29 protein-coding genes (1 of these 29 running past the window's edge) are annotated in these 57,671 nt (G+C 72.3%); 19 read left to right on the top strand and 10 right to left on the bottom strand.

Translation table 11 applies throughout. From position 1 onward, the window contains the following. From ACFPA8_RS20275 to ACFPA8_RS20260, 4 genes are all read left to right on the top strand, one after another. A protein-coding gene (locus ACFPA8_RS20275; RefSeq protein ID WP_386450552.1) for an amino acid adenylation domain-containing protein crosses the window boundary here: on the top strand, window positions 1-2,884 show its 3' portion. Its footprint begins 1,817 nt before the window's first position; the window shows 2,884 of its 4,701 coding nt (coding positions 1,818-4,701); its start codon lies off the left edge, out of view; its stop codon occupies window positions 2,882-2,884. After that, window positions 2,881-20,076, top strand: a complete 17,196-nt coding sequence (locus ACFPA8_RS20270) for an amino acid adenylation domain-containing protein (RefSeq protein ID WP_386450550.1) — start codon at window positions 2,881-2,883, stop codon at window positions 20,074-20,076. The genes ACFPA8_RS20275 and ACFPA8_RS20270 overlap by 4 nt, the downstream gene beginning before the upstream one ends. A gap of 112 nt (window positions 20,077-20,188) precedes the next feature. Continuing rightward, window positions 20,189-20,440 (top strand): MbtH family protein, encoded by a 252-nt coding sequence (locus tag ACFPA8_RS20265; RefSeq protein ID WP_386450548.1) that lies wholly within the window; start codon window positions 20,189-20,191, stop codon window positions 20,438-20,440. Beyond that, the gene (locus ACFPA8_RS20260) at window positions 20,437-21,753 is read left to right on the top strand and encodes an enoyl-CoA hydratase/isomerase family protein (RefSeq protein ID WP_386450546.1); all 1,317 of its coding nucleotides are present in this window, start codon (window positions 20,437-20,439) and stop codon (window positions 21,751-21,753) included. The genes ACFPA8_RS20265 and ACFPA8_RS20260 overlap by 4 nt, the downstream gene beginning before the upstream one ends. Window positions 21,754-21,828: 75 nt before the next feature. Here the strand turns inward: ACFPA8_RS20260 and ACFPA8_RS20255 are convergent, their stop codons facing one another. Genes ACFPA8_RS20255 through ACFPA8_RS20245 form a run of 3 tightly spaced genes read right to left on the bottom strand, consistent with a single transcriptional unit; the run spans window position 21,829 to window position 24,982 of the window. Next, on the bottom strand, window positions 21,829-22,014 hold the full coding sequence (locus tag ACFPA8_RS20255) for a tautomerase family protein (RefSeq protein ID WP_386450544.1): 186 nt from the start codon (window positions 22,012-22,014) through the stop codon (window positions 21,829-21,831). A gap of 55 nt (window positions 22,015-22,069) precedes the next feature. Next, window positions 22,070-23,356, bottom strand: a complete 1,287-nt coding sequence (locus tag ACFPA8_RS20250; RefSeq protein ID WP_386450542.1) for a DegT/DnrJ/EryC1/StrS family aminotransferase — start codon at window positions 23,354-23,356, stop codon at window positions 22,070-22,072. Window positions 23,357-23,359: 3 nt separating this feature from the next. Further along, window positions 23,360-24,982, bottom strand: a complete 1,623-nt coding sequence (locus ACFPA8_RS20245) for a (2,3-dihydroxybenzoyl)adenylate synthase (protein WP_386450540.1) — start codon at window positions 24,980-24,982, stop codon at window positions 23,360-23,362. Between the two features lie 307 nt (window positions 24,983-25,289). Between ACFPA8_RS20245 and ACFPA8_RS20240 the strand changes: the two genes are divergently transcribed. Then, complete coding sequence (locus ACFPA8_RS20240; protein WP_386450538.1) at window positions 25,290-25,532, top strand: phosphopantetheine-binding protein; 243 nt, start codon at window positions 25,290-25,292, stop codon at window positions 25,530-25,532. A 247-nt stretch (window positions 25,533-25,779) separates the two neighbouring features. Continuing rightward, window positions 25,780-26,847, top strand: a complete 1,068-nt coding sequence (locus ACFPA8_RS20235) for an LLM class flavin-dependent oxidoreductase (RefSeq protein WP_386450536.1) — start codon at window positions 25,780-25,782, stop codon at window positions 26,845-26,847. A gap of 9 nt (window positions 26,848-26,856) precedes the next feature. Here the strand turns inward: ACFPA8_RS20235 and ACFPA8_RS20230 are convergent, their stop codons facing one another. Next, a complete protein-coding gene (locus ACFPA8_RS20230) occupies window positions 26,857-27,654 on the bottom strand; it encodes a thioesterase II family protein (protein ID WP_386450534.1) in 798 nt (265 codons plus the stop codon). Between the two features lie 296 nt (window positions 27,655-27,950). Here ACFPA8_RS20230 and ACFPA8_RS20225 point away from each other — a divergent pair, with 296 nt between their 5' ends. The 4 genes from ACFPA8_RS20225 (at window position 27,951) to ACFPA8_RS20210 (ending at window position 40,121) form a co-directional block, all read left to right on the top strand. Then, on the top strand, window positions 27,951-35,885 hold the full coding sequence (locus tag ACFPA8_RS20225; protein ID WP_386450532.1) for an amino acid adenylation domain-containing protein: 7,935 nt from the start codon (window positions 27,951-27,953) through the stop codon (window positions 35,883-35,885). 140 nt (window positions 35,886-36,025) lie between these two features. Continuing rightward, on the top strand, window positions 36,026-37,045 hold the full coding sequence (locus ACFPA8_RS20220; protein WP_386450530.1) for a methyltransferase: 1,020 nt from the start codon (window positions 36,026-36,028) through the stop codon (window positions 37,043-37,045). Then, window positions 37,045-38,247 (top strand): branched-chain amino acid aminotransferase, encoded by a 1,203-nt coding sequence (locus tag ACFPA8_RS20215; RefSeq protein ID WP_386450528.1) that lies wholly within the window; start codon window positions 37,045-37,047, stop codon window positions 38,245-38,247. The genes ACFPA8_RS20220 and ACFPA8_RS20215 overlap by 1 nt, the downstream gene beginning before the upstream one ends. Before the next feature lie 314 nt (window positions 38,248-38,561). Beyond that, on the top strand, window positions 38,562-40,121 hold the full coding sequence (locus ACFPA8_RS20210; RefSeq protein ID WP_386450526.1) for an MFS transporter: 1,560 nt from the start codon (window positions 38,562-38,564) through the stop codon (window positions 40,119-40,121). A 108-nt stretch (window positions 40,122-40,229) separates the two neighbouring features. Here ACFPA8_RS20210 and ACFPA8_RS20205 read toward each other — a convergent pair whose 3' ends face one another. Then, entirely contained in the window at window positions 40,230-41,429 is a 1,200-nt protein-coding gene (locus ACFPA8_RS20205; RefSeq protein WP_386450524.1) for an AfsR/SARP family transcriptional regulator, read from the bottom strand. 617 nt (window positions 41,430-42,046) lie between these two features. Here ACFPA8_RS20205 and ACFPA8_RS20200 point away from each other — a divergent pair. From ACFPA8_RS20200 to ACFPA8_RS20180, 5 genes are all read left to right on the top strand, one after another. Continuing rightward, window positions 42,047-42,868 (top strand): AfsR/SARP family transcriptional regulator, encoded by an 822-nt coding sequence (locus ACFPA8_RS20200; protein WP_386450522.1) that lies wholly within the window; start codon window positions 42,047-42,049, stop codon window positions 42,866-42,868. Window positions 42,869-43,131: 263 nt separating this feature from the next. After that, window positions 43,132-44,520 (top strand): GTPase HflX, encoded by a 1,389-nt coding sequence (hflX, locus tag ACFPA8_RS20195; protein ID WP_386450520.1) that lies wholly within the window; start codon window positions 43,132-43,134, stop codon window positions 44,518-44,520. A gap of 365 nt (window positions 44,521-44,885) precedes the next feature. Beyond that, on the top strand, window positions 44,886-45,101 hold the full coding sequence (locus ACFPA8_RS20190) for an MbtH family protein (protein ID WP_386450518.1): 216 nt from the start codon (window positions 44,886-44,888) through the stop codon (window positions 45,099-45,101). Window positions 45,102-45,133: 32 nt separating this feature from the next. Further along, window positions 45,134-45,937 (top strand): phytanoyl-CoA dioxygenase family protein, encoded by an 804-nt coding sequence (locus tag ACFPA8_RS20185; RefSeq protein WP_386450516.1) that lies wholly within the window; start codon window positions 45,134-45,136, stop codon window positions 45,935-45,937. A 326-nt stretch (window positions 45,938-46,263) separates the two neighbouring features. Then, complete coding sequence (locus ACFPA8_RS20180) at window positions 46,264-47,076, top strand: DUF899 domain-containing protein (RefSeq protein WP_386450514.1); 813 nt, start codon at window positions 46,264-46,266, stop codon at window positions 47,074-47,076. Window positions 47,077-47,216: 140 nt separating this feature from the next. Here the strand turns inward: ACFPA8_RS20180 and ACFPA8_RS20175 are convergent, their stop codons facing one another. From ACFPA8_RS20175 to ACFPA8_RS20165, 3 genes are all read right to left on the bottom strand, one after another. Continuing rightward, window positions 47,217-48,224 carry a phosphotransferase gene (locus tag ACFPA8_RS20175; RefSeq protein WP_386450512.1) on the bottom strand — a complete coding sequence of 336 codons (1,008 nt, stop codon included), beginning with the start codon at window positions 48,222-48,224 and terminating at the stop codon, window positions 47,217-47,219. A gap of 164 nt (window positions 48,225-48,388) precedes the next feature. Then, entirely contained in the window at window positions 48,389-49,045 is a 657-nt protein-coding gene (locus tag ACFPA8_RS20170) for a response regulator transcription factor (protein WP_386450510.1), read from the bottom strand. Beyond that, window positions 49,033-50,349, bottom strand: coding sequence for a sensor histidine kinase (locus tag ACFPA8_RS20165; RefSeq protein ID WP_386450508.1), 1,317 nt, complete (start codon window positions 50,347-50,349; stop codon window positions 49,033-49,035). Before ACFPA8_RS20165 ends, ACFPA8_RS20170 begins: the two co-directional genes overlap by 13 nt. A 181-nt stretch (window positions 50,350-50,530) precedes the next feature. On the opposite strand from ACFPA8_RS20165, the gene ACFPA8_RS20160 reads away from it, so the two are divergent. The 3 genes from ACFPA8_RS20160 to ACFPA8_RS20150 all read left to right on the top strand — a co-directional run bounded on the left by ACFPA8_RS20160 (window position 50,531) and on the right by ACFPA8_RS20150 (window position 54,009). Then, entirely contained in the window at window positions 50,531-50,773 is a 243-nt protein-coding gene (locus tag ACFPA8_RS20160) for a hypothetical protein (RefSeq protein ID WP_386450506.1), read from the top strand. 323 nt (window positions 50,774-51,096) lie between these two features. Next, window positions 51,097-52,005, top strand: coding sequence for a CPBP family intramembrane glutamic endopeptidase (locus ACFPA8_RS20155; RefSeq protein WP_386450504.1), 909 nt, complete (start codon window positions 51,097-51,099; stop codon window positions 52,003-52,005). 564 nt (window positions 52,006-52,569) lie between these two features. Beyond that, window positions 52,570-54,009 (top strand): Glu/Leu/Phe/Val dehydrogenase dimerization domain-containing protein, encoded by a 1,440-nt coding sequence (locus ACFPA8_RS20150; protein ID WP_386450503.1) that lies wholly within the window; start codon window positions 52,570-52,572, stop codon window positions 54,007-54,009. Between the two features lie 362 nt (window positions 54,010-54,371). Here the strand turns inward: ACFPA8_RS20150 and ACFPA8_RS20145 are convergent, their stop codons facing one another. Further along, on the bottom strand, window positions 54,372-55,208 hold the full coding sequence (locus tag ACFPA8_RS20145; RefSeq protein WP_386450501.1) for a lysophospholipid acyltransferase family protein: 837 nt from the start codon (window positions 55,206-55,208) through the stop codon (window positions 54,372-54,374). A 970-nt stretch (window positions 55,209-56,178) separates the two neighbouring features. Here ACFPA8_RS20145 and ACFPA8_RS20140 point away from each other — a divergent pair. Then, complete coding sequence (locus tag ACFPA8_RS20140) at window positions 56,179-56,991, top strand: hypothetical protein (protein ID WP_386450500.1); 813 nt, start codon at window positions 56,179-56,181, stop codon at window positions 56,989-56,991. A 161-nt stretch (window positions 56,992-57,152) separates the two neighbouring features. On the opposite strand, the gene ACFPA8_RS20135 is transcribed toward ACFPA8_RS20140, so the two are convergent. Then, window positions 57,153-57,671, bottom strand: a 519-nt coding sequence (locus ACFPA8_RS20135; RefSeq protein ID WP_386450498.1) for an IS630 family transposase, incomplete at its 5' end; no start/stop codon positions are given.

The raw sequence follows: 57,671 nt of genomic DNA, 5'->3' as shown, positions 1-57,671 counted from the left end.
CCTGCGCCCGCTGGGCATCGGCCACCCCGTCTACACGCTGTACACCTCCGGCTCCACCGGCCGCCCCAAGGGCGTGGTGATGCACGCCGAGCCGCTGCTCAACCTGATGGCCTGGTACACCGAGGCGATACCGGGCCCGGCGGGTTCGGTCGTCTCGCAGTTCTCCACGCTCGCCTTCGACCCGGCGCCGCTGGAGATGCTCTGCGCCCTCACCCAGGGCCAGGCCGTCACCGTCGCCGACGACCTCGCCCGCCACGACCCCCGGGAACTTCTGTCCTGGCTGGAGCGGGACGGCGCCCGCCATCTCTACACCACCAACACCGTTCTCGACGCCCTGGCCGACGCCGCCGCCACCGACGGCGCGGACCTCCCGGAACTCCTCCAGATCGTCCAGGCAGGGGAGTCCCTCACCCCCGGCGACGACGTCAAACGGCTCTTCCGCGGCCACCCGGAGCGCCGTCTGCACAACCTGTACGGCCCCACCGAGACCCACGTCGTCACCGCCGGTGTCCTCGGGCCCGACCCGGACGCGTGGCCGCGCTCCGCGCCCATCGGCACCCCCGTGCCCAACACCCGCCTGTACGTCCTCGACGAGTGGCTCCGCCCGGTGCCGCCCGGCGTGGCGGGGGAGCTGTACGTCGGCGGCGTCATGCTCGCCCGCGGCTATCTGCGCCGGCCGGGCCTGACCGCGGCCCGCTTCGTCGCCTCCCCCTTCGGACCGCCCGGCAGCCGGCTGTACTGCACCGGCGACCTGGTGCGGCTGCGCCCCGACGGCGGGCTCGACTTCCTCGGGCGCGCCGACGACCAGGTGAAGATCGGCGGCCAGCGGGTCGAGCCCGGCGAGACCGCCGCCGCCCTCGAAGCCCGCCCGGACGTCGCGCAGGCGTTCGTGCTGGCCCGCGAGGACACGCCGGGCGTCCGCCGTCTGGTCGCGTACGTCGTGCCCGAGCCCGGCACTTCGGTCGAACCCGGCGCGCTGCGCGAGGAGTTGACCCGTACGCTGCCCGGGCAGCAGGTGCCCGCGGCCTGCGTCGTCCTCGGCGAACTGCCGCGCAACGCCAACGGAAAGATCGACCGGCGGGCCCTGCCCGCCCCCGTCGTCGCCGGGGCGAGGACCGGAAGCGCGCCGAGAGGGGCCCGCGAGGAACTGCTGGCCCGGCTCTTCGAGGAGGTCGTCGGCGCCACCGGCGTCGGCGTCGACGACGACTTCTTCGCCCTGGGCGGCGACAGCATCATGTCGATGCAGCTCGCCGGCCGCGCCCGCAAGGCGGGCCTCGTGGTCTCCCCGCGGGACGTCTTCGAGCGGCGCACCGTGGCCCGGCTCGCCGCCGCAGCCGTGTCGACCGAGGACGAGGCCGCGGCAGGACAGCAGGACGAGCCCGGTACGGAGGCCGACGGCCCGGTCCCGATGACGCCGATCATGCACTGGTTCAAGGAACTCGGCGGCCCCGTCGACGGGTTCAGCCAGTCCGTGGTCGTGCGGGTACCCCCGGAACTGGACGAGAGCCGGCTCGCCGCGCTGCTGCAATGCCTCGTCGACCACCACGACGCCCTGCGCCTGCGCGTGACGGCCGGTGCGGACGGGACCTGGGCACCCGAGGTGCTGCCCGTCGGCTCCGTCGCCGCGGCGGACCGCATCCACCGCGTCGACGTGCGCGGCCTCGGCGCCGACGCGTTGCGAGAAGTCCTGGAACGCGAGAGCGCCGAGGCCGACCGGCTGCTGCGCCCCGCGCTCGGCGACGTACTGCGCGCGGTGTGGTGCGACGCCGGGGACGAGCCCGGCCGTCTCTTCCTGACGGTCCACCACTTCGCGGTGGACGGCGTCTCCTGGCGCGTGCTCCTCGCCGACCTGGCCGCGGCCTGGCCGGACGTCGCCGCCGGCCGCAAGCCGGAACTCGAACCTGTGGCCGTGCCGCTCAGGCAGTGGGCACACCGGGTCGAAGCGCTCGCGCAGCGGCCGTCCCAGCGCGACCAGCTCCCGTTCTGGCGCGAACTGGCCCGCCCCGAGGAGCCGCTGCCGTCACTCGTCCCGCCGGACCCGGCCCGGGACGTCGCGGGCACCGCCCGCACCCTCACCGTCGAACTGTCCGCCGAGACCACGCGGGCGCTGCTCACCTCGGTGCCGGCGGCGTTCCACGCGGGCGTGAACGACGTGATGCTCACGGCGCTGGCCGCCGCGGTGACCGAATGGCGCCGGGCCCGCGGGTCGTACGCCACCGGCCTCCTCGTCGACGTCGAGGGTCACGGCCGCGACATCGACGGTGAGGATCTCGACCTGTCCCGCACGGTCGGCTGGCTCACCCGCCTGCATCCGGTACGGCTCGACATCGGCCGCGTGGACCACCGGGAGCTGAGTGCCGGCGGGCCCGCGCTCGGGCGGGCCGTCAAGCGCATCAAGGAGCAGCTGCGCGCCGTACCGCAGCAGGGGCTCGGCCACGGCCTGCTGCGGTACCTCAACCCCGACACCGCACCGCAGCTGGCCCGGGGTGCCCGCGCCCAGTTGCTCTTCAACTACCTCGGACGCTTCCCGGAGCCCGCGGACACCGACTGGTCGCCCGCTCCCGAGGCACAGCTCCTGGGCGGCAGCGTCGATCCCGCGCTGCCGTTCGGCCGGTCCCTCACGCTCAACGCGTTCACCCGGGACCTCGCCGACGGGCCGCGGCTCACGGCCCTGTGGTCCTGGCCGGGCGCGCTGTGGACCCACGAGGACATGAGGGAGCTCGCCGACAGCTGGTTCGCGGTGCTGCGGGCGCTCGCGGCCCACACCGAGACCCACGGCGCAGGCGGCCGCACCCCCTCCGACCTGCCGATGGTGGAACTGAGCCAGACGGACATCGACCTGCTTGAGAGCGAACTGGGCGAGGAAGACGAGGCAACGCAGTGACCAGGTCCCGAATCGAAGACGTACTCCCGCTCTCCCCGCTCCAGGAGGGCCTGCTGTTCCTCTCCCGGTACGACGACCGCGGCAGCGACGACGTCTACGTGGTGCAGTTCCGGTTCGACATCGACGGCCCCCTGGACGGTGCGCGCATGCGGGCCGCGGCGGAGGCCCTGCTGGTGCGCCACCCCAACCTGCGTGCCGGCTTCCGGCAGCAGCGCCGTGAGGGCCGTCCGGTGCAGGTCGTGCCCCGCTCCGTACGTCTGCCGTGGGACGAACTCGACCTGTCCGGGCTGCCCGAGGACGAGCGCGCCGCCGAGCTGGAGCGCACCCTCGCCGCCGACCGCGTACGCCGCTTCGACCCGGCACGGCCGCCGCTCATGCGGTTCACGCTGATACGGCTGGGCCCGCGCACCCACCGCCTGGTCTTCACCCACCACCACCTGCTCCTCGACGGCTGGTCCATGGGCCTGCTCATCAAGGAGCTCTTCACCCTCTACGAGCAGGAGGGCGACGCGGGCGCGCTGCCCGCCGTCCCCCCGTTCCGCAGCTATCTGACCTGGCTGTCCCGCCAGGACGAGGCCACCGCCCGGCAGGCCTGGAGCGATGCCCTGGCCGGGGTCGAGGAGCCCACTCTCGTCGCGGAGGGGCAGCAGGGCCGCCCCACCGGCACGCCCGACGAACTGGTCACCGACCTCTCCGAGGAACTGACATCCGCACTCGTGGCCCGGGGACGTGCCGCGGGCCTGACCCTCAACACCCTTGTGCAGGGCGCCTGGGGACTGCTGGTCGGGGGCCTCACCGGCCGCGACGACGTCACCTTCGGCGAGATCGTCTCCGGACGGCCCGCCGACCTCGCGGGCGCCGAATCCATGATCGGCATGTTCGCCAACGCCCTCCCGGTGCGGATGGGCGTCGCCCCCGGCGAGACCCTGGGCACGGCCCTGCACCGGCTGCAGGACCAGCACGGCGAGCTGATCGCCCATCAGCACCTCGGTCTGAGCACCATCCAGAGCCTGGTCGAACCCGCAGAGCTGTTCGACACCATGGTGATCTTCGAGAACTATCCGCTGGACCCGGACACCCTCCAGATCGCCGCGGGCGGCATCCGGCTCACCGAGGTGAGCGAGCACGCCGCAACGCACTACCCGCTGTGCCTGATGGTGCTGCCGGGCGCCCGGCTGCAGCTGCGGCTGAGCTACCGCACCGACCTGTACGACCGGGACGAGATCGCCTCGCTGTCCGAGCGCCTCACCGGGCTGCTCGAACTCCTCGCACACGACCTGGACCGCAAGGCCGCGACGGTCGACATGCTGCCCGCCGCGGAGCGCTGGGAACTGCTCGTCGCCCGCAACGACACCGGGCGGCCCCTGCCCGGCGCCTGCCTGCCGCAGCTCTTCGCCGAACAGACCGCGAAGACCCCCGAAGCCGTCGCCGTGGTCGCCGGCGACCGGGAACTGACCTACTCCGCACTCGACCGCCGCTCCACGGCCCTGGCCTCCCGGCTCGCCGCGCTCGGCGCGGGGCCGGAGCGCCACGTCGCGCTCCTGGCCGAACGCACCGTCGACCTGCCGGTCGCGCTGCTCGCCGTCCTCAAGTCCGGCGCGAGCTACGTCCCGCTCGACCCGCGGCATCCCGCCGACCGCATCGCCCAGGTGCTGGACGACGTCCGCCCGGTGTGCGTCCTGAGCGACGGCGGCCAGGACACCACGCTGCCCGCCGGGCTCCCCGTGGTGCGCCTCGACGAGCCGGACGGTGCCGAAGAGGCCGCCGGCGCGGCCGAGTTCACGCCGGCCGTGCCCGACCCGGCGCAGACGGCGTACGTCATCCACACCTCGGGCTCGACGGGACGCCCCAAGGGTGTGGCCGTCCCGCACCGGGCGCTCACCAACTTCCTCGCCGACATGCGTGAACGCGTGTCCATGGCGCCCGGCGACCGGCTCCTCGCCGTCACGACCGTGTCCTTCGACATCGCGGCCCTGGAGCTCTTCCTGCCGCTGATCACCGGCGCCACCGTCGTCCTCGCCGACCAGGACACCGTCCTGGACCCGGAGGCCCTCGCGGAGACCGTCACCTCCTCGGGTGCCACCGTCATGCAGGCGACGCCCACGCTGTGGCGCACCCTGGTCCCCGGCCACGCCGGCGCCCTGCGGGGGCTGCGCGTCCTCACCGGCGGCGAGCCCCTGCCCGGCGACCTCGCCGCTGCGCTGACCGGTGCCGCCGCCGAGGTGCTCAACCTGTACGGGCCCACCGAGACGACCATCTGGTCGACCGCCGCTCCCGTGCTCCCCGGCCGGCCTGTGACCATCGGCACCCCCATGGCGAATACGCGGGTGTATGTGCTGGACGGTGGTCTGCGTCCGGTGCCGGTGGGGGTGCGGGGTGATCTGTATGTGGCGGGTGCCGGTGTGGCGCGTGGTTATGCGGGTCGTGCTGGTTTGACGGCGGAGCGTTTTGTCGCTGATCCGTTCGGTGGTCCGGGGGAGCGGATGTACCGGACGGGGGATGTGGCCGCGTGGCGTGGTGATGGTGTGCTGGAGTTCGCGGGGCGTACGGACGGGCAGGTGAAGATCCGTGGTTTCCGGGTGGAGACCGCCGAGATCGAAGCCGCCCTCCGCGGCCATCCGCAGGTCGCCGAGGCGGCCGTCGTCGCCCGCGGCGAGCACGGCTCGGCCCAGCGCCTGGACGGTTATGTCGTGCCCGCCGCCTCCGCCGTCCTCCACGGCTCCCGTCAGCAGGAACAGGAGCAGGAGCGCGCCTGGCGCGACGTGTACGACACCCTCTACCGGGACCGGAGCGACGAGCCCTACGCCGCCTGGAACAGCGTCTACGACGGTGTGGCGATTCCGGTGGCGGAGATGGACGAGTGGCGTTCTGCTGCGGTGGAGCGGATCGCTGCTCTGGGTCCGGGGCGTGTGCTGGAACTGGGCGTGGGCAACGGGTTGTTGCTGCGTGAGCTGGCGGGCCGTTCGGAGTGTTACTGGGGTACGGATCTGTCCGAGGCGGCTGTCGAGGGTCTGCGTGAGGCGGTGGCACAGGAGCCGTGGGCGGACCGTGTGGAGCTGCGGGTGGGTTCGGCTCTGGAGACGGAGTCGCTGCCCGAGGGGTACTTCGACACGGTCGTATTGAACTCGGTGGTGCAGTACTTCCCGGGGGGCCGGTACGCGGTGGAGGTGCTGCGCAACGCGGTGCGGCTGCTGGCTCCGGGCGGACGCATCTTCGTCGGCGACGTACGCGACCTCCGCCACCACCGCGCCCTGCGCACCGCCGTCGAACTGGAGCGCGCCGCCCGCGCCGGCGGCACCGCCGACGCCCCGAGCGTCCGCGCCGCCGTCGAGCGCAGTCTCCTCCAGGAGAAGGAACTCCTCTTCAGCCCCGGCTTCTTCACCTCACTGCGGGACACCGTGCCCGCCCTCGACGCCGTCGACATCCGCGTGAAGCGGGCGGTGCACCACAACGAGCTCAGCCGGCACCGCTACGACGTCGTGCTGCACACCGCCACGGAGAGCACGCCGCGCGCTGCGGAGGTGCCCGCCCTCGCCTGGGGCAGCGACGTCAGCGACGTCGCCGCCCTCGCCGACCGGCTGGGCGCGGGCGACGGGCTGCGCGTCACCGGTCTGCCCAACGCCCGGCTCGCCGGTGAGACCGCCGCCGCGGACCTGCTCGCCGGGGGCGCGGACCCCGACCGGGCCCACGCGGCACTCTCGGCCCCCGCCGACCCGGACGTCCCCGACCCCGCGGACCTGACGGAGCTCGCCGAGCGGCACGGCCACCACCTCGCCCTCGGCTGGTCGGCAGACGGCCCCGACGGAAGTCTCGACGCCGTCTTCACCCCCCGCACCGCGGACCCGGAACCGGTCTTCGCCGACCTGTGCCCAGGGACCCCGGCGGGTACGCCCGGGAAATCCGGGGAGCGGCCCGACCCCACCACGGCCGGCCTCACCAACGACCCGCTGAGCACTCCCGGCGACCCGGCTCTGGCGCAGGAGCTCCGTCCGTACCTGCGGGAGCGGCTGCCCGAGTACATGGTGCCTGCCACGCTCACCGTCCTGGAGGAGCTGCCGCGTACCGCGAACGGCAAGCTGGACCGCCGGTCGCTGCCGGACGCGGCGCCGCTGTCCAGTGCCGGACGCGCCGCCCGTACGCCGCAGGAGGAGATCATGTGCTCCCTCTTCGCGGACGTCCTCGGCCTGACCCAGGCAGGTCCCACCGACGACTTCTTCGACCTCGGCGGGCATTCGCTGCTCGGCACGCGGCTGGTCAACCGCATCCGCTCGACCCTCGGCGTCGACCTGCCGATCCGCCGGCTCTTCCAGCACCCCACCCCGGCCGGGCTCGCAGCGCTTCTCAGCGGTGCGGGAGAGGCGGAGCGCGCCGCGCTGCGCCCCAGGGAGAGGAAGGGCGAGACGCCGCTGTCCTTCGCCCAGAGCAGGCTCTGGTTCATCAACCAGATGGAGGGGCCCAGCCCCACGTACCACATCCCGCTCGGCCTGCGCATCACCGGCGCACTCGACGAGGACGCCCTGCGCGCAGCCGTGAACGACGTCGTCGCCCGGCACGAGAGCCTGCGCACCGTCTTCCCCGAGACCGACGGCCGCCCGTCGCAGCGCATCCTCGACCCCGCGCCGCCGTGTGCGCTGCGCGTCACCCATGTCGATCCGGAGCGGCTCGACGAGGCAATAGCGCAGTCCGTCCGCGTCCCCTTCGATCTGGGGGTGGAGTTGCCGTTGCGGGCTGAGTTGTTCGTGTTGGGTGTGGAGCGTCATGTGTTGTTGTTGACGTTGCATCACATTGCTGGTGATGGGTGGTCGTTGGGTCCGTTGGGGCGGGATCTGGCGTTGGCGTATGAGGCGCGGTGCGGTGGTGGGGTTCCTGGGTGGGGGCCGTTGCCTGTGCAGTATGCGGATTATGCGTTGTGGCAGCGGGAGTTGCTGGGGGAGGAGTCGGACTCCGGTAGTGAGATGGCGCGTCAGTTGGGTTTCTGGCGTGAGCGGTTGGCGGGGTTGCCGGATCAGTTGGAGATTCCGGCGGATCGTCCGCGTCCTGCGGTGTTCACGCATCGTGGGGGGAGTGTTGGTTTCCGGTTGGAGCCGGGGTTGCACCGTGGGTTGGTGGAGTTGGCGCGTGAGTCGTCGGCGACGTTGTTCATGGTGGTGCAGGCGGGTCTGGTCGCGTTGTTGTCGCGGTTGGGTGCGGGTTCGGATGTGGCTGTGGGTTCGCCTGTGGCGGGTCGTACCGATGAGGCGTTGGATGATCTTGTCGGGTTCTTTGTGAACACGTTGGTGTTGCGTACGGATGTGTCGGGTGATCCGTCGTTCCGGGAGTTGCTGGGGCGGGTGCGTGAGGGTGATCTGGCGGCGTATGCGCATCAGGATGTGCCGTTCGAGCGTCTGGTGGAGGTGCTGAATCCGCAGCGTTCGCTGTCGCGGAATCCGCTGGTGCAGGTGATGCTCGCGCTCCAGAACACCCCCGACGCCGACTTCCGGCTCCCCGGGCTGCTCATCGAGCCGGAGCGGATCCGGCCCGAGGTGTCCCGGTTCGACCTCGCCGTCTTCATGACCGAGGCGCACACCGACGACGGCGACCCCGACGGCGTCTGGGGCCTCGTCGAATACAGCGGCGACCTCTTCGAGCGGGAGACGGTGCAGCAGTTCGCCGACCGTCTCATCATGCTCCTGGGAGCCTGCGTCGAGGACCCCGACCAGCAGGTCCGCGCCGTCGGCCTGCTCGAAGCCGGCGAACGGCACCGGGTGCTGACGGAGTGGAACGACACCGCCCGCCCCGACAGCCCGCCGCCCGCCACCCTCACCGGCCGGTTCGCGGAGCTGCTCGCGGCGGCTCCCGGCGCGCCCGCGGTGTCCGCCGACGACACCACGCTCACGTACGCCGAACTCGACCGCCGGTCGGGGCTGCTGTCGCACCTGCTGAGCGAGTACGGCGTCCGCGAGGAGACGCCCGTTGCCATGCTCACCGAGCGCGGCGTCCACCTCGCCACCGGAGTCCTGGGCGTTCTCAAGGCGGGCGGCGCCTACGTCCCGCTCAACTCCGACTATCCGCCGGCCCGCAAGGCGCAGGTGCTCGCCGAGACCGGCACCCCGGTCCTGCTCACCGACCGTGCCCTGCGGGACGAGGCGGCCGGGTACGGGCTGCCCCTGATCGTCCTGGACGAGGATCCGCGGCTGTTCACCGGCGACCCGGCGCCGCTGCCGCCGGTGACGGACCCGGAGCGGCTCGCCGCCGTCATGTTCACCTCGGGCTCCACCGGCAGGCCCAAGGGCGTGGCCCTCACCCACGGCGGCATCGAGTGCCTGCGCCACGACCGCTGCTGGGCGCCGGGCAGCACGGACCGGGTGCTGCTGCACTCCGCGCACGCCTGGGACGCCTTCAACATGGAGTTCTGGCTGCCGCTGATGTCCGGCGGGCACGTGGTCATGGCCCCGCCCGGCAAGCTGGACCTGCGCGTGCTGGAGCGCGCCGTGACGCGCTGGGAGATCACCGGACTGCTGCTTCCCACCGGTGTGTTCAACGCGGTGGCCGACGACCGCACCGAATGGCTGCGCGGCCTGGCCGCGCTGTGGACCGGCGGCGACGTGCTGTCCCCGGCGGCAGCGGCACGCCTCGCCGCGGACTGCCCCGACACCGCGATCCTCAACGGCTACGGCCCCACCGAGACCACCGTCTACGCCTCCCATCACACCTTCCGGGGCACCAGCGACCCCGAACTGCCCGTCCCCATCGGCGTACCGCTGGACGACATGCGGCTGTACGTCCTCGACGACCGGCTCGCCCCGGTCCCGGCGGGCGTGCCCGGCGAGCTGTACATCGCCGGTGCCGGCATGGCACGCGGCTACCACCGGGCCCCCGCCGAGACCGCGTGCCGGTTCGTCGCCGACCCGTTCGGCGCGCCCGGCGACCGGCTCTACCGCACAGGTGACGTCGTCCGCCAGGACCGCGAGGGCCGCCTGCACTTCGTCGGCCGCGCCGACTCCCAGGTCAAGCTGCGCGGCCGGCGGGTGGAACTCGGCGAGGTCGAGTCGGCCCTGCGCAGCCACCCCCAGGTCGCCCAGGCGGCCGCCCTCGTACGCGAGGACCGGCCCGGCGAGAAGCAGCTCGTCGCGTACGTCGTCCCCGGCGAGGACCCCGGCCGCGACCACGACGGCGAGGCCGAGCAGGTGGCGGAGTGGCACGACGTCTACGAGGAGGTCTACCAGGACGCCGCCGCCATCCCGTTCGGTGAGAACTTCACCGGCTGGACGAGCAGTTACGACTCCCGGAACATCCCGCTCCCGCAGATGCAGGAGTGGCGCGCGGCCACGGTGGAACGCATCCGCGAGCTCCGGCCGCGCCGGGTCCTGGAGATCGGCGTGGGCAGCGGGCTGATCCTGTCCCAGCTCGCCGACGACTGCGAGAGCTACTGGGCGACCGACTTCTCCGCCGCCGCCGTCGAGGCGCTGCGCACGCAGCTCGCGGACCGCCCCGGTACCGCGTCACGGGTGGAGCTGCGCGTCCAGGCCGCCGACGTGACCGAGGGGCTGCCCGAGGGGCACTTCGACACCGTCGTCGTCAACTCGGTGGTGCCCTACTTCCCCCACGCCGCCTACCTCGTCGACGTCATCACCGGCGCCATGCGGACGCTCGCCCCCGGCGGGCACCTGTTCATCGGCGACGTCCGCAACCACCGCCTGCTGCGCTGCTTCAGCGCGGCCGTGCAGCTGCACCAGGCGGACGACACCGACGCCGCGGCCGTGTCCCGTGCCGTCGACCAGGGCGTCCTGCTAGAGACCGAACTCCTCGTGGACCCGGCGTTCTTCCCCGCGCTCCGCACCCGGCTGCCCGACGTCGAGGCAGTCGACGTACGCGTGAAGCGGGCCGTCCACCACAACGAGCTCAGCCGGCACCGCTACGACGCGGTGCTCCGCAAGCGCGGCGGCCCGAGCACGTCCGCGCCCTCCCCCCGGACACTGACCTGGGGCCGCGACCTGGACGATCTCGCCGCCCTGGAACGTCTCCTGGCCGAGGCTCCGGCCGCGCTGCGCGTCGAGGACGTGCCCAACGCCAGGCTCGCCGCCGAGAGCACCGCCCTGCGGCTGCTCGACGGGTCCGGCGATCTGGCAGGCGCCCGCCGTGCCGTGCGCGAGGACACCGGTGAGCACCACGCCGTCGACCCCGAGGAACTGCACGCGCTCGGCGCGCGGCTGGGCTGCCGCACCGCGGTGACCTGGTCCGCCACCTCCTCCGACGGCGCTGTCGACGTGCTGTTCACCTCGGCGGCGCACGACCCCGGCCCTGTGATCGACGACCTGTACCGCGCGACCGAGGCCGACGCCGACCCGACGGCCTTCGCCAACAGCCCTCGGCGGGCGAGCCTGACCGGCTCCCTCGTCCCCGCCCTGCGCGACCACCTGCGCGACCGGCTCCCCGCACCCACCGTTCCGTCGGCGTTCGTGGTGCTGGAGCGGTTGCCGTTGACGGTGAACGGGAAGCTGGACCGGGCTGCGTTGCCGGTGCCGGAGTTCTCGGGTGGTGGGCGTGGGCGTGCTGCGCGTTCGCCGCGTGAGGAGATTCTGTGTGGTCTGTTCGCCGAGGTGCTGGGTCTGGGTTCGGTGTCGGCGGACGATGATTTCTTCGAGGCGGGTGGGCATTCGCTGCTGGCGACGCGTCTGGTGAGCCGGGTGCGTTCGGTGTTCGGTGTGGAGCTGGCTGTGCGGGCGTTGTTCGACGCTCCGACGCCGGCGGGTCTTGTGCGGTGTCTGGAGGGGGCGGCTGCTGCGCGTACGCCGCTGCGTCCGGTGGAGCGTCCCGAGGAGATACCGCTCTCGCCCGCCCAGTGGCGTCTGTGGTTCCTCAACCAGATGGAGGGGCCCAGCCCCACCTACAACATCCCTTACGCCCTGCGGCTTTCCGGACGCCTCGACGAGGAGGCGCTGCGCGCCGCACTGGACGACGTCGTGGCCCGGCACGAGAGCCTGCGCACCCTCTTCCCCGACGAGGGAGGAACACCGCGCCAGCAGATCGTGCCCGCCGAGCAGGCCCGCGTCGAGATGACCACGGTGCACGCCACGGAGGACGGCCTGGCCGCCGCCCTCACCGATGCGGGCCGCGCCGGATTCGACCTGGCCGCCGAACTGCCCCTGCGCGCCCACATGCTGCGCACCGGTCCCACCGAGTGCGTGCTGCTGCTGAACCTGCATCACATCGCGGGTGACGGCTGGTCCATGGCCCCGCTGGCCCGTGACCTGATGACGGCCTACGAAGCGCGGTGTGCGGGGGGAACGCCCGAGTGGGCCCCGCTGCCGGTGCAGTACGCCGACTACGCGCTCTGGCAGCGCGAGCTGCTCGGCCACGAGTCCGACCCCGGCAGCGAACTCTCACGCCAGCTGAACCACTGGCGCGACAGCCTCGCCGAGCTGCCCGCCGAGATCGCCCTGCCCACCGACCGCCCCCGTCCGCCCGTGGCGGGCTACGACGGTGCCCTCGTCCGCTTCCGCGTGAACGAGGAACTGCACGCCGGACTGGCCTCGTTGGCGCGTGAGTCGTCGGCGACGTTGTTCATGGTGGTGCAGGCGGGTCTGGCTGCATTGCTGTCGCGGCTGGGTGCGGGCCCGGACGTCGCCGTGGGCTCGCCCGTGGCGGGTCGTACCGACGAGGCGCTGGACGATCTTGTCGGGTTCTTCGTGAACACGCTGGTGCTGCGTACGGACGTCTCGGGTGATCCGTCGTTCCGCGAGTTGCTGGGGCGGGTGCGCGAGAGCGACCTGGCGGCGTACGCGCATCAGGACGTGCCGTTCGAGCGTCTGGTGGAGGTGCTGAATCCGCAGCGTTCGCTGTCCCGTAATCCGCTGGTGCAGGTGATGCTCGCGCTCCAGAACATGCCGCGCACCGAGACGGCGCTGCCCGGGCTCAGGGTGCGTCCCGAGCCGCTGGACATCGGCATCTCGAAGTTCGACCTCTCCTTCCATCTGCGCGAGAGCCTCGGCGCCGACGGCACCGAGGGCGGCATCGACGGAGTCCTGGAGTACAGCACCGATCTGTTCGACCACTCCACCGTCCGCGCCCTCGCCGAACGGCTGATCGCGCTGCTGCGGCAGGCGGTCGCCGACCCCGATCAGCCGGTCAGCGCGGCCGACCTGCTCAGCCCGGCCGAACACAGCCGCCTCGAGCAGTGGAACGACACCGCCGCGGCGCCCGTCGAGGCCACCCTCCCGGAGCTCCTGGAGGCACAGGCCGCCCGCACACCGGACGCGGTGGCCGTGCGGCACGAAGGGACCGACACCGGTTACGCGGAACTCAACGCCCGGGCCAACCGGCTCGCCCGCCACCTGGCGCGGGCCGGCGTCGGCAGCGAGGACCTCGTCGGCATCGCCATGCCGCGGACCCCGGAACTCCTCGTCGCCGTGTGGGCCGTACTCAAGGCCGGGGCGGCCTACGTCCCGCTGGACCTCGACTACCCGCCCCAGCGCATCACGCTGATGCTCGACGACGCAGCGCCGGCATATGTCCTGACGACCCGTGACGGCGCGGCCCGGCTGCCGGACGCCGCCCGCTGCATCGCCCTCGACGCCCCGGACGTGTGCGCGGCGGTGGCGGAACACTCCGCCGGCGACCTCGTCGACAACGACCGGATCCGGCCGCTGACCCCGGACAACGCCGCGTACGCGATCTTCACGTCGGGTTCTACCGGCCGCCCCAAGGCCGTCGTCGTCCCGCAGCGCAACGTGGCAGACCTGGCCGCCTGGGCGGCTGAGGAGTTCGGCACCGACGGTCTGGCCGCCGTCACCGCCACCACCTCACTCAGCTTCGACGTCTCCGTGTTCGAGCTCTTCTCACCGCTGCTGTGCGGCGGCCGCATCGACCTCGTGGACGACGTCCTCGCGCTGGCCGACGCCACGAACGGCACGAACGGCTCCGGCGGCGCAGCCCGCGTCACGGGCATGCTCAGCACCGTCCCGTCCGCCATGGCCGCTCTCCTTGCCGACCCCGAGCTCCCGCTGCGCCCGCACACGCTGCTGTACGCGGGTGAGGCGCTGACCGCGGGCCTGGTACGGGACACCCGCGCGGCCCTGCCCGGCTGCCGCATCCTCAACGTGTACGGCCCCACCGAGGGCACCGTCTACGCGACGATGGCCGAACCGGCGCCGGACGACTCCGCGCAGCCGGCGATCGGCAGTCCGCTGCGCAACGTCACCGCGCACATCCTGGACGCCAACCTGCGCCCGCTGCCGCCGGGTTCACCGGGAGAGCTCTATCTCGCGGGCGAACTCCACCTGGCCCGCGGCTATCTGCACCGGCCGGGACTGACGGCGGAGCGCTTCGTGGCCGATCCGTTCGGGCCGCCCGGCAGCCGCATGTACCGCACCGGCGACCTCGCCCGCAGGAGGGCCGACGGAGCGGTCGAGTACCTCGGCCGTTCCGACGACCAGGTCAAGATCCGCGGTTTCCGCATCGAACCCCGGGAGATCGAGACCGCGCTCACGACGCTGGCGACCGTCCGCGAGAGCCTGGTCACCTCGCTCCGCGACCACGACGGCGAACAGCGCCTGGTCGCCTACGTGGTGCCCGCCGCTCCCGGCGGCGTCACCTCGGACGAGCTGCGTGCAGTCGCCGTCGAAGCACTGCCGGGCCACCTCGTTCCGTCGGCGTTCGTGGTGCTGGAGCGGTTGCCGCTGTCGGTGAACGGGAAGCTGGACCGGGCTGCGTTGCCGGTGCCGGAGTTCTCGGGTGGTGGGCGTGGGCGTGCTGCGCGTTCGCCGCGTGAGGAGATTCTGTGTGGTCTGTTCGCCGAGGTGCTGGGTCTGGGTTCGGTGTCGGCGGACGATGATTTCTTCGAGGCGGGTGGGCATTCGCTGCTGGCGACGCGTCTGGTGAGCCGGGTGCGTTCGGTGTTCGGTGTGGAGCTGGCTGTGCGGGCGTTGTTCGACGCTCCGACGCCGGCGGGTCTGGTGCGGTGTCTGGAGGGGGCGGCTGCTGCGCGTACGCCGCTGCGTCCGGTGGAGCGTCCCGAGGAGATACCGCTCTCGCCCGCCCAGCACCGTCTGTGGTTCCTCAACCAGATGGAGGGGCCCAGCCCCACCTACAACATCCCGCTCGCTCTGCGGCTGTCCGGGCCCGTGGACGCCGACGCCCTGCGCGCCGCGCTGCACGACGTGGTCCGCCGGCACGAGGTGCTGCGCACCGTCTTCCCCGAGACCGACGGTGCGGCGGTCCAGCGGATCCTCGCACCGGACGACGCGGCACCCGAGTTGAACGTTCGCACCCTGGCGGAAGCGGAGTTGACCGACGCTCTCGACCAAGCCGCACGGCACGCCTTCGATCTGGGGGTGGAGCTGCCGTTGCGGGCTGAGTTGTTCGTGTTGGGTGTGGAGCGTCATGTGTTGTTGTTGACGTTGCATCACATTGCTGGTGATGGGTGGTCGTTGGGTCCGTTGGGGCGGGATCTGGCGTTGGCGTATGAGGCGCGGTGTGGTGGTGGGGTTCCTGGGTGGGGGCCGTTGCCTGTGCAGTATGCGGATTATGCGTTGTGGCAGCGGGAGTTGCTGGGGGAGGAGTCCGACTCCGGTAGTGAGATGGCGCGTCAGTTGGGTTTCTGGCGTGAGCGGTTGGCGGGGTTGCCGGATCAGTTGGAGATTCCGGCGGATCGTCCGCGTCCTGCGGTGTTCACGCATCGTGGGGGGAGTGTTGGTTTCCGGTTGGAGCCGGGGTTGCACCGTGGGTTGGTGGAGTTGGCGCGTGAGTCGTCGGCGACGTTGTTCATGGTGGTGCAGGCGGGTCTGGTCGCGTTGTTGTCGCGGTTGGGTGCGGGTTCGGATGTGGCTGTGGGTTCGCCTGTGGCGGGCCGTACCGACGAGGCGTTGGATGATCTTGTCGGGTTCTTTGTGAACACGTTGGTGCTGCGTACGGATGTGTCGGGTGATCCGTCGTTCCGGGAGTTGCTGGGGCGGGTGCGTGAGGGTGATCTGGCGGCGTATGCGCATCAGGATGTGCCGTTCGAGCGTTTGGTGGAGGTGCTGAATCCGCAGCGTTCGCTGTCGCGGAATCCGCTGGTGCAGGTGATGCTCGCGCTTCAGAACACCCCCGACGCCGACTTCCGGCTCCCCGACGTGGAAGCCGAGTACCTGCCGCAGACGGCGGGCGCGGCCCGCTTCGACCTGTCGCTGTTCTGCTTCGAGCGACCCGGCGGAGAAGCCCAGGGCCTCGACGTCCTGGCCGAGTTCAGCACCGACCTGTTCGACGAGGGGACGGTCGTCGCGCTCCTCGAACGCCTCGCCCGGCTGCTGCAGTCCGCGGTCGACTGCGCCGACACCCGGGTCTCCGCCCTTGAGATCCTCGGCGCGGAGGAGCGGCACCGGCTCGTCGCCGGCTGGAACGACACCGAAGTCTCCCGCGGCACCGTCCCGGACAACCTCCAGGACGCCTTCCGCGCCCAGGCAGAGGCCACCCCCGAGGCGATCGCCGTACGGGCGGACGGACAGGGCCTGACCTACCGCGAACTCGACGAGCGGGCCAACCGCCTGGCCCACCGGCTGATCGCGCTCGGCGCACGCCGGCAGCACGCGGTCGCCGTCCTCCAGGAACGCTCCGCGGACCTGGTCGTGTCCCTGCTCGCCATCGTCAAGGCCGGCTGCGTCTACGTTCCCTTGCACACCGGCTACCCCGCGTCCTGGATGCGGATGGCTCTCGACCGCACCGGGGCACGCATCCTGCTGACCGACCGCGCCATGCAGGAGCGGGACTTCCAGCACGAGGGGCCGACCGTCGTCGTCGACGACGATCCGGAGCTCGCCGCCCAGCCGGGGAGCGACCCCCGCGTCCCCGGTGACCCGGACGACCTGGCGTACACCATGTTCACCTCCGGCTCGACGGGCGAGCCCAAGGGCGTCGAGATCACGCACCAGGACGTCCTCGACCTCGCGCACGACCCCGTCTGGCACGGTCCGCGGGAGGAGGCCGCCCGCGCCTGCACGAATCCGCACTGCGCGGCCGAACGCGTCCTCATGCACGCCCCGTACGCCTTCGACCCCGCCACCTTCGAACTGTGGGCGCCTCTGCTCAACGGTCACAGGGTGGTCGTGGCGCCCGCGGGCGAACTCGACCTCGGCGCCCTGGAGCGCGTCACGACCGAGGAAGGCGTCACCGGCGTGCTCTACACGGCCGGCCTGTTCCGGCTGATCGCCGAGGAGCGGCCGGAGAGCTTCGCCGGAGTGCGCGAGGTGTGGACCGGCGGCGACGTGGTCTCCCCGGCCGCCGCCCAACGCGTCATCGACACCTGCCCGGAGACCACGGTCACGGCCATCTACGGCCCGACCGAGATCACCCTGTGCACCACCGAGTACCCCATGCGGCACCCCCACCGCGTCGAGAACACCGTCCCGCTCGGCCGTCCCATGGCGAATACGCGGGTGTATGTGCTGGACGGTGGTCTGCGTCCGGTGCCGGTGGGGGTGCGGGGTGATCTGTATGTGGCGGGTGCCGGTGTGGCGCGTGGTTATGCGGGTCGTGCTGGTTTGACGGCGGAGCGTTTTGTCGCTGATCCGTTCGGTGGTCCGGGGGAGCGGATGTACCGGACGGGGGATGTGGCCGCGTGGCGTGGTGATGGTGTGCTGGAGTTCGCGGGGCGTACGGACGGGCAGGTGAAGATCCGTGGTTTCCGGGTGGAGACCGCCGAGATCGAAGCCGCCCTCGTCCGGCATCCCGAGCTCGCGGAGGCCACCGTCGCAGTGCGCGAGGAACGCCCCGGCGACCGGGAACTCGTCGCCTACGTCGTCCCCGCCGACGGCTCCGGCCCCGCCGCCCGGGATCTGCCCACCGAGGCGGAACAGGTCCAGGAATGGCACGGCATCTACGAGGACCTCTACCGGGACCGGGGCGAGGACGAGCCCTACGTCGGCTGGAACAGCAGTTTCGACGGTGTGGCGATTCCGGTGGCGGAGATGGACGAGTGGCGTTCTGCTGCGGTGGAGCGGATCGCTGCTCTGGGTCCGGGGCGTGTGCTGGAACTGGGCGTGGGCAACGGGTTGTTGCTGCGTGAGCTGGCGGGCCGTTCGGAGTGTTACTGGGGTACGGATCTGTCCGAGGCGGCTGTCGGGGGTCTGCGTGAGGCGGTGGCGGGTGAGCCGTGGGCGGACCGTGTGGAGCTGCGGGTGGGTTCGGCTCTGGAGACGGAGTCGCTGCCCGAGGGGTACTTCGACACGGTCGTGCTGAACTCGGTGGTGCAGTACTTCCCGGGCGGCCGGTACGCGGTGGAGGTGCTGCGCAACGCGGTGCGGCTGCTGGCTCCGGGCGGACGCATCTTCGTCGGCGACGTACGCGACCTCCGCCACCACCGCACGTTCGCCGCGGCCGTCGCCCTGCACGGCGCCGACGCGACGGCGAGCCTGGCCGGGCTGCGCACCGCCGTCGAGCGCGAGGTGATGCTGGAGAACGAACTCCTGCTGTCGCCCGACTTCTTCGCCGCGCTGCCCGCCGAGATCCCCGCCTTCTCCGGCGTCGACGTCGGCCTCAAGCGGGCGGTGCACCACAACGAACTCAGCCGCTACCGCTACGACGTCGTCCTGCACACCGACCCGTCGGCCGCAGGCGGGCAGCCGCAGCCGCGCAGCCTGCGCTGGGGCCGCGACATCACAGGGCTGGACGCCCTCGGCGAGCACCTCGCCGGAGGCGACGGGCTGCGGCTGACGCGCGTGCCCGACGCACGCGTCGCGGTGCACCTCTCCGCCGCCACGGCACTCGACAACGGCAGCGACCCCGAGGTGGTGCTCGCCCGGCTGCGCGGCCCCGTCCCCGAGGGCGTCCCCGATCCGGAGGACGTCCACCGGGCGGCGGAGCGGCTCGGTCACACGGCCGCCCTGGTACCCACTCCGGGCGAGCCGGGCGAGTACGACGTCCTGCTGCTGCCCGGCACGGCCGGGCACGCCCCGCTGGGCCGCTACCGCGCCTCGGCGGAGGCCGCCGCGCTGCCGCTCTCGGCGCACGCCGGCGACCCGCGACGGGCCGACGACCACGCCGCGCTGATCGCCCGGGTCCGCGCCGACCTGGGGGAGCGGCTGCCCGAATACATGGTCCCCGGCTTCTTCGCCGTCCTGGACCGGCTGCCGCTCACGCCCAACGGCAAGGTGGACCACCGCTCCCTGCCCGACGTGGGCCGCCGGGCCACGGCAGCGGGCCGGCCACCGCGCTCACCGCAGGAAGAGGTGCTGTGCTCGCTCTTCGCGGAAGTGCTCGGCGTGCCGTCCGTCGGTGTCGACGAGGACTTCTTCGAACTGGGCGGACACTCGCTGCTCGCCGCCCGGCTCATCAACCGGGTCCACGCCGCACTGGGAACCGAACTGGCCGTGCGCGCCCTGTTCGAGACCCCGACGCCGGCCGGACTCGCCGAACAGCTCGGCGTGTCCGACGGGTCCGACGCCTTCGACGTGGTGCTGCCGCTGCGCCGCGGCGGAGGCCGCGCACCTCTGTTCTGCCTGCACCCCGCAGGCGGCATCAGCTGGGTGTACTCGGGGCTGCTGCGCTGGCTCCCCGACCGTCCCGTGTACGGCATCCAGGCCCGTGGACTGACGGAACCGGGGGCGGCGCCCGCCACCATCGAGGAACTGGCCGCCGACTACGTCCGTGAGATCCGCGCGGTGCAGCCGTCCGGGCCTTACCACCTCCTGGGCTGGTCGCTCGGCGGGCTGATCGCCCATGCCGTCGCCGCCACCCTGGAGGCGCAGGGCGAGAAGGTCGGCACGCTCGCCCTGATGGACGCCTACCCCGACATCGAGCGGCCCGACGGCGAGCAGGCGCAGCCGGAGCTGATCCGCGGCATCCACCAGGTGCTGCTCGCCGAGGCGGGGGTCGACCCGGCCCGGGCCGAGGGGCGGGACCTGGACCGCGCCGAGGTCGTCGCGCTCCTGAAGGAGGGCGGCACCGCGCTGGCCGGACTGATGGACGAGCAGCGGGTCGAGACGTTCACGGACGTCTTCGTGCACTGCAGCCGCATGATGTTCGACAAGCCGCTCGGCTCCGTCGACAGTGACGTGCTGTTCTTCGCCGCCACCCGCGGTGCCGTCGACGGTGCCCCGGGCGTCGACCGCTGGCGGCAGTACACCGCGGGCCGGCTCGTGGTGCACGAAGTGCCCTGCTCCCACGCCGAGATGGTCGAGCCGGACCACATCCGGGAGATCGGAAAGGTGCTCTCCGAGCACCTCGGCACCGCTCCCTGACCGACCCGTCCGGTCCGCGGCGGTCCTGCCGGGCCGCCGCGGACCGGCTCCTCCCCGTTTCCCCACCCAGCTCACGCACGGCGTTCTGCCGACGTACCGGAGGAAAGAAAACATGAGCAACCCGTTCGAAGACCCCGAGGGGCGCTTCCTCGTCCTCGTCAACGACGAGGGCCAGCACTCCCTTTGGCCCGTGTTCGCCGACGTGCCCGACGGCTGGACGGTGGCCCACGGCGAGGACAGCCGGGACGCCTGCCTGGAATGGATCGAGAGCTCCTGGACCGACATGCGGCCCAAGAGCCTCATCGAGCGTATGACGGGCCCGCTGAGCGAGGCCGCCCCGTCGGCGGGAACGACGGCGTCATGACCACGCCGCACACCGCGGTACGGCCGTCCCTGGACCGGGACGCGCGCAGCCTCGCCGCCCACGCCGACGGCATACGCCGTCAACTGGACCGGCTGCCGCGCAAGGCGGACCGCTCGCCGGCCGAGGAGCACACGGCTCAGCGTCTCCTCGCGGGCGGTCGCACCGCCCGCGAGGAGTTCCTCGCCCAGCACGTGAGCGAGGTCTACGCCGACCTGACCGACGGGCTGCGGCGTCCGCTGCGCGTGGCGGAGCTGCTGACCTCCGCAGCCGTGCGCTACCCGGGTCTGGTGCCCGGCGACGCGGAGCTGGCCATGGACAGGGGACTGGTCCAGCGCGACAAGGAGGGCTGGGAGCTGGACCAGGGCATCTTCGTCGCCCGTGTCCTCGACGACCCGGTCAGCGGACGGCACCTGGTGCACGCCATGACCCGGCCGCGCGAGAAGGCGCTGGACCTCCTCGACCAGTTCCGCCAGCAGGACACGGTCGATCTCGGCCCGGTCGCGGTGCACCACAAGAACGGCGTGGGGCACGTCGTCTTCCAGAACCACCGTTACCTCAACGCCGAGGACGACGCTTCGAACCAGGCGCTGGAAGTGGCCGTCGACCTCGTCCTGCTCGACGACCGCATCGACTCCGGCGTGCTGCGCGGCGGCACCGCGACCCATCCCAAGTGGGCAGGGCGACGGGTGTTCGGCGCCGGCATCAACCTGACGCACCTGCGGCAGGGCCGCATCTCCCTGGTCGAGTTCTTCCTCGACCGCGAGCTGGGTGCCGTCAACAAGATGTACCGGGGCCAGTCCGGCGTCTTCACCGGCGAGACCGAACCGCACAGCCACCGGGAGAAGCCGTGGATCGCGGCGGTGGACTCCTTCGCCATCGGCGGCGGCTGCCAGTTCCTGCTCGTCGTCGATCACGTCGTGGCGGAGAACGGGTCGTACGTCAATCTCCCCGCGGGCCGCGAGGGCATCATCCCCGGCTGCGGCGTGATGCGGCTGTCCCGCTTCGTGGGGGAGGGCATCGCCCGGCAGGCCGTGCTGTTCAGCCGGGACATCCCGGTCGACAGCCCGGAGGGCCGGATGATCGTCTCCGAGGCGGTGCCGTCGGAGGAGATGGACGAGGCGGTGGACCGTGCCGTCGAGGGGCTGCGCGCCACCGGCATCTCCAGTGTCCTTGCCAACCGGCGCGCCATGCGCATCGCGGGCGAGCCCCAGGAGACGTTCCGTACCTACATGGCCAACTACGCCCGCGAGCAGGCGTACTGCTCGTACAGCCAGGCCGTCTTCGACAACCTGGAACGCAACTGGGGCGGCTGAGGCGGAGTCGCCTCCGGGCGCGCACACGACGGCGGGCCGGTGCCAGGCACCGGCCCGCCGTTCTGTGTTCCCGTGTCAGGCGCCCGGCCGCCCGGCGATGCCCCAGCGCGCCGGCGGCACCTCCTGGAGCACCACCCAGGTCTGCTCACGGGCGGTGTCACCGAGCACCCGGCCCACCGCTTCGGTGAGTTCGGCGATCAGCTTCTCCTCGTTGCCGTCCTTGAGCCGGCCTTCGTACAGTTTGACGTCGATCAGTGGCATGGGTCGTCCTTTCAAGTCGGAGGAGAACAGCGGCCGGTTGCGGCTCATGAGGGGCTCATGAAGCCACCACCGACCCGAGCACGTCGTTCAGCGCCCACACGAGGTGGTCCACCTGCTCGTCGGTCAGCCCCGGATGGCAGGGCAGGTTGACGTGCTCCCCGAACCACCGCCGCTCCGCCACCGGGCATTCGCCCGCGCGGTGACCGCGGGCCTTCCACTCGGGCAGCAGATGCATCGGGAAGTACCGCAGCGCGATCTGCACGCCGCGTTCGTCGAGACCGCGCACCACCTTCTCGCGCACGCCGGGGGCACCCGACACGAAGAACGTGTACAGGTGGTACGCGTGCTCGACGCCGGGACCCGGCCGCTGCACCGTGCACTGCGGAAAGTGCCCGAGGACCTCGTCGAGCCGCGCGGCGACGGCCCGGCGGCGTGCGACGAGCCCGTCCATGCGGTCCATCTGCACCAGGCCCACGGCGCACGCGGCCTCGGACAGCGTCGCGTTGGTGCCGTGCCGCCGTACTCCGGCGCACGCCGTCCCGTACACCGACGAGGAGTACTTCATCCAGGGCAGCAGCTCCGGGGTGTCCGTGGCCTCCCGCGGTACGAACCGGCCGTCGACCTCGTTGTTGCGCAGCCGGTCCAGACGGGCCGCCCAGTCGTCCCGCTCCAGCGTGACGACGCCGCCCTCGCCGAGGGTGGTGATGTTCTTCGACGCGTGCAGGCTGAAACAGCCGATGTCGGCCAGCGCGCCGGGTCTGCGGCCCCGGTAGCTGCTGCCGAGCGCGTGCGCGCAGTCCTCGACGACCGTGATGCCCCGCGGCCGCGCCAGGGCCATGATGCGGTCCATGTCCGCGGGCCAACCGCCGTAGTGCACCAGGACGATGGCCCGCGTGCGGTCGGTGATCAGCTCCTCCAGGCGGTCGGGGTCGACGTTCAGCGACACCGGGTCGACGTCGCAGAACCGCACCTCGGCGGGCGTGCCGAGCAGCGGCTGCACGGTCGCCTGGAACGTCTGCGGGGTGGCGATGACCTCGTCGCCCTCGCCCAGCTCCAGCAGGTGCACGGCCAGTTCGAGTGCCACCGTCCCGCTGGTGACCGACAGGGCGTGCCGGGCGCCGACGTGCTGCGCGAAGCGCCGCTCGAACTCGGCCCGTCGCTCGCCCGACGACAACGGCGCGGCGGAGGTGACCAGTTCGGTCAGGGCGGCCGCCTCCGGACCGCCGAGGACGCTGCCCCGAGCGGCTGCCGGAACCGGGTAGCCGTCCCGGGCGGACGTCTTCTGCGGCAGCGGTTCCGGTGCGGCGGCCTGGCTGGGGGAGACGGATCCATGAGGGGACACGACTCACCCCTCCGACGTGCCGGTCAGGGTGCGCAACTGCTTCTTGTCCACCTTGCCGAGACCCGTCAGCGGGAAGGTGTCGAGCAGCACGAGCCGCTCCGGGAGCTTGAAGGCGGCCACGCCGCGCGCGTTGAGGAACGCCTTGAGCTCCGCGAGCGTCGGCGGTTCGCCCGCCGGGATCACGCAGACGCAGACCCGCTCGCCGAGCACCGGATCGGGCACCGGCACCACCGCGGCCTGCTGCACCCGCTCGTGGGCGCCCACGTGCTGCTCCACCTCGGTGGCCGACACCTTGTCGCCGCCCCGGATGATGACGTCCTTGACCCGGCCCTCGACGACCACGTCGCCGCGGTCGGTGAGACGTACCAGGTCGCCGGTGCGGTAGAAGCCGTCCGCGTCGAAGGCCGTCGCGTTGTGCCCGTCAGCCCGGTAGTAGCCGCGCAGGGTGTAGGGGCCGCGCGTGAGCAGTTCGCCCGGCGTGCCCGGCGGTACCGGCAGGCCCTCCGGGTCGACCACGCGCAGTTCGTCCTCGGGGGAGATGGGACGTCCCTGAACCGTCGTCACCGTCTCGGGGTCGTCGTCGTCGCGGGTCATGCACAGCAGGCCCTCCGCCATCCCGAACACCTGCTGGAGGCGGCAGCCGAGCGTCGGCTCGATGCGGCGCGCCACCTCGGGGTGGAGCTTGGCGCTGCCGATCTGCACGGTGCGCAGGGACGACAGGTCCCGCTCGACCCACTCCGCTCCGTCCAGCCACAGGTGGGCGACTGTCGGGACGACCGAGGTGAGGGTGACGCCCTCCCGCTCGATCAGCTCGAAGCACTCCTCCGGGCCCGTCCCGGAGGCCAGTACGACGGTTCCGCCGGCGGAGAGGACTCCGACGACGCCGGGGCAGCCCCATGTGAAGTTGAACGGAAGGGGCAGAACCGCCAGGTACACGCACTCCTGGTCGAGGGAGCAGATCTCCGCGGTTGTCCGCGTCTGGTACAGGTAGTCGTCGTGTGTCCGCGGTATCAGCTTCGGCAGGGCCGTCGTGCCGCCGGACAGCAGGAAGAACGCCACGTCCCCGGAGTCCGGAGCGTCCACGTCCTCGGTGGCGGGCGCCTCCCCGGACGCTTCGGACAGCACGTCGAACGAGGTGAACGGGCCGGGCTCACCGACCACGAACACCTCGCGCAGCGACGGCACCTTGTCCCGGACCTCGCCGGCGAGCGGACGGTGGTCGAAGCCGTGGAAGCGGTCCGGGATGAAGTAGGCGACGGCCTCCGCGTGTTCGCACATGTGGGAGATCTCGCTGCCGCGGTGCGCGGGCAGGGCGTGCACCGGCAGTGCGCCGACGCGGTACAGGGCGAAACTGAGCGCCACGAACTCGACCACGTTGGGCAGCTGGACCACGACGCGGTCGCCCTGACCGATGCCGCGCGCCAGCAGGCCCCGCACCAGACGGTCCACCCAGGCGTCGAGTTCCCGGTAGGTCAGCCGGCGTTCCCCGCCGACCAGCGCCACCCGGTCCCCGTAGCGGTCGGCCCACAGGCGCAGCTCGTCGCCCAGCGTCCTTCCCTGCCAGAAGCCGAGCTTCTGGTACTTCTTGGCCGTCTCCTGCGGCCAGTCGACGCATCCCTCAAGCACTTCGGCTCCTTCGACGACGGATCAGGTGGTGCTTTCGCTGTGCGGTGTGTGCGCCCGCGGAACTCAGGCTCATGGGTGGTGCCGGAGTGGGAGCAGGGGCCTGGAAGAGAACTGGCGGTGCGCGGACGGAGAACCGGGCAACTGCCGGACGGGCCCGGAAAGAGGGCACCCGGAGGAGTGCCCGAAAATCGGCGGTGTATTGCTGGAATTTCACTCGAGCATCGCTCGAGCGGCCTGTTGAATACGGTTGCCGGATGCTCAGTAATTCCGCCTCTCCGCGTTCCTGGAGTTCTGCTACGGTCCCGATATGGCAACTTCCGATATTCCGCAGACAATTGACGAACTCCGCAGCACGCTCGCAGGGCGCATCGGTCTGAGCCCGGACGAAGTGGCGGAGGACAGCAGCCTGTTCGAGCTCGGCTTCGACTCGGTCACGGCATTCGCCCTGATCGGGTCCTGGCGTCGGGCCGGACTGTCCTGCCCCACCCAGGAGTTCGTCGACGCGCCGACGCTCGGCGACTGGTGGCGACTGATCCAGCGAGCGGCCTGAACCGCCGCGTGGCCGCCCCCGGACGGACCGCCGCCGAGAGCGGTGGCTGACACTACCGGCCCGCAGAATGCTCTGGCAATTGTTCTGGTACCGCGCTGACGCACCGCTGACGCACTGACGGCTGAATTACTTCGGAAGAGAGGAGCGGCTGCCGTCCGATTGCGGTGCGTCCGTCGGGTCTTCTAGACCTGGGGAAGAGGTGCCCTATTGCGCGTGAGCGCTCGACTGAAAGGCTGGAGACGCGGCTATGGATTTCGGTGTGAACTTCTTTCCCGTGGTCGACCCCGAGCAGCGGAGCGCCACCGAGTGCTACGACATGATCGGTGAACTCTCGGAACTCGCCGAGGAACTCGGCTACGAGCACGTGCAGACCGTGGAGCACTACTTCTCGCCGTACGGCGGCTACTGCCCCGACCCGGTCACTCTCCTCACGGCGCTGGCGGCCCGCACCAGCCGGGTCCGCATCGTCACGGGTGCGGTGATTCCCGCCTTCACCCACCCCGTGAAGCTCGCGGGCAAGCTGGCGATGCTCGACCACATCTCGCACGGGCGTCTCGACGTCGGCTTCGGACGCGGCTTCCTGCCCACGGAGTTCACCGCCTTCGACGTGCCGATGGAGGAGAGCAGGGCACGCTTCGCCGAGGGCGTGGAGGCCTGCCGGCAACTGTGGAGCCAGGAGGACCTGGTCTGGGAGGGGAGGTTCCACAGCTTCGGCCCCGTCACGCTGCTGCCCCGCCCCTACCAGCGTCCGCACCCGCCGATCTTCATCGCCTCGGCCACGAGCCCCGAGTCCTGTGCCGCTGCCGGCCGGGCCGGTCACAACCTGCAGGTCGTGCCCTCGGTCACGAGCACCGAGCAGCTCCAGGGCATGCTCGCCGCCTACCGCGAGGCGTGGGCCGAGGCCGGGCACGCCCCCGGCGCGTACCGCATCCAGGTCAAGTACACCTGCTACGTGGCGGAGCGCCACGCCGAAGCGCTCGAACTGGGCGAGCGCTGGGAGCGCAACTACGTCCAGCACATGGCCGGGGCCGTCGCCCCGCTCGCGGCCGGCGCCGGCGCCGACTACCCGGGCTACGAGAAGTTCGCGGAGAAGGTGGCCGCATACGACTTCACGACCTCCTTGAAGGCGAACAAGGTCCTCGCCGGCGACACCGCCGCGGTGGCCGACCAGATCGCCGCGATCCGCGACGCACTCGGCTCCGACATCGACCTCAGCCTGCAGTTCAGCCCCGGCGCCATGGAGCGCGAACAGGCCGTCACCGCGATGCGGCTGTTCGCCCGCGACGTGATGCCGAAGTTCAAGCAGGCCGCGTAGACCGCCTGTTCACGACCGGGTACGGGCGGGCAGGCCCGCGAGGGCGGCCCGCACCTCCTGAGCCACCAGTGCCGGGATCTCCGGTCCGCGAGAGGCGAAGTAGAAGTGCTCGCCCTCGAAGAGACGGCAGCCGCGGAAGCGCTCGCCGTACTCCGACCAGCCCGCCAGCTCGGCCGGGGCGGCCCACGGGTCACGGGTCGCCCCGAACACGGTGAAGGGCACCGGCACGTCGAGGCTGCGGTGCACCGCGGGCCGCCAGTTCTCCACCAGGCCGAAGTCCGCCCGGATGACCGGCTCCAGCAGCCCCCACAACTCCGGGTCGTCCAGCACGTGTTGGGGCGTACCGCCCATCCGGGCCAGCTCGGCGCGGAGCCGGTCCGCGGACAGCCGGTGCAGCGACGTGGGCCGTTCGGCCACCGAGCGCGGGCACCCCCGGGCCGAGAGCCCCACCCAGACCGGCACCGGCAGCCGCGCCTCGGCGAGGGCCAGTGTCAACTCGTGGGCGACCAGGGCGCCCATGCTGTGCCCGAAGAAGGCGAACGGCCGGTCGAGCCAGAGGAGCAGCTCGTCCAGGAACTTCCGGACCAGGCTCTCCACGTCGTGCACCGGCGCCGTCTCCGCCAGCATGCCGCGACCCGGAGCGTCCGTCAGGCACACCTCCCACTCCGGCGGCAGGTAGCGCGCCCAGTCCCGGAAGACCTGGTGCGAGCCGCCGGCGTGGTGGAACAGGAACAGCCGGGCCTGGGGGCGCGGCACCGGCCGGGCCGGGAAGACGGCTCTGCTGGCTGCGTCCGGACGCGTCACCACTGCGTCATCGTCTCCTCACCGGCCCTGACCGGCCGTCACTGTGCGGGCTGTACGGCGCGGGACGCCCGTCGGGTCGATCCGGTCCGCGCCGTACCGCCAGTGTGCGCGGCCGGCTCTGACGACCGGCTGACGAAGCCCTGACACGGGACGGGCCCGCCCCGCCGTCCGGTCCCGTGTCAGACCGGCGTCAACGGGCCGTCAGGGCGGCCCGCGACGATGCGTGCGGGCCGCCGCCCGGTTTCCCCGTGGCCGGAGCGGCGCCCGGACCTGTTGCGGCGATCCAGGGGGCTTTCCCGGTGTCCGAAGAGACAGTGCACACCTCTGGCCGGACCCCCCTCGGGGCCGCCCAGCGCGGCATCTGGTACGCCCAGCGGCTCGACCCCGGGAACCCGCTGCACAGCGGCGCCGCCTACCTGGACATCCGCGGCGCCCTCGACACCGGCCTGCTGGCCGCCGCGGTGCGCCGGGCCGTCTCGGACACGGAGGCGCTGAAGCTGGCGTTCACCGACGCCGGACCGGACGGCGACCCAGGCGAAGGCCCCGGCCAGTACCTCGACGCCGGCACCTGCCCGGAAGTCCTGCTGCCCGACGGCGCGGCCGACGAGGAGTCGGCCCTGCGGTGGATGCACGAAGACCTGGCGGCCGGCACCGACCCGCTGCACGGGCCGTTGTCCGCGCAGGCCCTCTTCCCGGTCGGCGAGGACCGCCACCTCTGGTACTACCGGGCACACCACCTGCTGCTGGACGGCATGGGCCTGTGGCTCTTCCAGCGCAGGGCCGACGCCGTGCTGTCGGCCCTGCGGTCCGGTTCCCCGGTGCCCGGCGATCCGGCGGCCCCGCTGGAACTGCTGTGGCAGGAGGAGGCCGCCTACCGCGCCTCCGAGCGCTACGCCGCCGACCGCGCGTACTGGCAGCAGCAGATGCACGACCGGCCGACCCCGCCGCTCTCCCTGGCCGGGCCCGCGGCCGTCGCCTCCCACTCGTTCCTGCGGTCCGCCGGGACACTGCCCGCCGCACCCGCCGACGCCCTCGACGATCTCGCCGCCCGGCACGACAGCGGACGGCCCGCCGCGCTCGTCGCCGCCGTGACGGCGCTGGTGCACCGGATCACCGGCGCCACCGACATCGTGCTCGGCCTGGCCGTCAGCTCCCGCCTCACCGCGGCGTCCCGGCGCACCCCCTCCATGCACGCCAACGTCGTGCCCCTGCGGCTCTCCGTGCACCCCGGCCTGACGGTGGACGAACTCGTCGGACGAGCCGCACTGGCCCTGCGCGGAGCCCTGCGCCATCAGCGGTACCCGCAGGAGGAGCTGCGCCGCGATCTGGGCGCCGTGGGCGCCCGACGCCCCCTGTTCGGGCCCACCGTCAACCTGATGCGTGCCCCGCACCCGACTTTCGGCGGTCTGCCCGCCCGGCTGAACTTCCTGTCCAACGGTGCGGTCGACGACCTCAAGTTCACTTGCTACGACGCCGGTTCAGGCGCTCTGCCGGTCGATCTGGACGCCAACCCCGACCGCTACACCGCGGACGAACTCGACGGCCACCGCACCCGGTTCCTGCAACTGCTCACCGAATTCGCCGACGATCCCGGCCGGCCGCTTGCCCGGATCGACGTGCGCACCCCCGCCGAACGCCGCAGCCACCGCCCCGAACCGGCCACCCCGGCGGACGCCCCCGCCGGAGGGGCGACACCCGCCGCCGCGACACTGACCGAGCTGTTCGAGCGGCAGGCGGCGCGTACCCCGGACCGCACCGCCGTCACCGCCGACGACGAGAGCCTGACCTACGGCCGGCTCGACCGGCAGGCCAACCGGCTCGCCCGGCTGCTCGCCGCGCGCGGCGCGGGTCCGGGCCGTCTGGTCGCCCTCGCCCTGCCCCGCACCGCGGCCCTCCCCGTCGCGCTGCTGGCCGTCCTCAAGACCGGTGCCGCCTACCTGCCGCTCGACCCCGGCTACCCCGCGGAGCGGATCGCCATGATGGTCGACGACGCCCGGCCGGCGGTGCTGCTCACCGACGCCGCCACCGCAGCCGGACCGCTCCCCGAAGGCCCGGAGCGGATCGTCCTCGGTTCGCCCGCCGTACGGGACGCCCTCGCCGCCCTGCCCGAGACCCCGCTCACCCTCTCCGACCGGACGGCACCGCGCCCCGAGGACACCGCGTACGTCATCTACACCTCGGGTTCCACGGGCAGACCGAAGGGCGTGCTGATCCCGCACCGCAACGTCGTACGGCTGTTCAGCACCGCGCGCCCCGTCATCGGCTTCGGACCCGACGACGTGTGGACGCTGCTGCACTCCTACGCCTTCGACTTCTCCGTCTGGGAGATCTGGGGCCCGCTGCTGCACGGCGGGCGTCTCGTCGTCGTCCCGCAGGACACCGTGCGGACGCCCGCCCGGCTGCTGCGGCTGCTGGCCCGGGAACGCGTGACCGTCCTCAGCCAGACCCCCAGCGCGCTTCAGCAGCTGATCCGCACGGACGCCGAACTTCCCGCGGAGGGCGCGGAACTGACACTGCGCCGGATCGTCCTCGGCGGCGAGGCCCTCGACCCGGGCATGCTGCGCGACTGGTACGCCCGCCATCCCGACGACAGCCCCCTCGTCGTCAACATGTACGGCATCACCGAGACCACCGTGCACGTCACCCACCGGCCCGTGGACCGGAACACCGCCGACACCGCGACCGGCAGCCCCATCGGACGGCCCCTGTCCGACCTCGGCCTGTACCTGCTGGATTCGGCCCTGCGGCCGTGCGTGCCGGGGACTCCCGGCGAGCTGTACGTCTCCGGGGCGGGCCTCGCCCACGGGTACCTGGGCAGGGCGGCGCTGACGGCCGAGCGGTTCGTCGCCGACCCCTTCGGCCCGCCCGGCAGCCGCATGTACCGCACCGGCGACCTGGCCCGGTACAACGCCGAGGGCGAACTGGAGCACCTGGGCCGTGCCGACGGCCAGGTCCAGCTGCGCGGCTTCCGCATCGAGACGGCGGAGATCGACGCGGAGCTGACCAGACTGCCGGAGGTGTCCGCCGCCGCAACCGTGCTGCGCGGGTCGAGCGACGCCGACCGGCGGCTCGTCAGCTATGTCGTGCCCGCTGCCGGGGCGCAGGCCGAGACCGCCGGGCTGCGCGCCCGGCTCGCCGACCGGCTGCCGCCGCAGTCGGTGCCGGCCGCCTTCGTCCTGGTGCCGGAACTCCCGCTCACGCCCAACGGCAAACTCGACCGCGACGCGCTGCCCGAACCGTCCCTGCGGGGGGCCGGGCGCCGCTCCCGGGGCCCGGTCGAGGAGCGGCTGTGCGCGCTGTTCGAGGAGGTGCTCGGGTGCGGCGCCGTCGGCGCCGACGACGACTTCTTCGAGCTGGGCGGCCATTCGCTGATCGCCACGAGGCTCGTGAGCCGCGTCCGCGCCGCCTTCGGGGCCGAACTCGGAGTCGGTGCCGTCTTCGACGCACCGACTCCGGCGGACCTCGCCGCCCGGATCGTCCGCGAGGGAGCCGGGCCGCTGCCGGAGCCCCCGGCCTCCGGGCTCTCCGTCGCCACGCGAGAGGTCCCGCCGGACGCAGCCGGACCGGACGACGGATCGCCCCTGCGCGGCCCGCTGTCGGCGGCACAGCGCCGGATGTGGACGATGCACCGCTTCCAGGGCCCCTCCGCCACGTACAACCTGCCGTGCGCGGTGCGCCTCACAGGGGCGCTGGACCGCGACGCCCTGCGGGAGGCCGTGCAGGACCTGGTGCGGCGTCACGACATCCTGCGCACCCGCTACCCCGAGGCCGCCGGCGAACCGGTGCAGGAGGTGACGGCCCCGGACGCCGCCGGGCCCGTGGAGGTGCGCAGCCACACCACCACCGACGCCCGGCTCGCGGCCGACCTGACCGGAGCAGCCCGCGTTCCCTTCGAGATCGAATCCGAACTCCCGCTGCGGGTCCACCTGTTCACGCTGCCGGACGGGCAGGACGGCAGAGCGCGGCACGCCCTGCTGCTCGTCCTGCACCACATCGCCGGTGACGGGTGGTCGCTCGGTCCGCTGCTGCGCGACCTCGGGGAGGCGTACGCGGCCCGCGCCGAGGGGCGGGCGCCGCACTGGGGCCGCCCCGCCCCCCGTCACATCGAGCACGCGACGCACGACCACGCCGCCGTACCCGACCCGGAACTCCTGGAGTTCTGGCGCCGCACCCTCGACGGCGCCCCCGAGCAGCTTCCCCTGCCCACCGACAGGCAGCGCTCCGCCGTGGCGGGCACCGACGGCGGCAGCGTCCCGATGGAGATCGACGCCGAACTGCACGAGCGCATGCACGAGTTGGCCCGGCAGCACCACGCCACCGTGTTCATGGTGCTGCACGCCGCCCTCGCCGCCCTGCTCACGGCCTCCGGCGCGGGGACCGACGTCGTCATCGGCACCCCCACCTCGGGCCGGGGCGGCCGGGAACTCGACGACGCCGTGGGCTTCTTCGTCAATCCCGTCGCTCTGCGCGTGGACACCGGCGGCCGTCCGGCGTTCAGCGAGCTCCTCGACCGGGTGCGCCGCGCCGACCTCGACGCCTACGACCATCAGGACGTCCCCTTCGACCGGGTGGTCGACGCCGTCGCACCCCAGCGGTCCCTGGCACGCCACCCGCTGTTCCAAGTGGTGCTCTCCTTCCAGGACTTCGAGCCCCGGCTGGCCCTGCCCGGCCTGGACACCCGCACCGAACCGGTCCACCTCGGCGCGGCCAAGTTCGACCTCACCCTCAACCTGGTCGAGCGGCGCGGCGAGGGCGGCGGACCGGCAGGCATCGCCGGGGACGTCGAGTACGCGACGGACCTCTTCGACGAGGCCACGGCGTCCGCACTGGCCGACCGGCTGCTGCTCGTCCTGCGGGCCGTGTGCGCCGCCCCCGGCCGCCCCGTCGCGGATCTCGACCTCGTCTCCGAGCGGGAGAGGCGGGCCGCGCGGACCACCTGGAATCCGGTGCCCGAACCCCCGGCGCATCCCCATCTGCCGGCCCTGTTCGGCGCCCTGGCCGGGGCGCGCCCCGACGCTCCCGCCCTGGAGGCGGACGGCGAGACCCTCGACTACGCGGCGCTCGACGCGCGGACCAGCCGGCTCGCCCGGCTGCTGATCGCCCGCGGCGTCCGTCCCGGCACGGTCGTGCCGCTGGTGCTGCCCCGCTCCGGTGCCATGGCCACCGCCTGGCTCGCCGTCCTGAAGGCGGGCGCCGCGGCGATGCCCGTGGACCCCGACTACCCCGTGGAGCGCATCCGCCGGCTCCTGGACGCGGCCGCCGCGGACACCCCCGTGCCGACCCTTGCCGCGCACACCGCGTCACTGCCGTCGGCGGCGCACCGGTGCCTGGTGCTCGACGCCCCGGAAATCGTCCGCGAGCGGGACGGGTTGCCCGCTGCTCCGGTCACGGACGCGGAGCGCGGCGGCCCGATCGACCCCCGCGGTCCGGCCTACGTCATCCACACCTCGGGCTCCACGGGCCGCCCCAAGGGTGTCGTGGTGCCGCACACCGGGCTTCCCGCCCTCGCCGCCGCCCAGGCGGAGCGCTTCGCCCTCGACGAGAACAGCAGAGTGCTCCAGTTCGCTTCGCCCAGCTTCGACGCCTCGGTGATGGAGTACCTGATGGCGTACGGCACGGGCGCCACCCTCGTGGTGCCGCCGCCCGGGCCGCTGGCAGGCGAGGAACTCGCCCAGGTGCTCGACGAGGACCGCATCAGCCATGCCCTGATCCCGCCCACCGCGCTCACGGGCGTACCGCCCCAGTCGCTGCCCGGGCTGCGCACCCTCGTCGTCGGCGGGGAGGCGTGCCCGCCGGCCCTCGCCGCGCAGTGGTCGGCCGGCCGGCGCCTGGTCAACGCCTACGGGCCCACCGAGACCACCTGCTGCGCGACCACCAGCGCGCCCCTGGAGGCCGACGGTCAGGTGCCCATCGGCACGCCCGTCGCCGGCCTGCGGGTGCACGTCCTCGACGACGCGCTGCGCCTGGCGCCCGCCGGTGTGCCCGGCGAGCTGTACATCGCGGGTCCCGGAGTCGGCCACGGCTATCTGGGCCGTCCCGGCGCCACCGCCGAACGGTTCGTCGCCGATCCGTACGGCCCGCCCGGAAGCCGCGCCTTCCGCACCGGCGACAGGGCACGCCGCCGGTTCGACGGCACCCTGGAGTACTTGGGCCGTGCCGACGACCAGGTGAAGATCCGCGGCTTCCGCATCGAGCCCGGAGAGATCAGTGCGGCGCTCGGCACCCACCCGGCGGTGCGGCGCTGCGCCGTCGTCGTCCGCGAGGACCGGCCCGGGGACCGGCGGCTGGTCGCCTACGTCGTCCCGGCGGACACCGCCGACGAACCCGTTCCGGCCGAGCTGCGCCGTCACGTCGCGGCACTGCTGCCCGCCCACATGGTCCCGTCCGCGTTCGTCGCCCTCGCCGAACTGCCCGTCACCCGGCAGGGGAAGCTGGACCGCGAGGCGCTGCCGGCCCCCGACCACCTCGCGGTCACCGCGGCCACCTCCCGGGCACCACGGTCCGGCACCGAGGCGACCGTGTGCGGTGTGTTCGCGGACGCCCTGGGGATCGCGGCCGCCGGGCCCGACGACGACTTCTTCGAGCTGGGCGGCGACAGCATCATCGCCATCCAGCTCGTCAGCCGGCTGCGCGGGCACGGCCTCGCCGTCACCACCCGCGACGTGTTCGAATGCCGCACCGCCGCCGCCCTCACCGGACGTGCCGCCGCGGCGGGAGCCCCCGCCCCGGAACCCGCACGCCCCGTCGTGGACGGCGGCCCGTTCCCGGCACCGCCCATGGCGCACTGGCTGAGCACGCTCGGTCCGTCCGCCGACGCCTTCAGCCAGACCATGACCGTACGGACGCCCCCCGTCGCGCGGCCTGACGCACTGCGCCAGGCCCTCCAGCACGTCGTCGACAGCCACGCCGCACTGCGCACGACTCTGCTGCGCGGCGACCCCGACGCCCCGGCCGCCGAACGGCTCCGGCTGACCACGGCGCCCCGCGGCACCCCCGACGCGGCCGAACTGCTCCGCCGCGTGGAGACCGACGGTGCGGTACGCGAGGAGGTGCGCGACGCGGAACTCGCCCGCGCCCGTGCCGAACTCGCCCCCGAAGAAGGCCGGATGGTGCGGGCCGTCTGGTTCGACGCGGGGGACCGGGACGGCAGGCTCGCCCTCGTCGTCCACCACCTCGCCGTCGACGCCGTCTCCTGGGGCGTACTCCTGCCCGGCCTGCGCGCCGCCTACGAGGCCGCGGCGGCGGGAACCCCGCTCGCGGCGCCCCCTCCCGCACACCCCTGCGCCGCATGGGCAACCGGCCTGGCGGAGGAGGCGACACAGCCGGAGCGGGTGCGTGAACTGCCCCTGTGGTCGGCCATGTTGGCCGACCGGCACGTCACCTTCGGCACCCGTCCGCCCGATCCGGAACGGGACACGCACAGCTCCCTGAACCATCTGACGACCGAACTGTCCGCGCATCACAGCCGGGCACTCCTGACCGAGGTGCCCACCGCCTTCCACTGCCGCATCCTCGAACCCCTGCTGACCGCCTTCGGCCTCACCCTGGCGCACTGGGGAGGCGAGCACGGCGGAGGCCAGGGGGACGTGCTGCTCGACCTGGAGGGTCACGGCCGGGACGGCGCCGCCCCGGAGCTCGAACTGGACTCCGCGGTGGGCTGGTTCACCACCGTGCACCCGCTGCGCCTGCCGCTCGGCGCCACCGACACGGCGGAAGCGCTCGCCGGCGGGCCCGCGCTCGGTCACGCCGTGAAGCAGGTGAAGGAGGCGCTCCGGGCGATCCCCGGGCACGGCCGCGGCTACGGACTGCTGCGCCACCTGAACGACCGCACCGCACCCGTCCTGGAGAACCTGGGCACCCCGCCCGTCGCGTTCAACTACCTCGGCCGCTTCCGCCGTGACGACGCCCCGTGGAGCGCCGCACCGGACGACCGCGACCTGGCCGGTGCCGGCGCGGCCCCCGGCATGCCCGTCGGCCACGCCCTCGAGGTCAACGCGGTGATGCTGGACGGTACCGACGGGCCGAGGCTGCGTGCCGTGTGGAGCTGGCCGCGCGAGCTGGCCGACCCCGCCGCCGCGACCGCCCTCACGGAGTTGTGGACCCGGGCGCTGACCGCCCTCGTCGACCACGTCCAGCACTCCGACGCCGGCGGCTGGACGCCGTCCGACCTGCCTCTGGTCGACCTCGGCCAGAGCGACATCGAAGCTCTGGAGGCCGCCTGGCGCGACCGCTGACGTTCCGGCGCGAACGGTGGCGACGCCCGCCGGGTCGTCAGACAGCCGTCAGGCCGGCGTCAAGGGGCCCTCCTACAGTCCACGAGAAGCACGCGCCGCCACCCGGCGGCGCAGCACCCGCAAGGGAATTGGAGACGTGCATGGCATCCCACGACATCGCGGAGAAGCACCTGGCGACCGGCATCGCCGCCAGCGGTCCGGCCCCGGACCTCGCTGCGGCCGCCGCCCTTCTCGAGATGGGTGACAGGCTCGGCGTGGTCGCCCACCTCGACTCCGACAGCCCCCTCGAGACCGGTGCCGTCGCGGCGGAACTCGACCTGCCCGAGGCGGCGCTGGTGCGCTACCTCGACGCACTGGAGTCGGCCGGCATCGCGATCCGCGAGGGCGAGGGCCGCTACCGTGCCTGCCCGGACTTCGCGACCGTGTGCCACCAGGCCGGCTACATCTCCTGGACGATGAACGCCAACCGGCCGTTCATCGAGCACGCCCGTGAGTTCTTCACCGACTGGGAGAAGGCGTCCCGCACCCACCTGCGCGACTTCCGGGAAGTGGCGGTCAGCTCCCAGTGGATGGGGTCGCACGCCTTCTATCCCGCCGCCCTCGACACCATCATCGACGCCAAGCCCCGCAAGGTCGTCGACCTCGGCGCGGGCACCTGCCGGCTCCTGATCGAGGTGCTCGACGCGGTCCCCGGTTCCACCGGTGTCGGGCTCGACTTCGCTGCCGACGCCTGCCGCGCCGCCGAACTGGCCGTGGCACAGGCGGGGATGAGCGAACGGCTCACCGTGCTGGAACGTTCCATCCAGTCCGTCGCCACCGACCCGCAGATGCTCAAGGACGCCGACGTCATCCACGCCGGCTTCGTCTTCCACGACATGCTCCCCGAGGAGGAGGACGTCTGCGACGAGGTGCTGGCGAAGTGCCGGGAGTCCCTCGCGCCGGGCGGCTTCCTCGCGATCACCGACGCCGTGCCGTACCTGCGCAACGACCGTGAGCGCCGCTTCAGCGCCGCCGTGTCCTACTACCACGGCGAGTTCATGCGCCGTCGGCTGCAGACGGAGGAGCAGTGGGTCGAGCGGCTGCGCGCGGCGGGCTTCTCCGACGTCCGTGCCGTCACGCTGGCCTTCCCCACCGGCCGTCTCTTCCTCGCGCACCGCTGATGACGGGAGCGAGCCGCACCGAAGACGGGCGCCGCGCCACCGGGGGCACGACACGCCCCACGGTGGCCGTGCGCCCGCACCCGCGGCCCGTCCCGGCCGGCCGCCGCCGTGAGCTGCTGGCAGCACCGCCCTTCGGGGAGGTGTTCACCGACCACATGGTCACGGCGCGCTGGAGTCCCGAGGAAGGCTGGCACGAGGCGGTGCTCGGCCCCTTCGCACCGCTGGAGCTGAGCCCGGCGGCGGTCGGACTGCACTACGGGCAGAGCGTCTTCGAAGGTTTCAAGGCGCACCGCAGATCGGACGACCGGGCAGCGGTGTTCCGCCCCTGGGACCACGCACGGCGGCTCAACGCGTCCGCGCGGCGCATGGCCGCGCCGCCGCTGCCGCCCGAGCTGTTCGTCGCCGCCGTCGAAGTTCTCGTCCGCCAGGACATGGACTGGGTGCCCGAGGGCGACGACCGGAGCCTCTACCTGCGCCCGGTGCTGTTCGCCGACGAGCCGCACCTCGCGCTGCGTCCGGCCCGCTCCTACCTGTTCCTGCTGCTCGCCTTCCCGACCGGGAATTTCTTCGGCAGCGAGTCGCGGGCGGTCACCGTGGCGGTGAGCGAGGAGTACGTACGGGCCACGCCCGGCGGCACCGGCGCGGCCAAGTGCGGCGGCAACTACGCGGGCAGCTATCTCGCGCAGGAGGAGGCGGCCGGGCGGGGCGCCGACCAGGTCGTGTGGCTGGACGCGGTCGAGCGCCGCTGGGTCGAGGAACTCGGCGGCATGAACCTCTTCTTCGTGCACGGCGAGGGCGAGCGGGCCGAACTGGTCACGCCGCCGCTCACCGGCACCATCCTGCCCGGCGTCACCCGCGACACCCTCATCGCGCTCGCCGGCGACCTGGGCATGCGGGTCACCGAGGCGCCCGTGTCGCTGGACGACTGGCGCGACGGCTGCGCAGCGGGACGGATCACCGAGGTGTTCGCCTGCGGCACCGCGGCCCGCGTCACGTCCGTCGGGCGGGTCCTGGGCAGGGACGGCGAGGAGTGGACCGTGGGCGACGGTGCGCCGGGACCGGTCGCCGGGCGTCTCTCGGCGCTGCTCGCCTCCGTGCACCGCGGGGAGACCGCGGACCGGCACGAGTGGTGCCACGTCGTGGACCGCGCTCCGCACGGCTCTTCCCCGTCGGACAACTCCCTCACCAGGGCGTCGGGTTGACGAGTGACCAGGACAAGTGGAAGGCTTGATCGCATGATCTATTGAGTCTGCGGGCGCTGCCCTCACTTCTCGACCGGCTCCCCGCCGCCGCGCCTGACAGGCTCGCACCTTCCCGGTGCCGGGCCGTCCAGCGACCTCGCAGGCGAGCCGTTCCCCCTCCTGCCGCTCCGTTCGGAGCCGCGTACTCCTGCCGTCGGTGTCCTTGACGCGCTCGCGTCGGGGCGTGGCATCGCTGTGCGCCGGGGAGGTCGATGTGACGGGCAGTCAGGTTCGTGAGCAACGCAACGTCCCAGACCCCGCTCAGGAGATCATCCATGTCAGAACAGTCGTCAGCGGCAACCGCGCAGGCGCGCGATCCCCGCCGCTGGTGGATCCTCGCCGTGCTCTGCTCGTCCCTGTTCGTGATCGTGCTCGACAACACGATCCTGAACGTCGCGATCCCCTCCATCACCGAGCAGCTCGGCGCGAGCACCGCCGAGATCCAGTGGACGCTCAACGCGTACACCCTGGTCCTGTCCGGGCTGCTCATCACTGCGGGCGGACTCTCGGACCGGCTCGGGCGCAAACGCGCCCTGCTGCTCGGGCTGTTGGTGTTCGGAGGGGGCTCCCTGATGGGTGCTCTGGCGGGTTCGCCCGAAGTGCTCATCGCCGCCCGGGTGCTCATGGGCATCGGCGCGGCCTTCCTGATGCCCGGCACCCTCGCGGTGCTCGTGCGCACCTTCGACGACGAGGAACGCCCCCGGGCCATCGGCATCTGGGCGGCCGTCTCGTCGGTGGGCATGGCTCTCGGGCCGGTCGTCGGCGGGTTCCTCCTCGACCACTTCTGGTGGGGGTCGACCTTCCTGATCAACGTGCCCGTCGCCGTGGTGGGCCTGGTCGCCATGGCCGTCCTGCTGCGCGAGTCCAAGGACCCCGGACACTCCCGCCCGGACCTGCTCGGCGCCCTGCTGAGCACCGTCGCCGTGGTCTCCCTGGTGTGGGCGGTCATCACCATCCCGCGCGAGGGCTGGCTCGCCCCGAAGACCCTGACGGCGGGGCTGCTCGGCATCGCCGTCGGCGTGACGTTCGTCTGGTGGGAACGGCGGGTCCAGGACCCGATGCTGGACATGGCGATGTTCAAGAACCCCAAGTTCCGGGGCGCCGTGTTCGGCGGCATCCTGACCGCCTTCGGGATGGCCGGTTCGCTCTTCCTGCTCACGCAGGACCTGCAGTTCCTCCGCGGCTACGACCCGCTGGAGGCCGGCGCGCAGCTCATCCCCATGGCCGTGGGCGTGCTGTTCAGCAGCGTCGTGCTCAGCCCCCGCGTGCTGAAGGCGCTCGGCATCGGCAAGGGCGTGGCTCTGGGCGTCAGCGCGTCGGCGGCGGGTCTGACCACGGTGGCCCTCGCCCCCGACAACGGCTATCTGGTCCTCGTGGCGGGGCTGTTGCTGCTCGGCGGCGGGGCGGGCATCTCCGGGCCGCTGGTCGCCAACGCCCTGATGAGTTCCATCCCGCCGGAGCGGGCCAGCACCGGGTCGGGCGTCAACAACACCCTTCAGGAGCTCGGCAGCGGTCTCGGCGTCGGCGTGCTCGGTGCGGTCCTGGTGGCCGTCTTCTCCCAGGCCGTGCCCGACCGGCTCGGGGCGGCCGCCGGAGAGTCCTACCCGCAGGCCGTCGAGGCGGCGGGTGGTTCGCAGGCCCTGCTCGCCGACGTACGGGACTCCTTCACCAGTGCCCTGACGGCCAGCCAGCTCATCGGAGCCGCAGCGGTGCTGCTCGGCGGCTGGATCGCCGGGGCGCTGCTGCTGCGCGCGGACCGTGCGGCGGCGGCGGAAGCGGCCGCTGCCGCCGCGGAGAAGCCGGCAGAGAGCGCCACCGAGAACAGCCCGGCATGACGGCTGCCTCCGCCCGGCGACGCCGGGCGGAGGCAGGCCGTCCGTCACAGTGTTCCGGCGTGGTGACCGGCACCGGGTCCGGCACAAGTGCCTGCGCAGGAGCGGACGTTACGGGAGCGCCTGATGTTCGGGGTGCACCGCACGGATGTGGGCCCGGCCCTGCGGGACACCGGCGGCGTGCACCGGAGTGCGCGCGTCGTTCGACTTGATGGCTGTCTCCAGCTGGCTGGAGAGGTGGCGCACCGTGGAGACCAGCGCCTGCTGCTGCGCGGTGAGCTTCTGCACCAGGGAACGCAGCTGCCGCAGCTCTCCGTCGAGCGACGCGGCCTCCGGGCGCGCCTGGTTGGCGGCCGGTGCCGTGGCTCCCTGCGCCCGGACGGGCCGCTGCGGTGCCAACGCGGGCTTCCGCCGGGCCTGCGGCGGTACGGACGGTGCACCGAGCGGTTGCCCGCCGGACCGCAGGGTGACCTGCTGCGGTCCCCGGTCCTCGGCCGCCGTGGCGGTGTGCGGGTCGAGCAACTCCGGTGCGTGCGCCAGTATCTGACGCATCCTCTTGCTCAGCGCCGGGACGGGGTTGATGCCGAGGGTGTCCGCCAGATGACGACGGGCCCGCTCGTACACGCCGAGGGCCTGCGCCTGATGGCCCGACCGGTACAGCGCCACCATGAGCTGCTCGTAGTAGCGCTCGCGCAGCGGGTGGCTGATGGTCAGCTCCTCCAGCTCCGCGATGACGTTCTGGTGCATCTGAGCCCGCAGCGAGATGTCGTAGAGCAACTCGAGCGCGCTGAACCGGGACTCCTCCAGCATCGCCGCCCCCGCGGAGCAGATGGGGCCCTGACTGCCCTGCAGCGCGGGGCCGCGCCACAGGCGCAGCGCGCCGCGGATCGTCTTCTCGGCGAGCACGAGGTCCTTGTCGGCCATCCGGCGAGCGCGGTCCACGGTCTGGACGAACAGCTCGCTGTCGATCTGGTCCGGTTCGGCGCGCAGTCCGTAGCCGGACTCGCGGGTGATGAGCCGCTGCTGGCCGTGGCCGCCCTCCTGGTCGAGCTGTTCCATCAGGCGGCGCAGCCGGTAGACCTGGGCCTGCAGGGCGTTGGCGGACTTCCGGGGGCTGAGCTCGCCCCAGACCTCCTCGCCCAGTTTCTCGGCGGAGACGACGGAGCCGTACTTCACGATCAGCGCGCCCAGGAGCGTGCGCTGCTTCTGGCTGTTGAGGGGGACGCGCCGCTGATTGACGTTGTCGTACAACTCGGTGGGACCCAGGACTCTGAACTTCACAGCCTTCTCCAGGCGATACTCGATCGGCATTCCAGCAAGACTCGTGAGGTGTGGTGACCGGGCCTCTCCGAGGAATTTCGAGGTGTACGGCGGAACGTGCGGCCTGCTGGGCGGACCGGTCCGTCCAGCTCGCCGGACCGCTCCGCCTCCGGGGCGTACGCCGGTGCGTGCGGGGTGGGGGTTCGTCCGTGCCCCGACTGCCGGCTGAGGCACGGCAGTCGGGCGTTCCCTGCCGGAAGGGACTGGGCGAACTCCGTTGTCCCGTCCGGCAGCAGGTCCGGCGTGTTCGTCCGGAGCAAGGCGGGACCGACGAAATCCATCGTGACTCCGTCCGGAAGGCGGGGCCGGGTCCGGCGTCGTTCGGCCGAAGTCCGGCAGGGCGTTTTCGACGGTAGTCCGCGTACTCCGCAAGTACAGGGCCGTCCGCCGGGGCGCGAGTGTTCTTCTAGCATTCGTCAGGACGTCGTCAGGGGGGTTGTTCCACTCCGTGTTCCGGCGGGGTCGAGAGTTGCTTCAGCTTTCCTCGAGCACATGGAGAATCCGCCGGAGCGCCCAGTAGCGTGCGATGCGGCGACGGGCCGGTCACCAGGAGCAGCTCGACGAGGTACGGACGAGCTCCGCGGCACGGACAGGGTACGGAGGAGACCGTGAAGATTCAGGTTCTGGGTCCGCTGACTGCCGAGGTCGACGGGGAATCGATCGTTCCGACGGCGGGAAAGCCGCGGCAGATTCTGTCGCTCCTCTCGCTCTACCCGGGCCGCGTGGTGCCCGTACCCGTGCTCATGGAAGAACTCTGGGGAACCAGTCCGCCGCAGAGTGCGCTGACCACCCTTCAGACCTACATCCTGCAGCTCCGCAGACGGCTCGGCACCGCGATGGGCAGCGACGGCCCGCACAGACCCAAGGACGTGCTCGCCACCAGACACGGCGGCTATCTGCTCCAGGCCGACGAGGCGTGCGTCGACGTGCACCAGTACGAGCGGATGGCGGCGCAGGGGCAGGCGGCGTACGCCGACGGTGACAGCGGGCTCGCCGCCCGCAGGTTCCGCGCGGCTCTCGACCTGTGGGGCGGACCCGCCCTCGTGGACGTACGCGTCGGCCCCATCCTGGAGATCGAGGTGATGCGCCTCGAGGAGAGCCGCCTGGTCACCGTGGAGCGGCGGATCGACGCCGATCTGCGGCTGGGACGGCACACCGAACTCATCGCGGAACTCACCGAACTGACCGCCCGCCACCCTCAGCACGAGGGAGTGCACTCCCAGGCGATGGTGGCGCTGTACCGCTCCGGGCGGCAGGCCTCCGCCCTGGAGACGTACCGGAAGCTGCGGACGCGCCTCATCGAGGAGCTGGGGGTCGAGCCCTCCCCGCAGCTGCAGCGCCTGCACCAGGCCATGCTCGCGGTCGATCCTGCGCTCGACGTCTTCGCCGGTCCCAAGCCGATCTCGACCTTCGACCTCTACGCGGCCTGACGCGGGCCGCTTTCCCGGACCTTCGCGGCCTGGTGCCGACCCGGTGCCGGACTGGTACCGACGCCCGTCGGGCAACGGGCCTCCGTCCAGTCGGCGCCGTCCCCCCGGCACGCGGTTCGCCGCACTGTCGGGCATCTGTCGCACCGGGACAGTTCGAGTCGCTTCCGAGGACTCTTCGAGGCGCCGCTGTCAAGCTTGAAGGTCACGCCACATCGCCCTGAGCCGCAGGCCCGGGGCAGCCGCACTCCCACGGAAGGAAGCGCATGACATCCGCTCAGCGCCCCCTCGGTACCGCAGACGCGATCGACCCCACGCAGGAGACAGGCCTGCACCATGTCGCCGCGCTGTCCACCGAGTTGCAGGACGTCTCCGAGGTCGACCAGCGTCAGGTTCGCCTGGAGCGCGTCGTCCTCGTGGGGGCCTGGACGTCCGGCACGCTCGAGGACGCGGAGAGCTCCATGGCGGAGCTGGCGGCGCTCGCGGAGTCGGCGGGTGCCCTGGTGCTCGACGGCGTCATCCAGCGCCGGGACAAGCCCGACCCGGCCACGTACATCGGCTCCGGCAAGGCACAGGAACTGCGTGAACTCGTGCTGGACCACGCAGCCGACACAGTGGTCTGCGACGGCGAGCTGAGCCCCTCCCAGCTGGTCCGTCTCGAGGAGGTCGTCAAGGTCAAGATCGTCGACCGGACGGCGCTGATCCTGGACATCTTCGCCCAGCGCGCCACCTCCAGGGAGGGCAAGGCACAGGTCGAACTGGCCCAGATGCAGTACATGCTTCCGCGGCTGCGCGGCTGGGGACAGTCGCTGTCCCGGCAGTCCGGCGGCAGCGGTGGCGGCGGCGGCATGGCCACCCGCGGCCCCGGTGAGACGAAGATCGAGACGGACCGGCGGCGGCTGCGCGAGAAGGTCTCCAAGCTGCGCCGTGAACTCGACGGCATGAAGGCGGGACGTGACCTCAAGCGCCAGGAACGCAAGCGCAACAAGGTTCCCGCCGTCGCACTGGCCGGCTACACCAACGCCGGCAAATCCTCACTCCTCAACCGCCTCACCGGTGCCGACGCCCTCGTACAGAACGCCCTGTTCGCCACCCTCGACCCCACCGTGCGGCGCACCCAGACCCAGAGCGGCCGCTCCTACACCCTGGCCGACACCGTCGGTTTCGTGCGCCACCTGCCCCACCAGCTGGTGGACGCGTTCCGTTCCACCCTGGAGGAGGTCGCCGAGGCGGACCTGATCCTGCACGTCGTGGACGGCACGCACCCCGACCCCGAGGCGCAGATCGAAGCGGTGCGCACAGTCATCGGTGAGATCGGCGGTGCCGGCGTCCCGGAGCTCCTGGTGGTCAACAAGGCCGACGCCGCTCCGAGGGACGTGCTGGACCGCCTGGCCGAGGCCGAGCCCTCCGCCGTCGCGGTCTCCGCACGTACCGGGGAAGGGGTCGAGGAGCTGCTGGTCCGGGTCGAGGAGGCGCTGCCGCACCCGGACATCGAGGTCGAGGTGGTGATCCCCTACACGCACGGGCACCTCGTGGCCCGTGTCCACGAGGAGGGCGAACTGATCAGCGAGGCCCACGAGGAAGAGGGCACCCGGGTCCGCGCCAAGGTGGAGGAGGACCTCGCGGCGGAACTCGCGCCCTACTCGGCGAGCTGACTCCGCGGCAGTCCCGGGGCCGCCCCGCGTGCGGGGCGGCCCCGCTGCGCGGTCCGCCGCCACCGGGCCGCAGCGGTACGGCGCTGCCCCGGGTCCGTGGCCGACAGCCGCGACGGAGCGGGTAATTCAGGGGTTCCGTGGAAATTCGAGCCGGGATCTAGCGCATATCGACTCTGCAGGTTGCCAGAATTTCACGGCTCGCTTTAGCGTGATGCCGCAGAACCGTCGGTGCGCACCGTCCGGCCCGTCGAGCAGAAACCCGAGCGGGGCCGAGCGAATTCGTCACCGAATTCCTCAGCCATGCCCCGGGCCGTTGCAGCCGAGGTGACGCCGGAAACCGTTGTCCGCCGTCAAGGGAGTGTGCAGTGCCCAATCCGTTCGAAGATTCCGGCAGTTCCTTCCTCGTTCTGGTCAACCACGAGGGTCAGCACTCGCTGTGGCCCGGGTTCGCAGAGGTGCCCGAGGGGTGGACCGTCGGTTTCGGGGCGGCGGACCGCGCCTCGTGCCTGGAGTACGTCGAGGACAACTGGCAGGACATGCGACCGCGCAGTCTCGCAGCCCGCCTCGAAGGAACGGCCTGACCGTCCGATCACTCGCGAGGAATGAGCCCACCATGTCTGTTTCCGTACCCCTGCTCGGTACCAAAGTGCGTTACGGCAGGGACGGTTGGCTGCCGCTGCCCCACATCCTGAGCGATACCGACCTGAAGAAGCTGGTCGACCGAATCGACGGCATCAGCGCTCAGCGGCGCCCCGAAGTCGTGCACGAGGAGGGCTCGTCGGCCGTGCGGGCACTGCACGGCTGCCACGATTTCGACGAGGTGTGCGCCCGGCTGGTGCGCCTGCCCGCCCTGGTCGGATTCGCGGAACAGCTCCTGGGCGGCCCCGTCTACGTCTATCAGTTCAAGGTCAACATGAAGCAGGCGCACGAGGGCGCCGCATGGCCGTGGCACCAGGACTTCGCGTTCTGGCACCACGAGGACGGGATGGCCGCCCCCGACGCCGTCAACATCGCGATCTTCCTGGACGACGTCACCGACGAGAACGGTCCGCTCGAGGTGATTCCGGGCAGCCAGCACGGCGGGATCTTCGAGGACGGGACACGCGCCGAGCAGCACAGCCACGACTGGCACGACCACGTGTCGGCCAAGCTGGAGTACACGGTGCCCGACGACATCGCCGACGAACTGGCGAGCGCCCTCGGGGTGAAGCGCCTCACCGGCAGTGCCGGCACCGCCGTCGCCTTCCACCCGAGCATCGTCCACTCCTCGTCCAACAACCTGTCCGACGAGCGCCGTTGCCTGCTGCTCATCACCTACAACAGGATCGGGAACGCCCCCGCCCATCCCACTCGGCCGGCGTTCCTGGTCGGCCGGGACAGCACCCCCCTCGTCCCCGCGGACGACAACTCCCTCTGAGCCAAGGACGGTTCGCCGGACCGGCCGGGACCGGGCCGGAGCATGTTCGACCACGGACGTACGCGCGGACCGTTCCGGGGCCGGACGCACGCCCGCTCGGGCCGAGCAGGCCGCCCGCTGCCCCCGGACCCCGTACGCCGGGTCGCACAGCTGCGACCCCGCAAGCCACCGGCCCCGCCTGCTGTTCGTGCTGCCTCCGGGGTGAGGAGGCGTGCCCCCCTGCCTTCCCTGCCGCGATGAGTTCCGGCCGGGTGGCGAGTCGTTTCCGGTGACCGTCGCAGGACGCCGTACGAAGCTGCCCGGCACGAGACACCACGGAGGACACCATGACGAGCACGCCGGACGACCCGACCACCGCGCTGCCCGGCCGCCCGCCCGTCGTCGACCTGGCCACCTGGCAGACCGCCCGTGACGAGCTCCTGGTCCGCGAGAAGGCACACACCCGCGAGGGCGACGCCCTCGCCGCCGCCCGCCGCCGGCTGCCGATGGTGGAGCTCGACGGGACGGCCGAGGTCGTCGGACCCGACGGCCCGGTCCCGTTCCTGGACCTGTTCCAGGGCCGCGACGAGCTCGTGGTCTACAAGCACATGTGGTACGACGGCGCGCCGCACCAGGGGCAGTGCGAGGGCTGCACCACTACGGCCTGGCACGCGAAGGACGCCGTCTACCTCAACGTCCGGGGCGTCTCGTTCGCCGTCCTGACCTCGGGCCCGTGGGACGAGGTGGCTCCCTTCGTCGAGTTCATGGGTTACACCCAGCCCTGGTACTCGGTGCGGGACGTGGCGGCGCCGGTCGGCGGGGACATGGGGCACATCGTCTGTTTCCTGCGCGACGGCGACCGCGTGTTCCTCACCTACTCCACGACGGGCCGTGGCAACGAGCCGGTCAACGGCTCCCTCGGCCTGCTCGACATGACGCCCTACGGCCGCGGCGAGGCGTGGGAGGACAACCCCGCGGGCCGGCCCGTGATCGGCGATGTCCGCGAGGGGTATCCCGCCGAGGGCCGCCAGTCCTGCTGGTACTGGCGCTCGGACGCCGACGGCGTCGCCACCTGGGGCCCGACCAGCCGGCCCGTGCCGCAGTGGACGCGCCCCGGCGCGACCCCCGTGGAGACGCTCGGCAGGCACGGCCACCACTGAAGCGCCTTCGCCGACGCCGTCGGCAACCGCTGCTCCACCGCCGAGGGCGTCGGCAACCGCCGCTCCACCGCCGCCGGGTCGTGGAACGCTCCCTCGACCTGCTGCCCGGCGGGGCCGCCGGGCAGCACCCCACCAGCCGTCTACACAGGTGGTTCGGTGAGCAGTTCGAGCAGCGACCGGGCACTCTGCGCGGCTCCCGCCGCATCGGCGGTGGCCGTCCCGGCGGGGAACACCCGCCCCCAGGAACAGGCACGGCCGAGCGCGGCCAGCCGCCACGCCAGACTCACCGCCCTTCGCAGTTCCGCCGCCGGCCGGCCCGTGTCCGTCCACGGCTCCAGGTAGGCGTCCCGCAGCCGTGGCAGCACGCGAGGTCCGTACCGGCCGCAGGCTCTGCCGACGGGGACCGGGAGGCTGCAGAAGGGATGGGAGACGGAGGCGTCTCCCCAGTCGAAGAAGGTGAACCGCCCCGGCCGCGGGTGGAAGAGCTGCCCGTCGTGCAGGTCCGCGTGGTCGAGGGAGTCCGCGAGGCCCGCCGCCGCGAGTTCCGTGCACCACTCCACGAGACGTGGGCGCAGTTCCGCGAGCCGTCTCCGCTCGGCAGGCTCCAGCGCCGCGTTCTCCGCGAGGACCCGGTCGAAGACGCCGGGCAGTGCCGCGGTGCGTGCGCTGGGAACGCCCAGCAGTTCGATGTCGCGCGCGTACGGGATCAGAGCGAGCTGCATGGCCGCGTACTGCCGGAGGAGCTCTTCCCATGCAGCGGGTCCGGCCGCCTCCCGGTCGAGCATGTTCCTGAAGAGCTCTCCTCCGTGGGGCAGCAGGGACCAGCCGCGTTCCGCGTCGACGGCGATCGGCTCCAGCACGTGCTCCGGGACCCAGCGGGCCAGTGCCGCGCTCAGCGCACTCTCGAAGGCGCCGGCCGGCGGGTTCGCCTTGAACCAGACGGCCGTGTGCCCCTCGACGGACACCCGGATCAGGACGGACCACGGTCGCAGTCTCACCGCCCGCTCCCCGGTGGTTCGCAGGCCACGTGCCGCGAGCCGGTCCTCCACCCAGCCGAGGGCGGCGCTCCGCCAGGCGTCCTGCTGCCAGGGAGTCACCGCGTCCTCGTAGCTGCCCCGGTCGACCACCACGGACGGCTCATGCTGCATCGCGCCATCCCAGCAGCGCCGCGGACCCGCTGCCACTGCTTTTCCCGCCGGCCGGACATGACCTGCGTACGGCCCTCCGCCGCCTCGGAGGAATGAGCCTCGGTGATGTGAAGCGGAGGGGGAGTGGTCACTCGCCGGGCCCTGCGGACCGGCCGCCGACGGGTTCACGCCAGCCGCCGTACGCCCTCCAGGTAACGGAGTACGGCGGCCACGCGGCGGTCCACCCGGTCGGTGGGGGACAGGTCGAGCTTCGCGAAGATGCTGCGGATGTGCTTGTGCACCGCGCCCTCCGTGACGACGAGCCGCTCGGCGATCGCGGCATTGCCCATGCCCTCCGCCATCAGGGCGAGGACGTCCCCTTCGCGGGGGCTCAGCCTCTCCAGCCTGCTGTCCCGGGAACCGGTGAAGAGCTGAGCCACGACTTCGGGGTCGATGGCGGTGCCGCCGTCCGCCACGCGCCGCAGTGCGTCCATGAACTCCTCCACCCGGCCGACGCGTTCCTTGAGCAGATAGCCGAGCCCGGCCACGCCGCCGGTGAGGAGTTCCGTGGCGAAGGTCTGCTCCACGTACGCGGACAGCACGAGCACGGCCAGACCGGGCCGCCGCCTGCGGGCCTCGACCGCCGCGACGATGCCCTCGTCGGTGTGGGTCGGCGGCATCCGGACGTCGAGGACCGCGACGTCCGGCTCGTGTGCGTCGATGGCGGCCAGCGCCTCCTCGGCGGTGCCCGCGGTGGCCACCACGTCGAGGGACTCCGCGCGCAGCAGCAGGGCGAGACCCTCGCGCAGCAGCGGGTCGTCCTCGGCCATCACGATCCGCATGGCAGCTGCACCTCGAGTGTCGTCGGCCCGCCGGGGGGACTGGTCAGGGAGAAGTCTCCGTCGTGCGCCGCGATCCGCCGGCGGATGCCGGTGAGTCCGGAACCGCCGTCCTCTTCCCCCGGGGGGTCCCCCGGGGCTTCGCCCGGGGAGGTGCACCCGGCGCCTCCCCGCCCGTCGTCCTCGATGCGCAGGCGCAGCCGTCCGCCGCGGCTGCGGACCGTCACGGCGGCATGCCGGGCGCCGCTGTGCTTCGCGACGTTGGTGAGGCTCTCGGCCAGGACGAAGTACGCGGTCGCCTCGACGGACGCGGCGCACCGCTCCGGCACGTCCACGTCGATCCGGCACGGCACGGCGCAGTTCGCGGCCAGTCCCGCCAGCGCACCGGCCAGGCCGCGGTCCGCCAGGACGGGAGGCAGGATGCCTCGGGCGACGGTACGGAGTTCGGCCAGTGCCTGTTCGGCGGCCGACTGGGCGCGCTCCAGCAGTTCGTCGGCGCCGGCGGGGTCGCGGGCCGCCATGCGTCGGGCGGCGCCGAGCAGCACCGTGACCGTGACGAGCCGGTTCTGTGCGCCGTCGTGCAGGGAGCGCTCGATCCGGCGCAGCTCTGCGGCGTGGGCGTCCAGCGCGGCGGCGCGGGTGGCGGCGAGTTCGGCGACGCGCAGGGACAGGTCCGCTTCGGCGCCGGCCGTGAGGAGCCGTCGTCCGGGACGCGCCTGCAGCCGCGCCATGCCGGGGGTGAGGCCGAGGACGATGCTGATCCAGCCCAGACCCAGCAGAGCCACAGCGAGGGCGTCCGGCCACGAATGGGCGGTGCCGAACCCCAGCGACGTACTCGTCGCGTCCTCCGGCGCGAGCCGCCACCACAGCGGGAACGACGTGTCGCGGACGGCCGCGACCGGCAGGACGACGCCGCACAGGCCCAGCAGGAGCCCCAGGGTCGCGTGCCGGACCAGCCAGCGCAGTTCCCGCCGGGTGGCGGGGTCGACGACGGCGAGCCGGAGCCGCGTCGGCTGGTGCTCCGGCGCGGCAAGTTCCGGCCCCCAGCGGGCGAGGCGGGCGCGTTCCCGCCCGGCGAGGGCGTGCAGAGCGCGCAGCACGGCAGGCGCCAGGAGCAGGCCGACGCCCGCCGGCGACGTCACAGCTGCGACGGTCAGGCAGAGCAGCACGAGGAACGCCAGAAAGGCCGTGCCGAGCCCTCCCACGAGCTGCCCCACCGCGGCGGCTGCGGCGCCTGCGGTCCGCACGACGGTGTCTCTGAGACCGGCACCCCGGTCGACGGCCGCAGTTCCCTGTCCGGTGGTCATCCGCCCTCCCCTTCGCGAAGGACCTTATGACGCCCGGCGGTCCGCCGCCGCCGGAGACGGGGAAAGTACAGCCTGCTGTACCTCGCGCCGGGCGGCGTGCGGGATCGCCGCCGAGAGCTCCGCTCCGTAGCGTCGGTGACCGACAGCCGGACCGGAACCGCGAACCCGTGGAGGAAACACCATGACGAACACCGGCCCCCGCCCCCTCACCGAGCCGGCCGACCCGAGGGGTACCGCGGCACCGGGTGTCTCCCGCGGGCAGGTCCTCCGCACGCTGCTCTGGACCGTCCTGGTGGCCGGCGCGGTCGCCAACACCGTCGCCTCGTTCGTCGGTGCGGACGCCAAGGTGCATTTGGTCTGCGGGGCGGTCACGGCGGTCTGCGGTGGGATCCTGATCGTCGGCCGCCTGAGGCGGCCCCGGTAAAACGCCGCCGCCGCATCTCTCGCCGAGCCGCCGCGCGTCCGTCGCGGAACCGCCTCCGCCGCACCGTACGAGGGAGGACGGACGGGGGACACGGCACACCGTCAGCACGAGGGCCCCGACCGGGCGTTCCGGCCGGGGCCCCGCCATGTCCCGTACAGCGTCAGCTGTCCGTCCGTCCGCCCGGATCGCCGCGCCCGGACCACTGTCCGACCGTCCCAGGTACAGCCTGCTGTACCGCCGCTTCGGTCGCGCACGGCAATGACCGCACAGCCCGGCGCTGATGTGCTCGACCCGTCACGCCGACCGCACGAAGGGACACCGCAGTGACGACCCGAGCCCCACGGAGCAAAACCGACCACCGAACGGTCCGTACCGGTCCGGAAGAGCGCGCCGGACTACGGGAAAGCATCCGGCGCCACCCCCTGACCTGGTTCTTCTCGCTGGCCTTCACCATGAGCTGGGTGGCCTGGACGCCGTACGTCCTGTCCGAGAACGGCCTGGGCGTCTGGCACTTCGGCTTTCCCCCGGTCGCGGGCACCACCCAGCTCCTGGGTGTCCTGCCGGGCGCCTACCTCGGCCCGATCCTGTCGGCCTTCCTGGTCACGGCGATCACCGAGGGCCGCCCCGGACTGCGCGCGTGGTCCGGGCGGCTGGCCAGATGGCGGGTCGGCTGGCACTGGTACGCCCTGGTGCTCGTCTCCGTGCCGGCCGCGCTCACCCTCGCCTCCGTCGCACTGGCCGGGACCGGACCCGCCCTCCCGGGTGCCGCGGTGCTGGCCGCGTACCTGCCCGGACTGCTGCTGCAGATGGTCACCACCGGCCTCGCCGAGGAGCCCGGCTGGCGGGAGTTCGCCATGCCCCGACTGCAGCGCCGCTACGGCCCCGCCCTGGGCAGCCTCGTCGTCGGCCCCCTGTGGGGCGCGTGGCATCTGCCGCTGTTCCTGACCGAGTGGGGCGGGGGGCCGCACGTGACCTGGATCGAGCCGGTGGAGTTCGTCGCCACCACGACCGCGTTCAGCTACGTCATGACCTGGGCGTTCAACCGCACGGGTGAGAGCCTGCCGCTGGTCATGCTGTTGCACACCGGTGTCAACAACTACTTCTCGATCGCCTGGGCCGAGATGTTCCCGGCGCTGCCCGACGGCTACGCCGCACACGCCTTCCTGCTCAGCTCCACGGCCGCGGCCCTCGTCCTGCTGGTCGCCACCCGCGGCCGGCTGGGCAGCCCGTAGACCCCCGGTGCGTCCGGGGGCGCGTTCCCGGACGCGGCTTCCCGCTGCAGGGGGCTGCCGGACGGCGCGCTCGAACAGAGAATGCTCGGAGCCGGCGGGGGCCCCGGCGCGCGATGACCAGGACGGAACTGACTACCCGTCAGTTCCATGGGCGGTCGTTCGGCCGACCCCCCTGAGCTGCATTTTCCTTGTGTTCGAATTTGTCGGCCGGGGGCGTGGAAACCGGTGCGGGAACCGACCCAAGAGATGCCTTGACAAGGGATGAAGCGCGACCTCACAGTAGGCGCTACGCACAACGCAACCGGATACGTTCTCTGCGTAATTCCCGGAACAACTTCTCCTCGCGCCCTCCGAGGGCCACCACAAGTGTGCCCAGAGGGCGAATTCGTCCTGCCCGTATGGCCGTCGGCTGCTCGCCTGTGCGCGCAGCCGACCTGAATCAGCGGCGAAAATCCGCCAGTCACCTGGACATCCGGCCTCGACGGCCGGTCTCCGGGCCTGGGCGCGTGCGAGTCCGCACGTGAGAGCAAGTGCCTATCAGTGAGTGGAAAGGGTGAGTGCCAAGTGACGCAAATTGCTGTCGAAACACCATTGCAGGTTCTTGAGCATGAACCTTTTCTGCAGGTCACCTGGCGCGATTCCCTGACGCCCGCTCGGGGTTTCGTCGTCATCGACCAGTTGGTGACGGGTATCGCCACGGGCGGCCTGCGTATGCGCCCCGGGTGCACAATCGGCGAGGTCGGTGAACTCGCCCGCGAAATGACGCTGAAGATGGGCGCTTTCGGAATTCACGTCGGTGGCGCCAAGGGCGGTATCGACTTCGATTCCGCGGACCCGCGGGCCGAAGAGGTGCGGGAGCGCTTCCTGGAGGCCGTCCGCCCGCTGCTGGAGCGCTTCTGGGTGACCGCGGGCGACCTCGGCACGCAACAGGAGCAGCTCGACCGGGCCTTCGCGAAGGTCGGGATCGGTGAGACCTCCTTCCACGCCGCCGTGGTCCGTTCGCCGGACGAGGCCGAGGTCCGCGCACGTATCCACCAGGCGTTCACCACACGGACGGACGGTCTGCTGCTGTCCGAGCTGATCGGCGGCTTCGGTGTGGCGGAGTCCGCCCTGGCCGCCCTGGAGCACCAGCGCATTCCCGCTGAGACGGCGCGCGCCGTCGTGCAGGGGTTCGGTGCGATGGGCGGGTCCACGGCGCTCTACCTCGCGCGTGCCGGGGTGAAGATCGTCGGCGTGACGGACGCCCAGGGTCTGATCCTCAACACCTCGCGTGGCCTCGACGTCGAACTCCTGCTGTCCGCGCGGAGCGCGAGCGGCGTCATCGACCGCTCCGTGCTGCGCGAGGACGACGTGGAACGCCCCGGTGACTCCTGGCTGAGCCAGGACGTCGACGTACTGGTGCCCGCCGCCGTCTCCTACTCGATCACAGCGGACAACTGCGACCAGATCCGCGGCAAGCTCGTGGTGGAGGCGGCCAACGTGCCCACCACCCCCGAGGCCGAGCAGCGTCTGCTGGAGCGCGGGGTCACCGTGGTCCCGGACTTCATCGCCAACACGGGTGCCGCGGCCGGAGCCTGGTGGGTCATCCTCGGCGAGGTCGTCAGCCCCGCGGGGGCCTGCACCCGGCTGTCCTCGCAGATGCGCCCGCTCGTCCGGGACCTGATGGGCCGGGCCGCGCAGGCCGGGACGTCGATGCGGGAGGCGGGCGTCCGGTTCGCGAAGGAGAACTCGCAGCGGATGATCGGTGAGTACGGCGGAGCGGTCGCGTTCCGCGACCTGTTCCCCGGCACGCCGGACGGACAGTACGCAGAAGGTGAGGTGGAGACGGCGATCACGCTCCCGAGCTCACCGGAAGCCGCGGAGGCCGTCGTCCACCCGCCGAGCGGTGCCTTCCCGGTTGCCGCCGACCTTGTCGACGCTCCGATGGAGACCAGTCGTCAGCCCGCCGGTGCCTGCCCCGCCTACTGGCCGGGACCGGCCGACCAGGCCGCCGGCCAAGCCTGAACGGCCCCACGCGACGCGACAGTTCCGCCGGACCTGCCCTTGGGCGCCCGGCGGGGCGTGACCGATGCCGAAGGCCCCCTGCGAGGCGTGTCGCAGGGGGCCTTCGGCCTGTGGCGCCCGCGCCCGCGCCACGGACCGAAGGCGGTGGAGCCGGCGGCGTCGCCCCGCGCCGTGCGCTGACGAGCGGGCCGGACGCGCGGTTGACGTGCGGCACAGGGCGGGTGCGCCTGACCCTGTGGCTGTGGCTGTGGCTGTGGCTGTGGCTGGCTGGGTTTCGGGTCGCTGGCGGCTACGCCGGGCGTCGTGCGGCCGGTGAACTCGAGATTTCCGGATCTCTGATCCGGTCCGTCGCCGGGCCGCCCCTACGCATGGAGGCCGGAACCGTCCGGCTCCTCCGCGACCGTGGCCTGTTGCGTGCCGGTCCCCGGCTGATGAGGCGGCAGCACGGCCGCTCCGGCGGGGTGGAGGCCGTGACCCGTGTCTGCCGGACGCCCCACCGCTTCGCACACCGATGCGTGCGCGGCCGCGGCCAGCGAGCGGCGGTCGTGCCCGTCGGGCCACAGCGGGGGACACGGCCGTACGAGCGCGGTGAGCCCGCCGGTGGTGGCCACGCGGCGAAGTGAGGCCACGAGCGTGTCGTTTCCCACGTACGAAGCCGCGGTGCTGTGCTCGCCTCCCTGCGTGAAGTCGATGGCGAGAGGCCGTACCGGTGCCCCCGCGTCCATCGCCGCCTGGAATGTGGCCCTCCGGAACGGCCCTCCCGGCGCGGTGCACCAGGTGGCGGCCTGCGGGAAGACCATCATCGACTCGCCGTCGCGCAGATGCGAGGCCAACTCCGCCACGGTCTCCGGCAGTCGGCGTACTGCTCCGCGGTCGATGAACCGGCTGCCGGTTCGGCGGGTGAGCGTTCCGACGACCGGCCAGCCGGCGACCTCCCGCTTGGCGATCAGAGGCACGGGCTCGACTGCCAGCGCGGCGACGACGTCGAGCCAGGAGATGTGGTTCGCGACGATCAGCGTCCCGGCTGCCGTTCCCGGCACGCGAAGGGGTCCTGCCGCGTCCAGGCGGACGCCGAGCGCATCGAGTACGGCCTGCGCGTGCCGCCGCAGTGTCGGCGGTTCCGCGAGCCGCGTCCCGGCCGCCAGCGCTCCTCCGACAGACGCGGCGAGGCCCGCGTACCGGCGGAGCACCGTGCTCACCGGAGGACGGGCAGCCGAACCGCGCGGCACCGACCCGGGCGGTGCCGTGACGCAGCGGGGAGTGCAGGGCGACAGCAGTCCCCAGGCATCCGTCACCGCCTCCGGACGGGAGCCGATCCTCACCGGGGCACGCCCAGCGAGCGGCACCGGCAGCGGCGGTCCGTCAGCAGCGCCGAACACAGCCGAGCGCCCTTCTCCTCGGTGAGGACCCGGTGGCGGAGTCGCTGGTCGGCACGCATCCACTCCTTCGTAGCAGTGATGGCGCCGGCGCACACCGCAGTTGTGACGGATACGCCGGATACAGCGCGGTCCTGGGCGTCTCTCCGCAGGAAGCGAGGCCGCCTGGAGGACGGCGGACGCCTCGGCGCCGTCCTCCACGCCGGTCACGGATTCCCGGTCACCGGGGCGCCGGCCCGTCTGCTCCTCAGCACCCCCGGATTTCCTTCTCTCTTTGCGGGAATTCGGATCTGGTACGGCGCAATTCCGGCCAGAGTGCGAGGTTTCCACGTCCCGCTGGCCGGAATGTGTTCACTTCATGATCGACGGCCGAGTGGGCGGCGCGGCCGTGCCCGTTCCGTCCCGGCGGGCCCCGCCGGGGTGAGCCGAGTACGGATTGCACCGGGGAGGGAAATCATGATCTTCCGGAGGTCACGGGCCCTCAACGCCGGGCCTGCCCGGCCGCACCGGGGCGCCGGTGATCGACTGACCCGTCAGTAGACATGGGCGCCGGTCGAATTCTGCTAATCCAACTGCACAATTTCGCCGCTGTCTTCCGCCCGGCACCTGAAATTGCCGTGCATGCCGTCGAATTCGGCTACCGTCGGCACGGACAACCGCGCGTCGACGGGGGCGTGCGGGACGGCACTCGGGGGAATGTCGCGACGCCTGGGACAGCGTCCGCATGAGCCCGTTCTGACCGGAAGGCTCTCGCCCAGCGGCGCGACAGCCGCTCCATCGAGGAGGACGGCCCGTGGCAATACAGGAGTGCTCCGGGTGCGGGGCGCAGGTGCAGCCCGACGGAACGTCGCCTTGCTCGTGTGTGCTCGCCGCGGCGGACGAGGTCGACGCGGCCTTCGAGGGGTACCGGCCGCAGGGGAGGATCAGGTCGTCGTGGCGGATCGTCGGCCGCACTCCCCAGCCGGTCCTGGTGCAGCGCGACGAGGCGGGCCGTCCACGGGGGGTGAGGCGCGGCAGGGGAACCGTGCTCGCACTCGTGGTGGCCATGATGCTCGGGACCCTGGCCTTCGTCGTGGGCGCGGCGAGTTCGGGCCAGCAGCGCGGCGAGATGTCGCCCTTCCCCTCCTCGACCGGCGTTGCTGTCCCGCCGAGGCTCATGGACGGCACCGGCCCGCCTCCTGGCGGTGAGTTCGGCAAGGGCGCCGCTCCCGGCCCCGCGAACAGCGACGGCTCGAACGACGACAGGGCAGAGGGCGGAGACGGCGAAGACGTGCCGGGTTCGCCCCCGTCTCCCTCCGCACCGCCCGCGGAGGACCCGTCCTCGCCTTCGGAAGGCGCGGCAGGCGGCGGCTCGGACGGCGGTTCTTCCGACGGTGGTTCTTCCGACGGTGGCAGTGCGGACGGCGGGAGTTCGGACGGCGGCTCGTCCGACGGCGGCTCCTCCGAGGGGGGTTCGCAGTCGCCCTCGCCCAGCCCGAGCGGGGACGAGGGCGGGGCGTCGGACGGCGGAAGCACCGAGGGCAGCGGCGGGTCGGACGGCGGCGGAGGGGACGAGGAATCGGGCGGGCTGCTGGGCGGTCTGCTCGGTGGTCTGCTCGGCGGTTAGGGCACGTCGTTTGGATCTTCGCGGGCTCGCGACGCCCGGCCCGCCCATCTGCTGCGTTGTCGGAGTCGCCCGAGTACGCCCAGTACGAGGGCGATCCTCCGCCTTGCATCTGGACGCACCGGACGCCGCTCACCGACCCACGAAGATCCAAACGACGTGCCCTAGTGACCTGAGTCGGAGATTCGTTGGCAGTAGGCGGCGACTTTGTTGAGGATCTCGTCGGCGGTCTTGGTCCAGACGAACGGTCTGGGGTTGGTGTTCCAGTCGGTGAGCCATGTTCGGATGTCGCGTTCGAGGGCCTGGACGGAGCGGTGGACGCCGCGTTTGAGCTTCTTGTTCGTCAGCTCGGCGAACCACCGCTCCACCAGGTTCAGCCAGGAGGAGCTGGTGGGGGTGAAGTGCAGGTGGAACCGGGGGTGGGTCAGCAGCCACTGCTTGATGGCCGGGGTCTTGTGGGTGGCGTAGTTGTCCAGGATCAGATGCACCTGAAGACCGGCCGGGACCTCGCGGTCGAGCTTGGTCAGGAACTGTTTGAACTCGGCCGCACGGTGCCTGCGGCGCAGTGAGCCGATCACCTTCCCCGTGGCGACTTCCAAAGCGGCGAAGAGGGTGGTGGTGGCGGCGCGGACGTAGTCGTGGCTGCGGCGCTCGGGCACCCCGGGCACTATCGGCAGGACCGG

The organism is Streptomyces ovatisporus (genome assembly GCF_042653885.1).
Lineage (GTDB): Bacteria > Actinomycetota > Actinomycetes > Streptomycetales > Streptomycetaceae > Streptomyces > Streptomyces ovatisporus.
The sequence above is the reverse complement of the archived record's forward strand: the minus strand, read 5'-3'. Positions and strand labels throughout refer to the sequence as shown.

Excerpts from the sequence above, each read along its gene's own strand:
- ACFPA8_RS20160 (WP_386450506.1), top strand. The coding sequence starts at position 50,531 with ATGACGAACACCGGCCCCCGCCCCCTCACCGAGCCGGCCGACCCGAGG.
- ACFPA8_RS20205 (WP_386450524.1), bottom strand. The coding sequence starts at position 41,429 with ATGCCGATCGAGTATCGCCTGGAGAAGGCTGTGAAGTTCAGAGTCCTG.
- ACFPA8_RS20220 (WP_386450530.1), top strand. The coding sequence starts at position 36,026 with ATGGCATCCCACGACATCGCGGAGAAGCACCTGGCGACCGGCATCGCC.
- ACFPA8_RS20235 (WP_386450536.1), top strand. The coding sequence starts at position 25,780 with ATGGATTTCGGTGTGAACTTCTTTCCCGTGGTCGACCCCGAGCAGCGG.
- ACFPA8_RS20260 (WP_386450546.1), top strand. The coding sequence starts at position 20,437 with ATGACCACGCCGCACACCGCGGTACGGCCGTCCCTGGACCGGGACGCG.
- ACFPA8_RS20185 (WP_386450516.1), top strand. The coding sequence starts at position 45,134 with ATGTCTGTTTCCGTACCCCTGCTCGGTACCAAAGTGCGTTACGGCAGG.
- ACFPA8_RS20255 (WP_386450544.1), bottom strand. The coding sequence starts at position 22,014 with ATGCCACTGATCGACGTCAAACTGTACGAAGGCCGGCTCAAGGACGGC.
- ACFPA8_RS20265 (WP_386450548.1), top strand. The coding sequence starts at position 20,189 with ATGAGCAACCCGTTCGAAGACCCCGAGGGGCGCTTCCTCGTCCTCGTC.
- ACFPA8_RS20210 (WP_386450526.1), top strand. The coding sequence starts at position 38,562 with ATGTCAGAACAGTCGTCAGCGGCAACCGCGCAGGCGCGCGATCCCCGC.
- ACFPA8_RS20165 (WP_386450508.1), bottom strand. The coding sequence starts at position 50,349 with ATGACCACCGGACAGGGAACTGCGGCCGTCGACCGGGGTGCCGGTCTC.
- ACFPA8_RS20240 (WP_386450538.1), top strand. The coding sequence starts at position 25,290 with ATGGCAACTTCCGATATTCCGCAGACAATTGACGAACTCCGCAGCACG.
- ACFPA8_RS20180 (WP_386450514.1), top strand. The coding sequence starts at position 46,264 with ATGACGAGCACGCCGGACGACCCGACCACCGCGCTGCCCGGCCGCCCG.
- hflX (WP_386450520.1), top strand. The coding sequence starts at position 43,132 with ATGACATCCGCTCAGCGCCCCCTCGGTACCGCAGACGCGATCGACCCC.
- ACFPA8_RS20215 (WP_386450528.1), top strand. The coding sequence starts at position 37,045 with ATGACGGGAGCGAGCCGCACCGAAGACGGGCGCCGCGCCACCGGGGGC.
- ACFPA8_RS20175 (WP_386450512.1), bottom strand. The coding sequence starts at position 48,224 with ATGCAGCATGAGCCGTCCGTGGTGGTCGACCGGGGCAGCTACGAGGAC.
- ACFPA8_RS20170 (WP_386450510.1), bottom strand. The coding sequence starts at position 49,045 with ATGCGGATCGTGATGGCCGAGGACGACCCGCTGCTGCGCGAGGGTCTC.